We start from the raw sequence: 55969 nt of genomic DNA, 5'->3' as shown, positions 1-55969 counted from the left end.
CACCACGGCGGCTGCGAGCTCGTCGACGTGGCGGAGCGGATCGCCGTCGACCGGGCCAGGGGGCTCTTCGGCGCCGAGCACGCCAATGTGCAGCCTCACTCCGGCTCCTCCGCGGTCCTCGCCGCGTACGCCGCCCTGCTGCGCCCCGGCGACACCGTCCTCGCGATGGGGCTCCCGTACGGCGGCCACCTCACCCATGGCTCGCCCGCGAACTTCTCGGGCCGCTGGTTCGACTTCGTGCCCTACGGCGTCGACCCGGAGACCGGCCTCATCGATCACGACCAGGTCCGCGCGCTGGCCCGCGCCCACCGCCCCAAGGCGATCGTCTGCGGCTCGATCGCCTATCCCCGGCACATCGACTACGCGGCCTTCCGCGACATCGCCGACGACGTGGGCGCCTACCTCATCGCCGACGCCGCTCACCCCATCGGCCTGGTCGCCGGGGGAGCGGCGCCGAACCCCGTGCCGTACGCCGATGTCGTCTGCGCCACCACGCACAAGGTGCTGCGCGGCCCCCGCGGTGGCATGGTCCTGTGCGGGGCCGAGCTCGCCGGACGCATCGACCGGGCCGTCTTCCCGTTCACGCAGGGCGGCGCCCAGATGCACACGATCGCCGCCAAGGCCGTCGCGTTCGGCGAGGCGGAGACCCCGGCCTTCGCCGCGTACACCCATCAGGTGGTCGCCAACGCGAGGGTCCTCGCGGCCGCGCTCGGCGCCGAGGGCCTCGCGATCACCACCGGCGGCACGGACACTCATCTGCTGACGGCCGACCCCACCTCGCTCGGCATCGACGGCCCGACCGCCCGGGGGCGGCTGGCCTCGGCCGGCATGGTCCTCGACACATGCGCGCTGCCCTTCGGGGACGGGCGTGGCCTGCGCCTCGGCACCGCCGCCGTCACCACCCAGGGCATGGGCGAGCCGGAGATGGCACGCATCGCGGTGCTCTTCTCGGGGGTGCTGCGGGACGAGGTCGATCCGCGTACGGCGCGTGCGGAAGTGCGCGATCTCACCGGAAGATTTCCGCCGTATCCGGACTAGACAGGGGTAGGCGGGCATGGGTGGTCCGTCACTCGTGCAACCATCATCGCTACCCGGCAGTCCTTCACCACATGCGCGCGAAGCTAGGGTGTGGGGCTGAGATGGCCAGCGATATCTGTGGGGAAGCCCGTGCGTGAATACCTGCTGACGCTCTGCATCACGGCCGCGGTGACATACCTGCTGACCGGCCCGGTGCGGAAGTTCGCGATCGTGGCCGGCGCCATGCCGGAGATCCGCGCCCGCGACGTGCACCGGGAGCCCACGCCCCGGCTCGGCGGGATCGCCATGTTCTTCGGCCTGTGCGCGGGTCTCCTCGTCGCTGACCACCTGACGAACCTCAGCCCCGTCTTCAACATGTCGAACGAGCCGCGGGCGTTGCTCTCCGGGGCCGCCCTGATCTGGCTGATCGGTGTCCTGGACGACAAGTTCGAGATCGACGCCCTGATCAAGCTGGGCGGCCAGATGATCGCGGCCGGCGTCATGGTCATGCAGGGTCTTACGATCCTGTGGCTGCCGATCCCGGGTGTGGGCACGGTCTCGCTGACGCAGTGGCAGGGCACGCTCCTCACCGTCGCCCTGGTCGTGATCAGCATCAACGCGGTCAACTTCGTGGACGGCCTCGACGGCCTCGCGTCCGGCATGGTGTGCATCGCCGCGTCGGCGTTCTTCCTGTACTCGTACCGCCTCTGGTACGGCTACGGCATCGAGGCGGCCGCCCCCGCGACGTTGTTCGCGGCGATCCTGATCGGCATGTGTCTGGGCTTCCTGCCGCACAACATGCACCCCGCCAGGATCTTCATGGGTGACTCCGGGTCGATGCTCATCGGCCTCGTCCTGTCCGCCGGTGCCATCTCCATCACCGGCCAGGTCGACCCGAGCCTGATGAAGCTGAACTTCGGCGGCACCCGTGACGCCACCCACGCGATGGTCCCGGTCTTCATCCCGCTGCTGATGCCGCTGACGATCATCGCGGTGCCGTTCGCGGACCTGGTCCTCGCGATCGTGCGGCGCACCTGGAAGGGCCAGTCACCGTTCGCGGCGGACCGCGGACACCTGCATCACCGGCTCCTGGAGATCGGCCACTCCCACAGCCGCGCGGTCTTGATCATGTACTTCTGGTCGGCGCTGCTGTCCTTCGGCGCGGTCGCCTACTCCGTCCACTCGTCGTCGATGTGGATCGTCATGGCGATCGTCGTGCTGAGCTTCGTCGGTCTCGTACTGCTCCTGCTGCCGCGCTTCGCGCCGCGCGCCCCGCGCTGGGCGGAGGCCTTCCTGCCGCCGCGCTACCGGCGCAGGCGGGCCGCGTGGGCGGCTGCCCAGGCGCCTGAGACGTCGCCGTCGTACGCGGCTCAGGCAGCGGCCGGGCCGGCCGAGGAGGCGGCCGGGGCAGGTGTGGCCGCGGAGGCGCCCGAGGGCGAGGGTGCTCGCACGCCGATTCCGGCAGGAGTCAACGGGGCGACGGCCATTGGGCCCCGTTCGCGCTTCCTGGATCGGCGCAAGGCGCACTCGTCGCGCTGACACGAGAGACGAAAACGCCTCATTACCAGACAAGTTGGCCAGGTTTCTGCGCAGACGGGCGGATTACCTCTCACGTGTGACAGTGAGCACACTGGAGAGGTAAAGACCTCATCAAATAGTTTGTGATACCGTTCACGAGACCCGGGGATAGAGCCGAAGGACCGTAGTGCGACGGCCCATTGGCCCGAAGTTCCCTCTCGGCCCCGGTCTACGCTCGTCCATGACGACACCCTGCCCCCACCCAGTAAAGGGAGCTGCCGCCATGCCCTCCAACGACGCACGGATCCTCCTTCAGGCCGTTGTGCCCACAGCCATTGCCGGCGCGCTTGCCGCCGTGATCAGTGGTGTGGTCGCCGGCGGCAAGGGGGCCCTCGGTGCAGTCATCGGCACGGTGGTCGTGATCGCTTTCATGGGCCTCGGGCAGGTCGTCCTCCAGCGGACGGCAAAATCGCTTCCGCAGCTCTTCCAGGCGATGGGGCTGATGCTCTACGTCGCCCAGTTGCTGCTGCTTCTGATCTTCGTCGCCGTCTTCAAGGACACGACACTGTTCAACCCCAAGGCCTTCGCCGCTTCACTCGTCGCCGCCACCGTCGTATGGATGGCCGCGCAGGCGCGTGCGCACATGAAGGCCAAGATTTTCTATATCGATCCCGACTCGGCGAAAGACTCCGAGAAGAGGGACAAGCCCGAGAATTCAGGGCCGTCCTCATGAGGGGTAGGGGCGGGATAAGTGAGGGTTCGCGTTACTGCTATCGTCCGGTGCCAACTGCGGCACTGCGGGCGCGGGCATCTGAGCTGACGCCTGCTCGACTGCGAGGCTCACTGCCTGCCTGCCGCCCCCACATCCGAAACACCAGACCGGTGCCGATCCGCGGCTGCGCGCCGCAACGACACAACGAGGTTGCCGTACCTATGCGTCACGCCGAAGGAGCCCGTGGTGAGTGCTGACCAGACTGAGCTCGCCTTTGACTGGAGCTGTCGGATCATGTCCGACAACGGCTGCGGCTTTCCGGCTCCCGGTCTGCACTCGTTCCTCTTCAAGCCGATCTTCACCGTCGGCGGGTTCGAGTTCAACAAGGTGATGCTGCTCGCCCTCCTGACGACCCTCGTCGTCGTCAGTGTCTTCTACGCGGCGTTCGGCAAGGCCAAGGTCGTCCCGGGCAAGCTCCAGATGGCCGTGGAGGCGGGGTACGACTTCGTGCGCCGCGGAATCGTCTACGAGACGATGGGCAAGAAGGAGGGCGAGAAGTACGTCCCCCTGATGGTGTCGCTGTTCTTCTTCATCTGGATCATGAACATCTGGTCCGTGATCCCGCTGACCCAGTTCCCGGTGTCGTCGGTGTTCGCGTACCCGGTCGTGCTCGCGGCCGTCGTCTACCTGATCTGGGTGCCGCTGACCTTCAAGCGCCACGGTTTCGTGGGCGGCTGGAAGAACATCACGGGCTACGACAACTCGCTCGGCCCGATCAAGTGGCTCGTCTCGTTCATCGAGTTCTTCTCGAACCTGCTGGTCCGGCCGTTCACGCACGCGGTGCGACTGTTCGCCAACATGTTCGCCGGTCACCTGATGCTGGTGATGTTCACCGTCGCCTCCTGGTACCTCCTGAACAGCTGGATGATCCCGGCCGCGGGCGTGTCCTTCGTGATGACCGTCGCCATGGTCCTCTTCGAGCTTTTCGTGCAGGCGGTCCAGGCGTACGTCTTCGTGCTCCTCGCCAGCACCTACATTCAGGGCGCTCTCGCTAAGCAGCACTGAGTCCCGCCCGTCCTGTCATACCCCCTGTCGTCCGGTGGCCAACCCCCACCGGTTCGTTAAAGAGAAGGAAGTAACGGCATGTCCGCGACCATCGAACTCGCCGCTGGCGTCTCCGGCTCCCTCGGTTCCATCGGCTACGGTCTCGCTGCCATCGGCCCCGGCATCGGCGTCGGCATCGTCTTCGGTAACGGCACCCAGGCCCTGGCCCGTCAGCCCGAGGCCGCCGGTCTGATCCGCGCCAACCAGATCCTCGGCTTCGCCTTCTGTGAGGCGCTCGCCCTCATCGGCATCGTTCTGCCGTTCGTTTACGGTCAGTGATTTAACTCCTCACCGACCACTATTCGACGAAAGGCACTGATGTGATCGCCAACCTGGTACAGCTGGCGGCCGAGGAGAAGCAGAATCCGCTGATCCCTGCCGGCCCCGAGCTGCTCGTCGGCACCATCGCCTTCGCCATCGTCTTCTTCTTCTTCGCCAAGAAGCTCCTCCCGCGCATCAACACTGTGCTGGAAGAGCGTCGCGAGCTGATCGAAGGCGGTATCGAGAAGGCCGAAGCCGCACAGACCGAGGCCCAGAGCGTTCTTGAGCAGTACAAGGCTCAGCTCGCCGAGGCTCGTCACGAGGCCGCGCGTCTGCGCCAGGAGGCGCAGGAGCAGGGCGCCACGCTCATCGCCGAGATGCGCGCGGAAGGCCAGCGGCAGCGTGAGGAAATCATCGCCGCCGGCCACTCGCAGATCGAGGCCGACCGCAAGGCCGCCGCTCAGGCGCTGCGCCAGGACGTCGGCCAGCTGGCCACCACCCTGGCCGGCAAGCTGGTCGGCGAGTCCCTCGAGGACCACGCCCGGCAGTCGCGCACGATCGACCGCTTCCTCGACGACCTCGAGGAGAAGGCCGAGGCTGTTCGATGACTGCCCACGGAGCGAGCCGCGAGGCACTCGCCTCCGCACGTGAGCGTCTCGACGCGCTGACCGACAGCACCTCGGTCGACGCCCGACAGCTTGCCGGAGAGCTGGCCGCGGTCACCGCGCTGCTCGACCGCGAGGTGTCGCTGCGTCGGGTCCTGACCGACCCGGCGCAGTCCGGCGAGGCCAAGGCCGAGCTCGCGGGCCGCCTGCTGGGCGGCCAGGTCAGCGGTGCGACCGCCGACCTGGTGGCCGGCCTGGTCCGCTCCCGCTGGTCCGCCCCGCGCGACCTGGTCGACTCCGTCGAGGAGCTGGCCAGTATCGCCGAGCTGACCGCGGCGCAGAAGGCGGGCGAGCTGGACGACGTCGAGGACGAGCTGTTCCGGTTCGGCCGGATCGTCTCCTCGAGCACCGAGCTGCGCGCCGCGCTCACGGACCGTATCGCCACGGGCACGGCCAAGGGTGAGCTGCTGCGCAGCCTGCTCGACGGTCGCGCCACGGCCACCACCGAGCGTCTTGTCGAGCGCCTTGTGACCCAGCCGCGTGGACGTAGCCTGGAGGGGGGACTCGAGTCCCTGTCCAAGCTCGCCGCGGAGCGCCGGGACCGCACGGTGGCCGTCGTCACCACGGCGGTTCCGCTGAGCGATGCGCAGAAGCAGCGCCTGGGCGCCGCCCTGGCAAAGCTCTACGGGCGTCAGATGCACCTGAACCTCGACGTGGACCCCGAGGTCCTCGGCGGGATCAATGTGCAGGTGGGCGACGAGCTCATCAATGGAAGCATCGCGGACCGCATTGAGGACGCCAGCCGCCGTATGGCCGGCTAGCCGACTCGCACAACGTAGTAGTACCTACGGCCCTAGTTGGGCCGTGCAGAGGATTCCTGGGGGCTGACCCCAGACCCCCCAAGAAAACTTCGGGCCCAACAAGGAGAGCAGGGAACCCAGATGGCGGAGCTCACGATCCGGCCGGAGGAGATCCGGGACGCGCTGGAGAACTTTGTCCAGGCGTACAAGCCGGACGCGGCCTCGCGCGAGGAGGTCGGTACGGTCACCCTTGCCGGCGACGGCATCGCGAAGGTCGAGGGCCTGCCCTCGGCCATGGCCAACGAACTGCTGAAGTTCGAGGACGGCACCCTCGGCCTCGCCCTCAACCTCGAGGAGCGCGAGATCGGTGCCATCGTGCTCGGTGAGTTCACCGGTATCGAGGAGGGCCAGCCGGTGCAGCGCACCGGTGAGGTGCTCTCCGTCGCCGTCGGCGAGGGCTACCTGGGTCGCGTCGTCGACCCGCTCGGTACCCCGATCGACGGCCTCGGCGAGATCGAGACCAGCGCGCGTCGTGCCCTTGAGCTGCAGGCCCCCACGGTCATGCAGCGCAAGTCGGTGCACGAGCCGATGGAGACCGGCTACAAGGCCGTCGACGCGATGACCCCGATCGGCCGCGGCCAGCGTCAGCTGATCATCGGCGACCGCCAGACGGGCAAGACCGCCCTGGCTGTCGACACGATCATCAACCAGCGCGACAACTGGCGCTCCGGCGACCCGAAGAAGCAGGTCCGCTGCATCTACGTCGCCATCGGCCAGAAGGGCTCGACCATCGCCTCCGTGCGTGGCGCCCTGGAAGAGGCCGGCGCGCTGGAGTACACGACCATCGTCGCCGCCCCGGCGTCCGACCCGGCCGGCTTCAAGTACCTTGCGCCGTACACCGGTTCGGCCATCGGCCAGCAGTGGATGTACGAGGGCAAGCACGTCCTCATCATCTTCGACGACCTCTCGAAGCAGGCCGACGCCTACCGCGCCGTGTCCCTGCTGCTCCGCCGCCCGCCGGGGCGCGAGGCCTACCCGGGTGACGTCTTCTACCTGCACTCCCGCCTCCTCGAGCGCTGCGCGAAGCTCTCGGACGAGATGGGTGCCGGCTCGATGACCGGTCTGCCGATCGTCGAGACCAAGGCGAACGACGTGTCGGCGTTCATCCCGACCAACGTCATCTCCATCACCGACGGCCAGTGCTTCCTGGAGTCGGACCTGTTCAACGCCGGTCAGCGCCCCGCGCTGAACGTCGGTATCTCCGTCTCCCGAGTCGGTGGTTCCGCGCAGCACAAGGCGATGAAGCAGGTCTCCGGCCGCCTCCGTGTGGACCTCGCCCAGTTCCGTGAGCTCGAGGCGTTCGCCGCCTTCGGTTCCGACCTGGACGCCGCGTCGAAGGCTCAGCTGGAGCGCGGTCAGCGCATGGTCGAGCTGCTCAAGCAGCCCCAGTACCAGCCGATGGCGACCGAGGACCAGGTTGTCTCCGTCTGGGCCGGCACCACCGGCAAGATGGACGACGTCCCGGTCGTGGACATCCGGCGCTTCGAGCGCGAGCTGCTCGACTACCTGCACCGCAAGGAGCAGGGCCTGATGACCTCCATCAAGGAGGGCGGCAAGATGTCGGACGACACCCTGACCGCCACCGCCGACGCCATCGCGGACTTCAAGAAGCAGTTCGAGACCTCGGACGGGAAGCTTCTCGGCGAGGACGCTCCGGCCGCCGCCGGTAAGTGACGACGGAAGGGACCTGACTCATGGGAGCCCAGCTCCGGGTCTACAAGCGTCGCATCAAATCCGTCACCGCGACCAAGAAGATCACCAAGGCGATGGAGATGATCGCTGCCTCGCGCGTCGTCAAGGCGCAGCGCAAGGTGACGGCCTCCACGCCGTACGCGACCGAGCTCACCCGCGCGGTCACGGCTGTCGGCACCGGTTCGAACACGAACCACCCGCTGACGACGGAGCCGGAGACGGCGACGCGCACCGCGGTGCTGCTCCTCACGAGCGACCGCGGTCTCGCCGGCGCCTTCAACTCGAACGCCATCAAGGCCGCGGAGAAGCTGACCGCGCGTCTCGAGGCCGAGGGCAAGGAGGTCGAGATCTACATCGTCGGCCGCCGTGGTGTCGCCCACTACAACTTCCGTGAGCGCAAGATCGCGGAGCAGTGGACGGGCTTCACCGACGAGCCCACGTACGCGGACGCCAAGAAGGTCGCGGGCCCGCTGATCGAGGCGATCGAGAAGGACTCGGCGGAGGGCGGCGTGGACGAACTCCACATCGTCTACACGGAGTTCATCTCGATGATGACGCAGTCGGCCGTTGACGGCCGTCTGCTTCCGCTCAGCCTCGAAGAGGTGGCGGAGGAGGCGAAGCCCAAGGGCGGCGAGATCCTTCCGCTGTACGACTTCGAACCGTCGGCGGAGGACGTCCTCGACGCCCTGCTGCCGCGCTACGTCGAGAGCCGTATCTACAACGCGCTGCTCCAGTCGGCTGCTTCCAAGCACGCCGCCACGCGCCGCGCGATGAAGTCGGCCACCGACAACGCGGGAGACTTGATCAACTCGCTCTCCCGACTTGCCAACGCGGCCCGCCAGGCCGAAATCACCCAGGAAATCAGCGAGATCGTCGGCGGCACTGCAGCCCTGGCCGACGCGACCGCGGGGAGTGACAAGTAATGACGACCACTGTTGAGACGGCCGTTGCCACGGGCCGCGTCGCCCGGGTCATCGGCCCGGTCGTCGACGTGGAGTTCCCCGTCGACGCGATGCCGGAGATCTACAACGCCCTCCACGTCCAGGTCGACGACCCGGCCAAGGAGGGTGAGAAGAAGACGCTGACCCTCGAGGTCGCCCAGCACCTGGGTGACGGCGTGGTCCGTACGGTCTCGATGCAGCCCACCGACGGTCTGGTCCGCCAGGCCGCCGTGACGGACACCGGCGCCGGCATCTCGGTGCCCGTCGGTGACCTGACCAAGGGCCGGGTGTTCAACACCCTCGGTGACGTGCTGAACGACGACGCGTCCAGCGTCGCGGACGCCCCGCGCTGGACGATCCACCGCAAGGCCCCGGCCTTCGACCAGCTCGAGTCCAAGACCGAGATGTTCGAGACCGGCCTGAAGGTCGTCGACCTTCTCACCCCGTACGTCAAGGGTGGAAAGATCGGTCTGTTCGGTGGTGCCGGTGTCGGCAAGACCGTTCTGATCCAGGAAATGATCGTCCGTGTGGCCAAGCTGCACGACGGTGTCTCCGTCTTCGCCGGTGTCGGCGAGCGCACCCGTGAGGGCAACGACCTCATGGTCGAGATGGAGGAAGCCGGCGTTCTGGACAAGACCGCGCTGGTCTTCGGCCAGATGGACGAGCCGCCGGGCACGCGTCTTCGCGTCGCCCTGGCCGGTCTGACCATGGCGGAGTACTTCCGCGATGTGCAGAAGCAGGACGTGCTGTTCTTCATCGATAACATCTTCCGCTTCACGCAGGCCGGTTCCGAGGTCTCGACCCTGCTCGGCCGCATGCCCTCCGCGGTGGGTTACCAGCCGACCCTCGCCGACGAGATGGGTCTCCTCCAGGAGCGCATCACGTCGACCCGTGGTCACTCGATCACCTCGATGCAGGCGATCTACGTCCCCGCGGACGACCTGACCGACCCGGCCCCGGCCACCACGTTCGCCCACCTCGACGCGACGACGGTTCTCTCCCGTCCGATCTCCGAGAAGGGCATCTACCCGGCCGTGGACCCGCTGGACTCCACGTCCCGCATCCTGGACCCGCGCTACATCGCGCAGGACCACTACGACGCGGCGATGCGCGTCAAGACGATCCTGCAGAAGTACAAGGATCTCCAGGACATCATCGCGATCCTCGGTATCGACGAGCTGGGCGAGGAGGACAAGCTCGTTGTCCACCGTGCCCGTCGCGTCGAGCGCTTCCTGTCGCAGAACACCCACGCCGCCAAGCAGTTCACCGGCGTGGACGGTTCGGACGTGTCGCTCGAGGAGTCGATCACCGCGTTCAACGCGATCTGCGACGGCGAGTACGACCACTTCCCCGAGCAGGCGTTCTTCATGTGCGGTGGCATCGAGGACCTCAAGGCCAACGCCAAGGAGCTCGGCGTCTCCTGATTCTGGCTTCTCCGGAAGCACAGACTCGTGGGAGAGGGGCGGGGGATACCCGCAGGGTGTGTCCCGCCCCTCTCCGTACGCCGACTAGACTTTGACCCAACACCCGGCAGCAACCGCCGGGTGGTGACCCGAGGAGCCCACCTTGGCTGCTGAGCTGCATGTCGAGCTCGTCGCCGCGGACCGCAGTGTCTGGTCCGGCGAGGCCACCCTGGTCGTCGCGCGCACCGCGTCCGGCGACATCGGCGTAATGCCCGGTCACCAGCCGCTTCTCGGTGTGCTGGAGTCGGGCCCGGTGATGATCCGCACGAGCGACGGCGGGACGGTTGTCGCCGCTGTGCACGGCGGTTTCGTCTCGTTCGCCGACAACAAGCTGTCCCTGCTCGCCGAGATCGCCGAGCTGTCGGACGAGATCGATGTCCAGCGTGCGGAGCGGGCGCTCGAGCGCGCGAAGTCGGATGCCGACGCATCCGCCGAGCGTCGCGCGGACGTCCGACTGCGTGCGGTGGCGACGCGCTGAGCCCAGCGCGCGGAGTGACATGACTCAGCCGCGGCCAGGACCGGAGAACCTCTCCGGACCAGGTCGCGGCTGAGGCGATCCTTGGTCAATTTTGCAGTTCCGTTATCGGATCCGCTGTCGGGCCCGTTATCAGATGAGGCGAGGAGGTCGGTACGAATGGTCCTCGTTCTCGTGCTGTGCGTGGTCGCGGTCGTCGTACTCGTATTGCTGGGGTTGTTCGTCTTCGGCCTGAGGCGCCGGCTGATCCAGCGCTCCGGGGGCACCTTCGACTGCTCCCTGCGGTGGGACGTGCCCGAGGGGGGCGACGCCTCCGGCAAGGGCTGGGGCTACGGCGTGGCCCGCTACAACGGCGACCGGATCGAGTGGTTCCGGGTCTTCTCCTACGCGATCAGGCCCCGTCGCACCCTGGAGCGCTCGGCGATCGAGGTGACGGGGCGGCGCGCGCCTGAGGGCGAGGAGGAGCTGGCCCTGCTCTCGGACGCGATCGTCCTCGCGTGCTCGCACCGCGGCTCGCGTCTCGAGCTGGCGATGAGCGAGGACGCGCTGACCGGCTTCCTGGCCTGGCTGGAGGCGGCTCCCCCCGGCCAGAGGGTGAACGTGGCCTGAGGTTTCGTATGGAGAAGCCGGGTGAACAGGGGGCGGCCCCGTTCACCCGGCTTCCGTCATGTGCGGCCCGGCGCTGTTACCTCAGGCCGCCGTCGATGGCGGTCACCAGCTCGCCGTTGGTGGTGTCGCCGCTGAACTCCCAGAAGAAGGCGCCGCCGAGGTTCTGGCTCTTGGCCCAGGCCATCTTGGAGTTGATGGTCGCGGGGGTGTCGTAGGACCACCAGTCGCTGCCGCAGTACGCGTAGGCCGTGCCGGCGACGGTGCCGTTGGCGGGGCACTTGGTCTTGAGGACCTTGTAGTCCTCGATGCCCTGCTCGTAGGTGCCGGCGGCGGGGCCGGTCGCGGTGCCGCCCGGCTCCTTCTGTGTGACGCCGGTCCAGCCGCGGCCGTAGAAGCCGATGCCGAGCAGGAGCTTGCTCGACGGGACGCCTTGGGCCTTCAACTTGGCAATGGCGTCGGCGGAGTTGAAGCCCTGCTGCGGGATGCCGGGGTACGAGGTGAGCGGGGAGTGCGGGGCTGTCGGACCCTGGGCGTTGAACGCGCCGAAGAAGTCGTAGGTCATGACGTTGTACCAGTCGAAGGACTGGGACGCGCCCGCGTAGTCGTTCTTCTCGATCTTGCCGCCGGTGGATCCGTCGGCGGTGATCGCCGCCGTCACCAGGTTGCTGGAGCCGAACCTGGCGCGCAGCGCGGACGCCAGCTTCTTCAGGGCGTCCTGGCCCGAGGTGTCGCAGGACAGGCCGCAGGCGTTGGGGTACTCCCAGTCGATGTCGATGCCGTCGAAGACGTCGGCCCAGCGCGGGTCCTCGACCAGCTTGTAGCAGGAGTCGGCGAACGCGGCCGGGTTCTGCGCGGCCTGGCCGAAGCCGCCGGACCAGGTCCAGCCGCCGAACGACCAGATGATCTTCAGGTTCGGGTGCTTGGCCTTGAGCTGGCGCAGCTGGTTGAACGCGCCGCGCAGCGGCTGGTCCCAGGTGTCGGCGACGCCCGAGACGGAGTTGGCGGCCGTGTACGCCATGTCCGTGTCGGCGTACGAGTCGCCCATCGTGCACTGGCCGTTCTGCACGTTGCCGAAGGCGTAGTTGATGTGGGTGACCTTCGCGGCGGAGCCGGAGGTCTCCAGGTTCTTCGGGAAGTACTGGCGGCCGTAGACGCCCCAGTCGGTGAAGTACCCCAGCTTGACCTTGCCGCCGGGGCCCGGGTCGGTGCCGCCGCCGGTCGTGTGCACCTTGACGGAGCCGGAGGCCGGTCCGCTCTGGTCGGCTGTGTCACGGGCCTGGACGGTGTACGAGTAGTCCGTGCCGGCGGTGAGCCCGGTGTCGGAGTACGAAGTCCCGGTCACCGTCGCGACCTTGGCGCCGTCGCGCAGGACGTCGTAGTTCTTGATGCCCTTGTCGTCGGTGGCCGCGGTCCAGGCGAGTTTGACCGAGGTGTCCGTGACGGAGGAGGCGGTGGGGGTGCCGGGCGCGGAGGGGGCCGCGTCGCCGGGGACGTCACCGCCGTCGCAGGAGGCGCCGTTGAGCTTGCAGCCGGAGGGGGCGCCGGGGCCCGAGCCGTTGAACCCGAAGGAGACCGAGGCGCCGGGGGCGAGCGACCCGTTATAGGAGAGGTTCTTGGCGGTCCAGTGGTCGGCGGAGTTGGTGACGGTGGCGTCCCAGGCGGAGGTCACCTTGGTGCCGGCGGGGAAGTCCCACTCGACGGTCCATGAACTGAGGGCCGTGGTACCGGTGTTCTTGACGGTCCACTTGCCTTCGAAGCCGGTGCCCCAGTCCTGGGTCTTGGCGTAGGTCGCGGTGGCGGTGCTCGCGGCGGCGGCCGCGTGGGAGGGGGTGGCGAGGCCGACGAGGGCGGCGGCCGGGAGCAGCAGGGTGGTGAGGCCTGCCACGGCTCTTTGTCTGAGTCTCAAGCGCAAGGGGTGCTCCTCGGGTGGTGTCCGGGGGACATGACGGGGGTGAAACCCTGCGCCGCCCGTGAGCATCGCCATGCTGGTCATGTGCATGGCTGTGCTCACCGCAGTGCCGTGAGAATAGAAAGGTCTGGACCAGCGGTCAAGGTCTAAACCAATTACAGGAATCGGCCCCTCACAGCCCCAACTCCTGGGCCAGGACGGCCGCTTGCACCCTGCTGCGCAGATCCAGCTTCCCGAGCAACCTGCTGACGTGCGTCTTCACCGTCGCCTCCGCCATTCCCAGACGCATCGCGATCTCCGCGTTCGACAACCCGTCACCGAGGCAGGAAAGCACCTCCCGCTCCCGGCGCGTGAGGGTGCCGAGCCCCGCGGGCGCGGGCCCCGGCTCGGGGCGTACGGGCTTCGCCGCGAACTCGGCGATGAGTTTGCGGGTCACCGCCGGAGCGATCAGCCCCTCACCGCGCGCGACCGTGCGGACCCCCTCGATCAGGTCCTTCGCCTCGGTGTTCTTCAGCAGGAACCCGCCGGCGCCCGCGCGCAGCGCCCCGAAGACGTACTCGTCGAGGTCGAACGTCGTCAGGACGAGCACGTCCGCGAGCCCCTCGGAGACCACCTGACGGGTCGCCGAGACGCCGTCGAGGCGCGGCATCTGGATGTCCATGAGGACGAGATCCGGCCGAAGTGCGCGCGCCATCGCCACCGCCTGTTCGCCGTCCGCCGCCTCCCCGACGACCTCGATGTCGGGGGCGCTGCCCAGGATCAGGACCAGCCCCGCCCTTACGGCGGACTGGTCCTCGGCGACAAGTACCCGGATCATCGCGGTCACTCGGACACTCCTTCGTCAGCCGGGTCGACGGGCAGCTCGGCCCTGACCTGCCAGATCTTGCCGTCGGGCCCGCTCTCGGGACCCGCCTCGAACGTGCCGTGCAGCAGAGCGGTGCGCTCGCGCATCCCGATGAGCCCGGCGCCCGAGCCGGGTGCGCGCGGGCCGTCCAGATCCCCGTACGGGCTGGTCACCCGCACGGTCAGGGCCCCGTCGGTGCGGTGGACGGCCACGGAGACGGTGCCGTGCGGCGCGTGCTTGAGCGCGTTCGTGAGGGATTCCTGCACGATGCGGTACGCGGCGAGCTCGATCGGCGCGGGCAGGCCGCCGCCGGCGCCGACGGTGAGCGCGACGTCGAGGCCGTTGGTGCGGGACTGCTCGACGAGGGCGCCGAGGCCGTCCAGTGTGGGCGCGGCGACGGGCTCGCCCCGGGAGTCGCCGCTGTCGTCCCGCAGGATGCCGATGAGGCGCCGCATCTCGGCGAGGCCTGCCACGCTGTTCTCGCGGATGACGGTGAGCGCCTGCTGCGTGGTCCTCGGATCGTCGAGCGAGATCGCGGCCGTGGAGTGGATGGCGATCGCGGACAGATGGTTGGCGACCATGTCGTGCAGCTCGCGGGCCATCCGGGCCCGCTCGGCGACGACCGCCTGCGTGCGGTCCATCTCGGCGAGCAGCGCGGTCTGTTCGGCGCGCAGCCGCGCGGACCCGGCGGCCTCCTGGTGGTTGCGTACGAGGACGCCGGTGGCCGCGGGTGCGAACGACACGAGGCCGGTCACGACCCCGATCAGGAGCGCCTCCGGCCTGCGGAACCAGGCCAGGAACCCCAGGGTCACCGCGATGGTGATCAGGGCCGTGGTCACCGGGATGCGGCGGGCGGCGGCCGGGGTGCCGTACAGGACGGCCGCGTAGACGAGGTCGGTGAACATCAGCGTCGTCGCGAGGCTGCCCAGCGTGAACTGGTCCGCGATCAGGACGAGGGTGCCGAGGACCAGGGCGGTCTGGGGCGCCGTCCTGCGCAGGAGCTCCAGGCCCGCCATCGCGCAGAGCGGCACCAGCAGCCAGCCGTCGCCGAGGACTGGCCAGCCCTGGCTGTTGGTCAGGCCGAGCGCCCACAGCAGGAGACCGCCGAGCAGGCCGGCCGCCGCGATACGGACGTCGTCGCGGTGCGGGCGGCACAGGGGCAGGGGCATGCCCCCATTGAATACGGCCGGACGGGGGCGGCGCCTGCACCTGGCGGGCGGGCTTGCGCGGCCGGCGTACATCGAAGGATGCAGTCCCGATTCGTCACCGCCGACGACGATCGGCGGCCGTACCGACGGGACGCTGGAAGGAGACCACAAGCCCGTCCCGAGGAGCCCGCCGTGATCGTCACGCTGATCGTCGCCTGCGAGATCGGCTTCTGGGTGCTGCTCGCCGCGGGACTCGCCCTGCGCTACGTGGCGAAGACGCCGCGCACGAGCGTCGGCGTCCTGCTGTGCGAGCCGCTCCTGGAGGTCGTCCTGTTCGTCGTCACCGCGATGGACCTCAAGAACGGGGCCGAACCGGACTGGAAACACGGCCTCGCCGCCGTCTACATCGGCTTCTCCGTGGGACTCGGCCACTCCACCGTCACGTGGGTGGACGCCCGCGTCGCCCACCGGTTCGCCGGGGGACCGCCCCCGGTGAAGCCGCCGAGGTACGGGGCCGCGCGCGCCGCCCACGAGTGGCGGACGGCCGGGCGCTGGATCCTCGCCTGCGCCGTCGCGCTCGCCCTGCTGCAGGGCGTCGTCTGGTACGTGGGCGCCGACGGGAACATCGGCTCGCTGCGGATGTGGCAGCAGAAGATGCTCTTCGTGATCGGCCTCAACCTCGTGATCGCGCTGAGCTACACGCTGTTCCCGAAGGAGGCGCCCGCCCTCGACCGCTAGCGCTCGCCGCCCGGGACCCAGAGCACGTCTCCGACCTCCTTGTTCGCCGTGCGCGCCAGGATGAACAGGAGGTCGGAGAGGCGGTTCAGATACGTCGCGGTCAGCGGGTTCATCGACTCGCCGTGCACCTCGAGCGCCGCCCAGGTGGAGCGCTCGGCCCTGCGGACCACGGTGCACGCCTGGTGCAGCAGCGCCGCACCCGGCGTGCCCCCGGGCAGGATGAAGGACCGGAGCTTCTCCAGCCGCTCGTTGAAGCGGTCGCAGTCCGCCTCCAGCTTGTCGACGTAGAACTGCTCGACGCGCAGCGGCGGGTACTTCGGTTCTTCGACCACGGGCGTCGACAGGTCGGCGCCCACGTCGAAGAGGTCGTTCTGGACCCGGACGAGGACCTGCACGACCTCCTCGTCCAGCCCGCCGAGCGCGACCGCCGTGCCGATGACGGCATTGGCCTCGTTGGCGTCGGCGTAGGCGGAGATCCGCAGATCGGTCTTGGCGGTCCGGCTCATGTCGCCGAGGGCGGTCGTGCCCTGGTCGCCGGTCCTGGTGTAGATACGCGTCAGATTGACCATGGGGTCAGCGTAGTTACGCGGCCGCCCTGCGGAAGCCACGTGTGCCGACCGTCACGGCGAGCGCCGCCAGGGCGAGGGCCACCAGGACCCCGTACGGCATGTGCAGCGTCGCGTACCGGATCCACACGACGCCGTCTCTCGTGTCGCCGCCGGGATGATCAAGGCCGGGCCGGCCGGGGAGGTGTCCCGCGAAGCACTGGGCCTGCTCGACGAGATGGAGGGTCTGCTGGGCGAGCCGGTGCTCAACTACGCCGTGCGCGACGCCTGATGGCCCGTCCGGTGTGATGTCCGTCATTCGAGACGTGACGCGTATTACTTCGCGGCCCCACGACCCCTCACGGACGCTAATGTCCGCCGGAGAGATACGTGAACAGCGGTTAGCGGTCAGTTGCAAGTGGTACGCGGTCAGCGGGTAAGGGGAGTCGCACAGTGGCAGGGAAGCTCGCCGTCATCGGAGCCGGACTCATGGGGTCCGGAATCGCCCAGGTCTCGGCGCAGGCGGGCTGGGACGTCGTCCTGCGCGACGTCACCGACGCCGCTCTGGCCCGTGGCACCGACGGCATCAAGGCCTCGTACGACAAGTTCGTGAGCAAGGGCAAGCTGTCCGCGCAGGACGCGGAGGCCGCGCTCGGGCGCATCACCACTTCCACCGACCTGGACGCGGTCGCCGACGCCGACATCGTCGTCGAGGCTGTCTTCGAGAAGCTCGAGGTCAAGCACGAGATCTTCCGGGCGCTCGACAAGATCGTCCGCGAGGACGCGGTGCTCGCCTCGAACACCTCTGCCATCCCGATCACGAAGATCGCGGCCGTCACGGAGCGCCCGGAGCGCGTCGTCGGCGCCCACTTCTTCTCGCCGGTCCCGATGATGCAGCTGTGCGAGCTGGTCCGCGGCTACAAGACGAGCGACGAAACGCTCGCCACCACACGGGAGTTCGCCGAGTCGGTCGGCAAGACCTGCATCGTCGTCAACCGCGACGTCGCCGGCTTCGTGACCACGCGGCTGATCTCGGCCCTCGTCGTCGAGGCCGCCAAGCTGTACGAGTCGGGCGTCGCCACCGCCGAGGACATCGACATCGCCTGCAAGCTGGGCTTCGGCCACGCCATGGGGCCGCTCGCCACCGCCGACCTCACGGGCGTCGACATCCTGCTCCACGCCACCAGCAACATCTACACCGAGTCCCAGGACGAGAAGTTCGCCCCGCCCGAGCTGATGCGCCGGATGGTTGACGCCGGTGACATCGGGCGCAAGAGCGGGCAGGGGTTCTACAAGCACTGATTTTCGTCACCCCGTGGTGTAACCCCACGGGGTGAATTCGGTATCGGTTCGCTTACAGACGGCAACTTCTGCGCCCCCGCGCCAGTCAGTTGCAGTGACATACCCAGATCGCCGTACGACACAGAGACCACTGGAATCACGGCACACAAGCACTCTCGGGGAGCGCATATGTACATCAGGGGCGACCATGCCGAGCTGGTCGTCGGGGGCCGCCTCGACGTCCGCAGCGCGGCGGACGCCCGTACGGTCCTGCACACGGCCCTCGACGACGGCGTCGGCGACCTGGTGCTCGACCTGTCAGAGCTGGACTCGTGGGACGCGACGGGTCTCGGCGTCATCATGGGCGCCCACCGGCGGGCCGGACGCTGCGGCCGCAGGCTCGTGCTGCGGGGTGTGCCGCCCCAGATGCAGCGCCTCCTGGTGGCGACACGACTGCACCGGATCCTCGCCATCGAGGGCGGCATCGGGGTCGAATCACTGCCCAGGGTATGAATCGGGCGTTCCGGTGTGCAGCGCCCACAATCCTCACGAGACTGTGACGTCTCGGACGGCGCGGTACCCCGGCTGTTCAGAGATACTGAGCCAGGTCTAGGGTTCGGTCGCCCGCGGATCGACGCACCCACTGGCGGGCACCGGACCAGAAGCGACAGCGCAGTGTGCACAGGCCGGGAGGGGCATCGGCACACCACGCTTTTGGGGGGCTTTGACCATGGACCCGATGAACCGGGGACCTGAAGACTTCGGGCACGATCCGTACGGCGGGGATCCCTACGACCGCGCGGACCGTGGCCACCACGACGACGAGAGCGACGCCCGGGCGAGCCGCCCGCGCCCGCCGAGGGATCCCCTCACTCCCGACTTCGGCCAGCCCTCACAAGGGCTCGCCCGCACCGTGCAGCTCGTGTCCGGCGACTTCCTGCTCACCGTCAACCCCGTCGACGGCAGCGAGATCGAGCCCTGCCCGCCGGGGGAGCGGCCGGGGCGGCCCGTCAAGTACGCACCGGCGGAACGCGCCGAGATGGCCCGCGCCGCCCGTCCGCCGCTGCCGGCCGGACCCCCGCTGCCCCGGCTGCCGCTCCTGGAGCGCCAGGAGGAGCACGAACGACTCGTCCGGCTTCTCGCGCGCGGGCGCTCCGTGCGGCTCACCGGACCCTCGGGCTCCGGGCGCACCGCGCTGCTCGACACCGTCGCCGAGGACTGCGCGGACATCGCGCCCGACGGCGTCGTCCGGCTCTCCGGACACCGCCGCTCGTCGAACGACCTGCTGTACGACCTCTTCGCGGCCGTGTACAACGCGCCGCTGCACCGCCCCGACCGTGCCCTGCTCCTCGAACTCGTCCACGACATCGGTGCCGTCGTCGTCCTCGACGACCTCGAGTTCGGCGGCGCCGCGCTCGACGAGCTCCTCGAAGCGACGCCCGAGTGCGCCTTCCTGGTCGCGGCCACACCCGATGTCGCCGCGCCGTCCGCCGACTCGCACCTCGAAGAGGTCTTCCTCGGCGGCCTCGGCCGCGGCGGCGGCCTCGAACTCCTGGAGCGGTCCGTCGGCCGCGTCCTCACGGACGAGGAGGCGAACTGGGCCGGCGACCTCTGGTTCGAGTCGGAGGGGCTCCCGCTGCGCTTCGTGCAGGCCGGCGCGCTCCTGCGCCAGCGCGACCAGCTGCGCGCCGACCCGAACGCCTTCGACGAGTTCGGCTACTTCGGAGGCCCTGGCGCCCCGCCCGTAGACGCGCCCTTCGACGCCGAGGACGGCCACGACGTGCCGCTGCCCTCGCTCGCCGACGGCGCCGCGCCCGCGGCCCTGCTCGCGTCCCGGCTCAGCGAATCGGCCCGCGCCACCCTGCGGTTCGCCGTCGCGCTCGGCGGCGAGATACCGCATCAGGCCCACCTGCCCGCCCTCGTGGGCGACACCCACGCCGACGCGGCCCTCGCCGAACTCGCCGGCTGCGCCCTCGTCACCCCGGTCGGCGGCCGCTACCGCCTGGCCTCCGGCGTGCAGGAGCAGCTGGCGACCGCGGGATACGCCGACGACACCGGCGGCCAGGCGCACACCGCCGCCCAGCACTACGCGTGGTGGGCCGGACATCCCTCGGTCGGGCCCGAGCGGGTCGCGGCCGAGGCCGACGCGCTGCTCGCCGCGCTGACCGTACTCGTCCCCGTCACGACGCCGGCCGGTCCGGACGAGGAGGGCAGCGTCGCGGTGCTGCTCGCCCGTACCGCCGCGCCCGCGTTCGCCGCCGGGCTCAGCTGGACCGTGTGGGAGCGATGCCTGCGGGCCGGCCAGGAGGTCGCGCGCCTCTCCGGCGAAGTGGCCGAAGAGGCCTATTTCCACCACGAGTTGGGCATCCTCGCGCTGCTCGGCGGGCAGCTCGACCGGGCCCGTGCCGAGCTGGAGGCCTCCATCGCCCTGCGCGGCGCGCTGGCCGACAAGCGGGGCACCATCGCGGGCCGCCGCGCCCTCGCCCTGGTCGCGGACCGCTCCGGCGGCGCGCTCCCCGGCGGGCGTACGGCGGCGGGCGAAGAGGTCCCCGCCGCGCGCTACGAGGAATCGGCGTCGCCCCCCGGCGGGGTGCCGGCCGCGTTCGCGCCGCCCGCACCGCCGCTCCCGGAGCCCGACACGCTGGTTTCCCGGCAGGCCGGGACCGGACCCGGCGCCAAGCCCGGCGGGGCCCGTCGGGCCGTCCTCACCGGCACACGGCGCAACCTCGTGGCCGCGGGCGCCGGAGCCCTCCTCGCGGCGGTCCTCGGCACCGTCGTGACGCTCGGCGCCACGTCGAACAACGACACCCCGTCCGACAGCGTCAACGTGAACCCGTCGGCCTCGCAGGGCGAGGACGGCGGCGGCATCGGCGCCGACGAGGCGGACCAGGGCGGCGACGCGGGCTCCACCCGGCGGCCCGCCGACCCGGGCAAGGACGGCATCCCGAACACGTCGGACGACCCGACGCCCAGCACCGGGCCGTCGTCCGGGAGCGGCAAGCCGTCGGACAAGCCGAGCGACAAGCCCTCCGGCAAGCCGTCGGACAAGCCGACCACGTCGAAGTCGCCGTCCACCAAGCCGCCCACCTCCAAGCCCCCGACGTCGAAGCCGCCGACGTCCAAGCCCCCGACGAGCTCCCCGCCGCCGTCGTCGCCCGAGCCGCCGTCCACCACGCCGTCGTCCCCGGACACGTCAAATTCGGCCAGTGGTCCGGCGCCGAGCGGCAGCTCCGCGATGAGCAGCCCGGCGGACAGCGCGCCGGGTTCGCCCAGCGGGCCGGACGCCTCGTCGACGATCTGACGGCCGTACGTACGCGGCACATGACTGGGGGCCGGGTTCCTGTGAACCCGGCCCTCAGTCATGCCTGACGGATCAGAACAGGCGGAGCTTGTCGTCCTCGATGCCGCGCAGCGCGTTGTAGTCCAGGACCGTGCAGCCGATGCCGCGATCCGTGGCCAGGACGCGGGCCTGCGGCTTGATCTCCTGGGCGGCGAAGATGCCGCGCACCGGGGCGAGGTGCGGGTCGCGGTTCAACAGCTCGAGATAGCGCGTGAGTTGCTCCACGCCGTCGATCTCGCCACGGCGCTTGATCTCGATGGCCACGGTCGCGCCGTCACCGTCCCGGCACAGGATGTCGACGGGCCCGATCGCCGTCGGGTACTCGCGGCGGATGAGCGTGTAGCCCTCGCCGAGCGTGTCGATCCTGTCGGCGAGGAGCTCCTGGAGGTGCGCTTCCACGCCGTCCTTGATGAGGCCCGGGTCCACGCCCAGTTCGTGCGAGGAGTCGTGGAGGACTTCCTCCATCGTGATGATGAGTTTCTCGCCCGCCTTGTTGATGACGGTCCAGGTGCCGCTGTCGTCGCCCGTGCCCTCCTTCAGGGTGCAGGGCGGGGACATCCAGTTGAGGGGTTTGTAGGCCCTGTCGTCCGCGTGGATCGAGACGCTGCCGTCCGCCTTCACGAGGATCAGGCGGGGAGCCGACGGGAGATGGGCTGTGAGCCTGCCCGCGTAGTCCACGGAGCAGCGGGCGATGACGAGACGCATGGTCGGCAACGCTACTCGACGACCGGTGGTCCACGCGATTCGCCCTGGAACTGCCGGGTTCGTTATTGGCCGGTTGTGGACCGACTGTGCCTGCGATCCCCTGTTGCGGGCCCCCCACGTTGCTTACCGTATAAGCGGGAGGTCGCGACGCCTGTACGCAGCGTGTTCGTGGTCGTACGTCGTCGCGCGCTCCTTACCTGCCCGTCAGCCCCCGCTCCCCGCGGGGGTGCGAGAGGAGAACCCATGTCGCTCGACGTCTCACCGGCACTGTTGGAACAGGCCGAGCGAGGCGAGGTCGACGAAGCTGACTTCGTCGACTGCGTCCGGACCTCCCTGCCTTATGCATGGGAGATGATCAGCTCCCTGGTGGCCCAGCTGAAGGTCGACGGCGGAGACTTCGCCGACAACCAGACGCCTCCGCCGGACGAGCAGGCACGTGGGCAGCTGCTGCGTGCGCTCGCGAGTGACGCGATTCGTGGCGCGCTGCAGCGGCACTTCGGTGTGCGGCTGGCCTTCCAGAACTGTCACCGTCTGGCGGTGTTCCCACAGGACCCGTCGGTGGACGGCACGCTGGCCCGCTTCACCTCGGCCCGCAACCAGCTGTTGAACCAGTCCCCTGAACTCAGGGATTGCTGACAGCCGGTTGAAGGCGAAATCGGATGGTCTGCCGCTCCGTACGCGGGAGGTGCACAAGTACGGGGCGGCGGACTACGGGCCGCACGGCAGTGACGCGTCTCAGCGCAGCTGGGGGAGTACCTCGGCGCCCAGCCTGCGCACGTTCTCCTCGGTGGCCGCGAGATCTCCGGAGCCCTCGACGAGCAGCGCGAACCGCGTGATGCCCGTGCGTGCCGAGGTCGCCGCGAGCCGGTCTGCGCACTGCTCGGGGGTCCCCACCGGGTGCAGCCCGCACAGCAGTTCCGTGTACGCGACCGGGTCCCGCATGGACCGCGTGCGGCCGTCCACCGTCACATGGGCGTCGAGCCCCTGTTTCAGCCAGCCGGGCATCGCCTTGAGGAGCGTCTCCCGCGCCTGCGCCCCGCGGTCGCCGATCTGGGCCACTCCGGCCGAGACGTGCGCCGCGGCGCGGATCTCCTCCGGGCCGCGGCCGGCCGCCCGCGCGTGCGTGCGCCACAGGGAGACCATCTCGGCCTTCTCCTCGTCCCCTGCGTGCATGCCGAGCAGCATCGGAAGGCCGCGCTCCGCCGCGAGGCGCACGCTCTTCGGTGAGGTGCAGGCAACCACCACCTCGGGACCGTCGGGGGAGTTCAGCGCCTCGTCGGGGCGCGGGACCACGGCGACCTCGCGGAAGCCGAACCGTTCCCCCTCGGCCTCGACGCGGGGCTCCCGCAGCCAGCGCAGCAGCAGGTCCAGGGACTCCGGGAACCCCTCCTCGTACGCCTCGATGCCCGAGCCGAAGACCTCCAGGTCCACCCAGGGGCCGCCGCGGCCGACGCCGAGCGAGAAGCGGCCGCCGGAGGTCACGTGCAGCAGCGCCGCCTGCTCGCCGAGGGCAACCGGGTGGGCGGTCGGCAGCACGCTGACCGCCGTGCCGACGCGGATGCGCCGGGTGCGGCCGAGCAGTAACGCGGCGAGCGTCACGGCGGACGGACAGGTGCCGTACGGCACGAAGTGGTGCTCCGCCAGCCAGACCGAGTCGAGTCCGGCCTCCTCGGCCACCTCGGCGGACCGCACCGCCCGGTGCAGCGCCTCCCCCTGTCCCTGGCCGGGGAACTGGGCCGCCAGTACAAAAGTTCCTACGCGCATCGCACTCCTGCCTTTCTTGGCGCCGACGCGGCACTCCCCCTACCGGCATTAACGGCTGACAAGTGCCAAGGGCACGGCTTGCCATGGAGATTGGCAGATTTTCCGGAGAACTCATGGGTGTGACGCTGTGCGGGTACCCGAGAGGCGTCCGCGTACGCTGGACGTGAGCCCAAGTCCCTGTGCAGGCACCTGTACAAGTCCTAGAGGAGAGCCGGTGTCCCCGCGCCGAAACCAGACGTCGCCCCGTCGCGGCGGCCGACCGTCCAGCAAGGCACCGGACGAGGAGCAGGGCAGCCGCTACGGCGGATTCGAGCGTACGGAGAGGTGGCAGGGCGAGGAGTGGAGCGTGCGCCAGGTCGCGGGCGCGAGCGCAGCGGGCAAGACGTACCGGTGCCCCGGTTGCGACCAGGAGATCCCCTCCGGGGTCGCGCACGTGGTGGCCTGGCCCGAGCACTCGGGCGTCGACGAGCGCCGGCACTGGCACAAGGCCTGCTGGAACGCGAAGGACCGCCGCACCACACGGGTGCAGCGGTCCAGGAACGCGCCTCGCTACTAGGGGCCGACAGCTCCCGGGCTGACAGCCCTACACATCGCGCCGCTCGAGCAGCGCGAACGCGCCGACCACGGCCGCGGCCGTGACGCCGACGAGCAGCCACACCTGGGACCCGCCGGTGCTCCCGCCGTCCGCGCCGAAGATCTTGGCGAGGGCGTTGATGGCGTTGTACTCCTGCATCTTCTCGCCGAGCGTCCGCGTGCTGCGCGAGATCATCAGGAAGACCGGCAGGATCGACGGCAGCAGCACGATGCCGAGCATCGCGGTGATCGCGCCCGCAGAATGCCGCAGCATGGAGCCCACGGCGAGGCCGAGGACGCCGAGCAGGGACACGTAGAGCCCGCCCTTGAGCACCGTGCCGCCCCAGCTCAGGTCGGCCGCCTCGGGGCCGCTGTGCATCGACGACGTGAGCAGGCCCACCAGCAGGATGGAGCCCGCGGAGACGGCGAACGCGACCGCGAAGAACACCAGGATCTTGGCGGCGAACACCCGGTAGCGCTGCGGCGACGCGGTGAACGTCGTGCGGATCATGCCGGTGCCGTACTCCGACGACGTCACGAGGACGCCCAGCGTGATCAGGCAGATCTGGCCGAGCAGCAGGCCGATGAAGGCCGGGAACGTGAAGGGCAGGTCCTGGTAGTTGAGGTCCTCGGTCTGCGCGGAGACGAACAGGCCGCCGCCGAGGACCAGGAACAGGAAGATGCCGAGCGTCCAGAGCGTGGAGCGCACGGACTTGATCTTCGTCCACTCCGAGGCGAGCGCGTGCCCCAGGTGCGTGCGCGTGACCGGGATGGGCGAGGTGTACGAAGTGCCGGGCGCGCCCTGCCAGTTGGGCGCGCTCTGCTGGGCGTAGGCCTGCGGAGCCGGCTGCGGGGGCGGCGTCGTCATCGGGGGTCCTCGGGCTTGTTCAGGTCGGCAGGGGCTGCGGGTGCCGCGGGCGCGGCCGGCGGCTGCGGCGGCGCGGCGTACGGGTTCGGCCCGCCGGGTGCGGCCTGCGGCGGGGCGAACGGCTGACCGCCCTGCTGGGGCGGCGGCGGCGCGTACCAGTCCGGCTGGCCCTGGCCGGGCGCGGGGAACTGCTGCTGCGGCATCGCGCCCGGCGGGAGCTGCTGCTGAAGACCGGCACGCTGGTCGACGGTCGAGCGGTAGTCGACGGCGCCCTGCGTCATCCGCATGTACGCCTCCTCCAGCGAGGCCTGGTGCGGCGAGAGCTCCCACAGCCGTACGTCGGCGCCGTGCGCCAGGTCGCTGATGCGGGGGAGCGGCAGGCCCATGACGCGCAGCGCGCCGTCCTGCTCGGGCAGCACCTGGCCGCCCGCCTCGGTCAGCGCGGCCGTCAGCTTCTCGCGCTGCTGCGGCTCCGTCTCCGGCGTGCGCACCCGCGCGAAGTCGGCCGAGTTGTGCGAGATGAAGTCCCGCACGCTCATGTCGGCGAGGAGCTGCCCGCGGCCGATGACGATCAGATGCTCGGCGGTCAGCGCCATCTCGCTCATCAGGTGCGAGGAGACGAAGACGGTGCGGCCCTCGGCGGCGAGCGACTTCATCAGGTTCCTGACCCAGAGGATGCCCTCCGGGTCGAGGCCGTTGACCGGCTCGTCGAAGAGGAGCACCTGCGGGTCGCCGAGCAGCGCGGCCGCGATGCCGAGGCGCTGGCCCATGCCGAGCGAGAAGCCCTTGGAGCGCTTCTTCGCCACGTCCTGGAGGCCGACGACGCCGAGCACCTCGTCCACGCGGCGGGCCGGGATGCCGGACAGCTGCGCGAGGCAGAGCAGGTGGTTACGGGCGTGCCGGCCGCCGTGCACCGCCTTGGCGTCGAGCAGGGCGCCGACCTGGCGGGGGGCGTTGGGGAGCTTGCGGTACGGGTAGCCGCCGATGGTCACCTGGCCTGTCGTCGGCTGGTCGAGACCGAGGATCATGCGCATGGTCGTCGACTTGCCGGACCCGTTCGGACCCAGGAAGCCGGTCACCGTACCCGGGCGGACCTGGAAGGAAAGGTTGTACACGGCTGTCTTGGCGCCGTAGCGCTTCGTCAGGCCGACTGCCTCGATCATTCTCCGCACCCATCGAAAGGTTCAGGACATCGGGGCACACGCCCCCGTAAGGGTTAGGAGGATATCGGGGCGCTGACGGTTCCGGCCAAGACGAGGCAAAGCCCCTGGAGCCGCCCGGAACCGCTAAGCGTCCCGCTTCTTGAGGAGCACATATCCGAAGAACAGGGCCAGGATCACCCAGATCACCATGATGCCCAGGCCGCCCCACGGGCCGTACGGGGTGTCGTCGTCGATCGGCGTCACCACCTGCATGATCTTGCTGCCGGCCTGGTCGGGCAGGAACCGGCCGATCTTCTTCGTCGCCGAGACGTTGCCCAGGATGTTCGAGATCAGGAAGAAGAACGGCATCAGGATGCCGAGCGCCAGCATCGGGCTGCGCAGCATCGACGCGACGCCCATCGAGAACATGGCGATGAGCGTCATGTAGAGGCCGCCGCCGATGACCGCGCGCAGGACGCCCGGGTCACCGATCTGCGCCCGGTGCACGCCGAGGACCGCCTGCCCGAGGAAGAACGCGATGAAGCTCGTGGCGAGGCCCACGACGAACGCCAGGACGGTGGCCACGGCGACCTTGCCGAACAGGAACGTGCCGCGCTGGGGGACCGCGGCGAGCGAGGTGCGGATCATCCCGGTGCTGTACTCGTTCGAGACGACGAGGACACCGAAGACGATCATCGCGAGCTGACCGAGACTCATCCCGGCGAAGCTGATGAACGTGGGGTCGAAGGACAGCCGGTCCCTCGCGTTCATGTTGTTGAACTCGTTCCTGGACAGGATCGAGATCAGCACGCCGAGCGCGATCGTCAGGACCGCCGCGAGGCCGAGCGTCCACACCGTCGAAGCGACGGACCTGATCTTGGTCCACTCGGACCGGAGAACCTGGGTCGTGGCCATGGGTCAGGCTCCCTTGTTCCTCGTACGGTCCCAGCCCTCGCCCCAGCCCTGCTGTTGCGGCGGTGGCGGCAGCCGTACCGGCGGCGGCACCCCGGGCTCGTCGGTGTGCGCGTGGTACTCCACCGACTCCGCGGTGAGCTGCATGAACGCCTCCTCGAGCGAGGCCTGCTGAGGGCTCAGCTCGTGCAGGACGAGGTGGTGCGCGGCCGCGAGGTCACCGAGCTGCTCGGGGCTGCCGCTGTCCACCTCGAGCGTGCCGTTGCCGGCCTCGACGACCGTGATCCCGGCCTCGTGCAGCACATCGAGGAGCCGCTCCTGCTGCGGCGAGCGCAGACGCACGTACGAGCGGGAGTTCTGCTGGATGAAGTCGGACATCGAGGTGTCGGCGAGGAGATGGCCCTGGCCGATGACGACGAGGTGGTCCGCGGTCAGCGCCATCTCGCTCATCAGGTGCGAGGAGACGAAGACGGTACGGCCCTGCCCCGCGAGGGACTTCATCAGATTGCGGATCCAGTGGATGCCCTCGGGGTCGAGCCCGTTGACCGGCTCGTCGAACATCAGGATCCGCGGGTCGCCGAGGAGCGCGCCCGCGATGCCGAGGCGCTGGCCCATGCCCAGAGAGAAACCCTTCGCCTTCTTCCTGGCGACGGGTGTCAGACCCACCGTGTCGAGGACCTCGACGACGCGGGTGCGCGGGATGCCGTTGCTCTGCGCCAGGCACAACAGGTGGTTGTAGGCGCTGCGGCCGCCGTGCATGGCCTTGGCGTCGAGGAGCGCGCCGATGTACCGCAGCGGGTCCTTCAGCTGCGCGTAGTGCTTCCCGTCGATGCGCACATCGCCGGCTGACGGGTTGTCGAGCCCGAGCATCATCCGCATCGTCGTGGACTTGCCCGCGCCGTTGGGGCCGAGGAACCCCGTGACGATGCCCGGTCTGACGGTGAAGGTGAGGTTGTTGACGGCAAGCTTTTCGCCGTAGTGCTTGGTCAGCCCCTCGAGCTCGATCATGCGGCAACGCTAGAACGGGACAAAGCCCCCTGCCACTGGAGCGGCAAGGGGCTTCGGCGTCCGACTGCGGTTGCTCAGCGGGTCTGCTGGGCGGGAACCCCACGCGAGATCGGCTCGTCCTCCGCGGGCGCACCCGCGGCGGCGACGGCCGCACCGGTGAGCGTCGCCAGCATCTCGCGCACGTTGGTGAGCTGCGCGTTGATGGAGTCGCGGCGGTTCGTCAGCGCGGCGAGCTCGCGCTCCGATTCCGAGCGGATCCGGTCGGCCTTGGCGTTCGCGTCGGCGACGATGTCCTCGGCCTGACGCTGCGCGGTCTCCACCGTCTGGCGGGCGCGGCGCTCGGCGTCGGTACGCAGCTTCTCGGCCTCCAGGCGGAGCTGCTCCGCGCGGTGCTCGATCTCCGCGAGACGCTTCTCGGCCTTCGCCTGACGCGAGGCCAGGTCGCGCTCGGACTGGTCGCGGCGCTTCGCCAGGTTCGTCTCGAAGTCCGCGGCGGCCTGGGCGGCCTTGGCGCGGGTCTCCTCGAAGAGGGCGTCCGCCTCCTCACGCTTCGACTGAGCGTCCTTCTGGGCCTCGGCGCGCAGCGTGCCCGCTTCGCTCTTGGCCTTCTCGACGATCCGGACGCCCTCGTCCTCGGCCTTGGACTTGCGCTCCGCAGCGAACGATTCTGCGTCGTTGCGCACCTGCTGGGCCGCCGACTCGGCGAGCTCGCGGTGCTGCTCGGCGGCGCGCCGGGCCTCCTCGCGCAGGTCCTTCGCCTCCTCCTCGGCGAGGCGGAGGATCTTCTCGACGCGAGCGCCGAGACCGGCGTACGACGGTTCGGCGTCGTTCACCTGCGCCTGGGCGTTCTGCGTCTCGAGGTGGAGCTCTTCGATGCGCTTTTCCAGAGCAGTGATACGAGCGAGAGCGCTGTCACGGTCGGAGACGAGCTTGGAAATGCGTTCGTCCACCTGAGCGCGGTCGTACCCACGCCGCACAAGCTCGAAGCCGTAGGGGGAAGTGTCGCTCATGGGGTTCCTGTCGAATGAGACCGGTGAGGTGATAGGGGGAATCCTAGGGGTCAAAGCGGCGTGTCATCGAGCAGATGCCCGTTTGATCTGGAGAATGACACCCCTTTTGAGTGGCTAACCGCAGGATGGCTTGCCAGCCACAGCGCCGAAGGTCGTTACCAAGCACGCCTGTTGCTGTTCTGGCTACCCTTCGGACCCCTTGCCACCCGATCGGGTAGCTCCCGCTGCGGCTCCCGCCTTGACGGCACCCTCCTTGGTCCCGCCGCCGGCGGACGGGGCCTCGAAGGACTCCAACGCCTCCAGGACGTCCTGGACGCGGGAGATCTCGGCGTTGATGTCCTCGCGGCGGCGGACCAGGACCTCCAGCTCGCGCTTGCCCTCGGCGACCGTGCGCTCCGCCTCCGCCTGCGCCTCGGACAGGACGCGCTCGGCCTCGCGGGTCAGCTCGGTCTTCTTAGCCCCGGCCTCCTTGAGCAGACCCTCGGCCTTCTTCACGGCGGCGATCCGGACCTTGCTCGCCTCCGAACCCGCCTCCGAGACCATCTCCTTGGCCTTCGCCTGCGCCTCGGCGAGCTGCTCCTCGGCGGCCTTCACCAGCGCGTCGCACCGCTCGCCGGCCGTCTTCATGGCCTCGGCGGACTCGCGCCGCGCCCGGTCGTGCAGTTCGTCGATCTCGCCGGTGATGCGCTCGCGCAGCTCCTCGGCGCGCTCCCTGATCGCCGTCGCGTCGCGGCGCGCGCCGACGAGCAACTCGTCCGCGTCCGTACGGGACTTCTCCACCAGGGAGTTGCCCTCGACGGTCGCCTCGGAGACCAGCCGGTCAGCCTCCTTGCGGGCCGCGCCGACCATCGTGTCGGCCTGCGACTCGGCGTCCGCGGTCGCCTTCAGCGCGGCCTGCTGCGCCTCGGACGTCAGCTTCTCGGCCTCCGCGATCGCCTCCGTGATGAGCTTGTCGACCTGCTCGGCGGCCTCCGAGCGACGCTTGTTGGCGTCCTTGCGGGTCTCGTCGAGGGTCCGCTCGGCCTCGGCGCGCGCCGCGGACGTGAGCCGCTCGGCCTCCTGTGCCGCCTCCGCCTTGACGCGCTCCGCCTCGCTGCGGATCCGCTCGGCGTGCTGCTGCGCGGACCCGACGGTCTCGGCCGCCTCGGCGCGCAGCCGCTCGGCGTCCCCGGTCGCGTCCGCGATGAGCTGCTCGGCCCTGGCGACCGACTCGGCGCGCACCCGCTCGGCCTCGGCGTTGGTCTCGTTCGTGAGGCGCTCGGCCGCGGCGGTGGACTCCGCGTGCAGCCTGGCGGCCTCGGTCGTGGCGTCGCCGACGAGCTGCTCGGCGCGGGCGACGGACTCCGAACGGACGTGCTCCGCCTCGGCGTTGGTCTCGTTCGTGAGGCGCTCGGCGGCCTCCGTGGCGTCGCCGACGCGCTTCTCGGCCGCGGCCGTCGACTCGGCGCGGACGCGCTCCGCCTCGGCGTTCGTCTCGTGGGTGAGGCGCTCGGCCTCGCTCCTGGCCTCCGTGATGAGGGTGTCCGCCTGAGTGGCGGCGTCCGAACGGATCCGGTTGGCGTCCTCGCGGGCGTCGGCCCGGGCCCGGGCCGCGTCCTGCTCGGCCGACGCGAGCCGCTCGGAGACCTCCGTACGGACCCGCTGGGCGTGCTCCGACGCCTCGGACCGCATCCGCTCCGACTCGGCGATCGCCTCCGAAACCGTGCGCTCCGCAAGGGACTTGGCGGCCTCCGACTCGGCGGCGGCCTCGCCGCGCACGCGGTTGGCGTCGTCGGTGGCGCGCTCGCGCTCCGCGTACGCGTCGGCGCGGACCCGGTCGGCCTCCTCCTGCGCCTCGTGCCTGGTGCGCTCGGCCGCGTGCTCCGCGGCGCTGCGCAGGCCGGCGATCTCCTCCTGGGCCTGCTCCTGGAGCCCGGACACGGAGTCGCGCACCTGCTGCGCGGTATGTTCGGCGGCGCCGACCATCTCGGTGGAGCGCCGGTCGGCCTCCTCCACGAGACGTACGGCCTCTGCCTGTGCCTCCTCGACACGCGCGCGGGCGACCGCGAGGAGTTCCTCGCTCTGCTCGCGGGCCCGCTCGCGCTCCTGGTCGGCCTCCTGGCGCGCGGAACCGAGGGTCTCCTCGGCCTCGCGGCGGCGCCTGGCGGCCTCCTCCTGGGCGGCGGCCAGCGCCTCCGCGGCCTCCGTGGCGACCCGCTCGGCCGCGGCCGCGGCCTCCGCGCGCACCCGGTCCGCGCTCTCCTGCGCCTCCGACTTGAGCCGCTCGGCCTCGGCCGCGGCCTCGGACCGCAGCCGTACGGCGACGTTCTCCGCCTCGGCGCGGGTCCCGGACGCGTCCGACGCGGCCTCGGTGCGCAGCCGGTCGGCCTCCGTCTCGGCCTGCGCCTGGAGCGTACGGATCCGCTCGGCGGCCTCGGCGCGCAGCCGCTCCGTCTCGTCCGCGGTCTCGCGGCGGATGCGCTCCGACTCGGCCCGCGCGTCGGTGAGCGCGGTCTCGGACGCCGTCAGGCGCTGCTCGGCCTCGGTGTGCAGCCGGGTCAGCTCGTCGGCGGCCTCCGCCTGCCGGGCCGCGACCGCGCGCTCGGTCTCCTCGCGCAGCTCCTGCGCGGCCCGCTCGGCCTCCGCCTTGGTGGCCTCGGCCTGCTCGTCGGCCTCCTCGCGGTGCCGCTCGGCCTCGGCGCGGGTGCGCTCCAGGGTCTCCTCGGCCTGCTTGCGCAGGTTCGTGGCGCGCTCGATGGCCTCGGTGCGGACCCGCTCGCTCTCGGTCTGCGCGCCGGCCCGCAGCTCGTCCGCGTCCGCCTTCGCCTTGGCGAGCAGCTCCTCGGCGGTCCTGGCCGCCTCCTCGATCTGCTGGACGGCCTCGCGGCGCGCCTCGCTGCGGATCCGCTCGCCCTCGTCGACCGCCTCGGCCCGCAGCTGCTCGGCCTCGCCGCGCAGCCGGCGGGCCTCCTCCTGGAGCTCGACGGTCTTGGCGCGGTACTCCTTGGTGTCGTCCTTCGCCGCGCCCCTGAGCTGCTCGGCGATGTCGTGCGCCTCGCCGCGCAGCCGGTCCGCCTCGGCCTCGGCCTCGCTGCGCAGCCGCTCGGCCTCCTCGGAGGCGGCCCTCGTGGTGGCCTTGGCGTCCTCGGACGCCTTGTTGAGCACCTCTTCGGCCGTACGGGCGGCCTTGGCGAGCTGGGAGGCGGTTTCCTCGGCCGTGACGTTGCGTGCCTTCTCGCCCGCCTCGGCGAGGATCTTCTCCGCCTGCTCCTTGGCGTCGGTGACGACCTGCTCGGCCTCCGCCTTGGTGGACTCGGCCTCCTTGGTGGCCTCCGAGACGAGCCGGGCGACCTGCTCCTTGGCGGTGCGCGTGCGCTGCTCGTTCGCCGACTCGGCGTTCGCGAGCTGCTTGGCCGCGGCGTCCTTCGCCTCGGTGAGGACCTTCTCCGCCGACGCGCGTGCCTCGCGCAGCGCCGTTTCGGCCTCGGACAGGCGCTGCTCGGCGGCGCGGCTCAGCTCGGCGGACTGGCGGCGGGCCGTGTCCGACTCGGTGGCCGTGGACGAGCGCAGCTGCTCGGCGTGGTCGGTGGCCTCCTGCGCCTGCGTCGACGCGGCGTTCAGGAGGCGCTCGGCGTCGGTGCGGGCGCGGCGCAGCAGGGCCTCGGCCTCGGCGCGGGCGGTCTCGGCCTCCGACGTCAGGCGCTGGCGGGCCTCGGTGACGACCCGCTCCGCCTCGGCGCGGGCGGCGGCGAGCGCCTGGTCGGCCTCGGCGCGGGACTCGTCGACGAGCCGGCGGGCCTGCTGCTCGCTGCGGGAGCGCAGCTGCTCGGCCCACGCCACGTTCTCGTTGACGTGCGCCTCTACGGTCTGGCGGCGCTCGGCCAGCTCCTGGTCGAGCTGCTGGCGGCGCGAGACGGCCTCGGCGTGCAGCTCGGACTGGAGCCGGGACTGCTGCTCGGCGTGCTCCTGGAGGATGCGCTGCGTCTGGGCGCGGGCGTCGCGCAGCTCGCGCTCGGCGTCGGCGCGCAGCTGGTCGGCCTGGATCTGCGCGTTACGCAGCAGCTGCTCGGCCTGGTAGCCGATGTCCCCGCCGTCGTAGGCAGGACGGGACGCGAGGTTGCGGCGCGCCTCGTGCAGCTTGGCGCGCAACACCTCGACCTGGTAGCCCAGGTCCTCGGCGTGCTGGACCGCCTTCTCCCGCTCGGTCTTCAGCCGGTCCATCTCGGCCTCGAACCGCGAGAGATGGTCGGTCTCAGCCGGCCGCCGGCTGTCCTGGCTCTCGTAGCCCCGCACTGCGCGGTCCCATCCGTCCCCTGGTCGCAAGTCTCTCCAAACGAGCACCGTCCATCCGCCGAACGGGGCCCCCGGGGAATGGTGTCAGATCAACGGCGGAGCATGGGCTGCTGCCCCCGTCGCTCGCCCCCCGAAACCCGGACCCCGGCCCGCGGCCGTCCGTGTGACGGACGGCCGCCCCCAACCCTACCGGCCCAGATATACGGAGGTCAGTGCTCAGGTGACTCAACCGGTGCGGAAGTGACGAGTTCGGTCAGTACGCCGTGGCAGTCCTTGGGGTGCAGGAAGGTGATGCGCGACCCCATCGAACCGATGCGCGGCTCGTCGTACAGGACGCGTACGCCCTTGCCCCTGATGTCCGCGGAGTCGGCGTCCACGTCCGCCGTGCCGAAGGCGATGTGGTGGACGCCCTCGCCGTTCTTGGCCAGCCACTTCCCGACCGCGGAGTCCTCCCGGGTGGGCTCGAGGAGCTGGAGGTAGGAGGCCCCGCCGTCACTCGTCTCATTGATCTTGAGCATGGCCTCGCGCACGCCCTGCTCCTCGTTCACCTCGGAGTGGAACACTTCGAAGCCGTAGGTAGCGCGGTAGAACTCAACGGTCTTGTCGAGGTCGAAACAGGCGATTCCGATGTGGTCGATTCGCGTCAGCATGCTGTAAGTGCAGCGCGGTCGGAGGTGGTTACGCAACGTGCGCGCGATCACACCGTTCGGCCGGTGACGTGGGAGGTACTGCTCAGTACATTCGAGTAAACCCTCGTTCACTCCTCATCTCCAAGGGGCCGTGCCTCATGTCTGGAACGACCGGTACCACCTCAGTGATCGTCGCGGGCGCCCGTACGCCCATGGGCCGGCTGCTCGGCTCGCTGAAGTCCTTCTCCGGAGCCGACCTCGGAGGGGTCGCCATCAAGGCGGCCCTCGACCGGGCCGGGATCGGCGGAGATCAGGTGCAGTACGTGATCATGGGCCAGGTGCTCCAGGCGGGGGCAGGGCAGATCCCCGCGCGCCAGGCGGCCGTCAAGGCCGGCATCCCCATGAGCGTGCCGGCGCTGACCATCAACAAGGTGTGTCTCTCGGGCCTCGACGCCATCGCGCTCGCCGACCAGCTGATCCGCGCCGGCGAGTTCGACGTCGTCGTCGCGGGCGGCCAGGAGTCCATGACGAACGCGCCCCACCTGCTCCCCAAGTCCCGTGAGGGCTACAAGTACGGCGCCGTCGAGATGCTCGACGCGATGGCGTACGACGGCCTGACCGACTCCTTCGAGAACATCCCGATGGGTGAGTCGACGGAGAAGCACAACACCCGCCTCGGCATCAAGCGCCCCGAGCAGGACGAGATCGCCGCCCAGTCGCACCAGCGCGCCGCCGCCGCCCAGAAGAACGGCCTCTTCGAGGCGGAGATCACCCCCGTCGAGATCCCGCAGCGCAAGGGCGACCCGGTCCTGTTCAGCAAGGACGAGGGCATCCGCGCCGAGACGACCGCCGAGTCGCTCGGCAAGCTGCGTCCCGCGTTCGCCAAGGACGGCACGATCACGGCCGGCACCTCCTCGCAGATCTCCGACGGCGCCGCCGCGGTCGTCGTCATGAGCAAGGCGAAGGCGCAGGAGCTCGGCCTGGAGTGGATCGCGGAGATCGGCGCCCACGGGAACGTGGCGGGCCCCGACAACTCGCTCCAGTCGCAGCCCTCGAACGCCATCCGGCACGCCCTCAAGAAGGAGGGTCTGGGCGTCGAGGACCTCGACCTCGTCGAGATCAACGAGGCCTTCGCGGCCGTCGCCGTGCAGTCAATGAAGGACCTCGGCGTGTCCTCGGAAAAGGTGAACGTCAACGGCGGCGCGATCGCCCTCGGTCACCCGATCGGGATGTCCGGCGCGCGTGTCGTTCTGCACCTCGCGCTCGAGCTGAAGCGGCGCGGCGGCGGCGTCGGCGCGGCCGCGCTGTGCGGCGGCGGTGGCCAGGGTGACGCGCTGATCGTGCGGGTACCCAAGGCGTAACCCTTCCGCCGGCAGGTATGCCGGAACGTATCCCGGTACGCGTGTCGGTACGTATGTCGGACGAAACCGAGTGAACGGAGCTGTGATGCAGGACGTCTCCACCCTGGTGGCCCAGGCCAGGGAAGGCCGGCCCAGGGCCGTGGCCCGGCTGATCTCCCTGGTGGAGGGGGCGTCCCCGCAGCTGCGCGAGGTGATGGCGGCGCTGGCCCCGCTCGCGGGGCACGCGTACGTCGTCGGGCTGACCGGGTCACCGGGCGTGGGCAAGTCCACGTCCACGTCCGCCCTGGTCAGCGCCTACCGGCGGGCCGGGAAGCGGGTCGGTGTGCTCGCCGTCGACCCGTCGTCGCCGTTCAGCGGGGGCGCCCTGCTCGGTGACCGAGTCCGCATGTCGGAGCACGCGTCCGACCCCGGCGTGTACATCCGTTCCATGGCCACGCGCGGGCACCTGGGCGGGCTCGCGTGGGCCGCGCCGCAGGCGATCCGCGTGCTCGACGCGGCCGGCTGCGACGTCGTCCTCGTGGAGACGGTCGGCGTCGGCCAGTCCGAGGTCGAGATCGCCTCGCAGGCCGACACGTCCGTCGTCCTGCTCGCCCCCGGCATGGGCGACGGGATCCAGGCGGCCAAGGCCGGAATCCTGGAGATCGGCGACGTGTACGTCGTCAACAAGGCCGACCGCGACGGCGCGGACGCGACCGCGCGCGAGCTCAACCACATGCTGGGCCTCGGCGAGTCCCGGGGCGCCGGTGACTGGCGCCCGCCCATCGTCAAGACCGTCGCCGCCCGCGGCGAGGGCATCGACGAGGTCGTCGAGGCGCTCGAGAAGCACCGGGCGTGGATGGAGGAGCACGGTGTCCTCCAGGAGCGCCGCCTCGCCCGCGCCTCCCGTGAGGTCGAGACGATCGCCGTCACGGCCCTGCGCGAGCGCATCGCGGACCTCCACGGCGACCGCCGCCTCAGCTCGCTGGCCGAGCGCATCGTGGCGGGCGAGCTCGACCCGTACCGGGCGGCGGACTCCCTCGTGGAGGGTCTGACGGAGGCCTGAGCGGCCGGTGGGGGCGGGACCGTGCCGCGGTTCCGCCCATCGCCAACTCCCGACCCCCGCTGGTACGTTGGGCGTATGTTCCTTCTCTGCGCGTAGGGCACGACCCGACCGCGACCACCGTCGAACGGTGACGTCGCGGTCCTCGGCGTCCGTGTGCCCTTCGTTCTGAGGAACTCCCACCCATGTCGTACGCAGCGCTCCTGCGCGTTCCCCATGCCCGCAGGACCTTCGGCGCCGCCCTGCTCGGGCGGCTCTCCTACGGGACCGTGTCCCTGTCCCTGATGCTCGCGGTGAAGTCCGCCACCGGCTCGTACGCCGTCGCGGGCACGGCCATGGCGCTCTTCGGCGCCGCGAGCGTCTTCCTCTCCCCCCTGAGAGCGCTCCTCATCGACCGGTACGGGCCGCGCCGCGCGCTTCCGCCGATGACGGGGGCGTACGCCGTCCTGCTCGGCGTGCTCGCGGCGCTGACCTGGCGACCGGGGGCCTCCGGGCTCCTGCTCGGTGCCGCCGCCCTCGCCGCGGGCGCGTGCACCCCGCCCCTCGGCCCGACCATGCGGACCGTGTGGAGCGAACTCGCCGGCAAGCGCGAGGGGTTGCTCCAGCGCGCGTACAGCCTCGACGGGGTGGCCGAGGAGCTGCTGCTCGTGTCCGGCCCGCTCATCGTGGGCGTGGTCGTGCAGTTCGCCCCCGCCGCGTTCGGCGTCGCCGTCAGCGCGGTCCTGGTGGCGGTGGGAACCGCCGCGTTCGTGGCGTCCCCGGCCGTACGGGCCCTCGCGGGCCGGGGCGCGGGGCGGCGCGGGCCCTCCGGCGGGATCTCGCCGGTGCGCGGCCTCGCGCAGCCATTGGTCGTCGCCGTGGGGGTCGGTCTCGCCCTCGGCGCCCTCGACCTGCTCGTCCTCGCCTTCGCCGACGCCCGTCAGCACGCCGACGCCGTGGCCTGGGTGATGGCCGCGCTCTCGGCGGGCAGCGCGGTCGGCGGCCTCGCGAACGGCGCCATCACCTGGTCCACCCCCGCCCGGGTCCGGCTGCCGTTCCTCGCTGCGGGGCTCGCCGCCGCGCTGGGGGCGGCGGCGCTCGCGCCGGGCCTGGTGACGCTCGGCGCGGCGGCCGTGTTTGCGGGCCTCTTCGTCGCGCCCGCCCTGACGACCGCGTATCTCGTGGCGGACGAGACGGCCGGGCCGGCGTTCCGCACCCAGGCCGGGGCCTGGGTCAACACGGCGGTGAACGCCGGGATCTCGGCCGGCACGGCGGGAGCGGGCCTCCTGGTGGCCCGCCTCCCGCTCGCGGCCTGCTTCGCCGTGGCCGCGGCGGCGCCGGTCGCGGCGGCGGTGTGGGGGGTACGGGGTGTGCGCGGCGCCCGTACGACGGCGGAAGCCGCGCCCGGGGACGGTGTCCCGGACGCGGCTCAGGAGACGGGCACGGCGGCGCGATGAGCCGATCCGCGCCGAGCTGGGCCCGTCGGCGTCGACGTCAGTCGTCGTCGCCGTGGTGGCCGTGGTCGTCGTCGGCGTCGTGACCGCGGCCGTGGTCGCCGTGGTCGTCACCGGCGTCGTGGGTGGTGGCGGTGTCGTCACGGCCGTGGTCGTCGCCCGCGTCGTGTGTGGCGCGTGCGGTGTCGTCGCCGTCGTCGTGGGACGAGCGGTCCGGGGTCACCGCGCCGGTCCGGAGGTCGACGCGCCAGTCGGCGTCGGTGCCGTTCGCCGCCGTGGTCTCGGCCTCCCAGGCGTGGGCCGTGCCGTCGTCGTCGAGGTCGATCTCGGTGACCGTCCCCTTCGCGGCTGCGGCCTGTGCCGCGTCCTGCGCCGACGTCTGCGCGCCCTTCAGGGTCGCGGTGACGCGGGCCGTGTCGTTGTGGCGCGAGGTGTGCGAGCCGGTGACCTTGCCCGTGGCGGGGTCGACGAGGACGTCGTGCCACGTCGTGCCGTTCAGGACCTCGACCTCCCAGACCACATGGTCGTTCTCGTCGTCGAGCTCGGCGGAGACCGCCGTGCCGGGCACCGACTTGAGGGCGGCGGCGATGGCGTCCGAGGCCGTCACCTTCGCGGTCTTCAGCTCGGTGACGTGCTCGGCGCGGTCGTCGTCGTGCCCCGTGCCCCGTGACGCGGTCGACGTGCCCGCCGACGTGGTGTCGTCGTCGCCGCCCGAGACCGCGACGGCGGTCGCGGTGCCGCCGCCGATCAGGGCCACGGCGGCGATGGTGGCGATCACGATGTTGCGCTTCATGAGGGATCCTCCCCGAGACGATTCCCGGCCCACCGGACATCCGGTGCGCTTCGACGAGGACCACAGTGGCCGACCGATGCTGAAGCCCCGCTGAAGGAACCTGAAGACTTCTTCAGGTTCCGTTTGCGACCCTGGCCCCCATGCGCCTGCTCATCGTGGAAGACGAAAAGCGTCTCGCCCTGTCCCTCGCCCGGGGCCTGACAGCGGAGGGGTTCGCCGTCGACGTCGTCCACGACGGCCTCGAAGGTCTCCACCGGGCGGCAGAGGGCGCGTACGACCTGGTCGTCCTCGACATCATGCTGCCGGGCATGAACGGCTACCGCGTCTGCGCCGCCCTGCGCGCCGCCGGCCACGACGTGCCGATCCTCATGCTCACCGCCAAGGACGGCGAGTACGACGAGGCGGAAGGGCTCGACACGGGCGCCGACGACTACCTCACCAAGCCGTTCTCGTACGTCGTCCTCGTCGCGCGTGTGAAGGCGCTCCTGCGGCGGCGCGGCACCGGCGTCGGCTCGTCCGTCCGCACGCTCGGCCCGCTGCGGGTCGACACCGGCGCGCGCCGAGTCCTGCACGGCGAGACCGAAGTGCCCCTCACCACAAAGGAGTTCGCGGTCCTTGAGCAACTGGTGGTGCGGGCCGGCGAGGTCGTCTCGAAGGCGGAGATCCTGGAGCACGTCTGGGACTTCGCGTACGAGGGCGACCCGAACATCGTCGAGGTGTACGTCAGCACCCTGCGCAAGAAGCTGGGCGCGGAGCTGATCAGGACGGTGCGCGGCGCGGGCTACCGCCTGGAGGCGCCGCGATGAGGCGGTGGCTGTTCGGTTCCGTACGGGCCAGAGCCACGCTCGGCGCGACCCTCGTCGTCGCCGTGGCGCTCCTCGCCGCCGGCGCGTCCGTGCTGCTCGCGCTGCGGTCCAACCTCACCGATCAGGCGTCGAGCGAGGCGGAGTCGTCCGTCCGCAAGGTCGCCGTGTCGATCGCGACGGGCACCGCGCCCGCCGCCCTCGAACTCCCGGACGGGGATGACACCCCGGTGCAGGTCGTGGACGGTGACGGCAGGCTTCTGGCCGCCAGTGAGGACCTGGAGCGGATCAGCGGGACCGGCTCGTCCGCCGTCAAGCCGGTGACCCCGCCGGTCGACGACGGCGGTGGCGATGACGCCGGAGGAGACGACGACGGCGGCTCCGACCGCCATGGGGGCAAGGGCAAGGGCAACGGCGGGGACGACGACTCGTACGCGTACGGGGAGATCGCCGACGACGCCGACGGCGGCATGGGCTCGGCCACCGTCGACGGGGAGACCCGGGACTACCGGTTCGCCGCGCTGGAGGTGAAGAACACCCGGCAGGGCGACCTCACCGTGTACGCGGGCGCCTCGATGTCCGCCGAGCAGAGCGCCGTCGGCACCGCGCTGACCGTCATGCTGATCGGCTTCCCGGTGCTGCTCGGCGTCGTCGGCGCGGTCACCTGGCTGGTGACCCGCAGGGCGCTGCGCCCCGTCGAGGGCATCCGGAGCGAGATGTCGGCGATCACGGCGTCGCAGGACCTGGCGCGCCGGGTGCCGGAGCCGGCCACGCACGACGAGGTGGCGCGCCTCGCGCGCACCACGAACGCGACGCTGGCCGCGCTGGAGACGTCCGTGGAGCGCCAGCGCCGGTTCGTCGCCGACGCCTCGCACGAGCTGCGCAGCCCCATCGCGTCGCTGCGCACCCAGCTCGAAGTGGGCGCCGCCCACCCCGAACTGCTCGACGTGGACGGGGCGGTGGCCGACACGGTGCGGCTCCAGGAGCTCGCCGCGGGGCTTCTGCTGCTCGCCCGGCTCGACGCGGGGGAGCGGCCGGGGGAGGCGCGGGTCGATCTGGCCGCGCTGGCCGGCGAGGAGCTGTCGCAGCGTCCGGCGGGCCGCGTCGCGGTCCGGACGCACCTCGAACCCGTCGAAGTGGCGGGCTCGCGCAGCCAGTTGGCGCGGGTGGTCGGGAATCTGCTGGACAACGCGCAGCGTCACGCCCGGTCCCGCGTGGACATCGCCGTGCGGGCCGAGGGGCCGTGGGCGGTCGTCGAGGTCGGTGACGACGGGGCGGGGGTGCCGGAGGCGGAGCGGGAGCGGATCTTCGAGAGGTTCGTGCGCCTGGACGACGCGCGGGCCCGGGACGACGGCGGGGCGGGTCTGGGACTCGCCATCGCCAGGGACGTCGCCGTGCGGCACGGCGGCGCCCTGACGGTCCGCTCGTCGCCCGCGGCCGGAGCGCTCTTCGAACTCAGGCTGCCGGTGGTGCCGGTGGCCTGAGGCCGGCGGACGGGGAAGGTCGGCGTTCCCCGTTCGCAATGGTCACGGTTTGCCGCGCTGCGAACGCAGGTGTTCGGCGATCGGGGTCAGAGCCTTGTGGAGGGCGTCGAGCTCCTCCGGGGAGATCAGGTCGACGAAGTGCCGCCGCACGGACGCCACGTGGTGCGGGGCGACCTTCCTCATGGTCTCCATGCCGTCCTCGGTCAGGACGGTGTAGAGGCCGCGGCGGTCGGACTCGCAGTTCTCACGGCGGACAAGTCCGGCGTTCTCCATGCGGGTGATCTGATGGGAGAGCCGGCTCTTGGACTGCAAAGTGGCGGTCGCGAGATCGCTCATGCGCATCCGGTGGTCGTCCGTCTCGGAGAGATGCACGAGGATGTCGTAGTCGTTCATCGTCAGGCCGAACGGCTGGAGGTCCCTCTCGAGCTGATACGTCAGCATCCTGTTGACCTCTACGTGCGTGCGCCAGGCGCACTGTTCCTCGTCGGTCAGCCAGCGTGTGGCCGTCTCGGTCTCCATATATTGATTCTACCTAAGAAGTTGAAATGCGAACGAAAGTGGGGGGTGTGACGCCTCCCACCCCTTCGTGGCACAAAGGGGTCACGCGTTCGACGTCACACTCCGCAGATTACCGCTCACAGTCCGAAGCGACGCTGGAGGTCGCCGAGCTGTCCGGGAAGACGCGGTGCCCCCGGCTGCTGTCCGGGCACCCCCTGGCCACCTGGCACCCCCGCCTGCTGCGGCACGGCGCCCGTCGCCTGTTCAGCCATCAACATCTCCGTGGACTGCAGCAATACCGTCCCGGCGCCCACGAACTCGAACTGGTGCTCCTCCCCGGAGACGCCTCCGATGCCCGTCATCGCACGTAGACCGCCGATCACGCCCGTCAGATAGGAGTGGTCGTAGTGATGGCAAGGTGACGGGCAGTCAGCCCAGCCGACCAGCGCCTGTGGATCTACGCGGATCGGCGGCTCCATGAAGACCACCGGGCCGTTCGAGGCCGCCACGAATTTGCCCGTGCCAATGAGTGTCAGAAAGCCGGGAACGATCGACTGCTTCAGCGCGAGAGTTGGCTGAAAAGCGAGCAGGTTGCCCGAGCGGATGGTCAGGTTCCCGTTCTCCAGGTCGTACGAGTTCACGTCGAAGGCCCGGTCGGCGAGCAGCATCTTGCCCGAGCCCTCCGCCACGACCCAGTCGCTCGCGTGCAGCGGGGAGTGGAAGGACGTCCGCACGAGGCGGTCGAGGCGGCCGTGCCCGATCCCGTTGAAGTCGATGCGCCCGTAGTAGGCGATCATCTTGCCCTTCTGCAGGAACCAGCTGCTGCCCTTGAGCTCCACGCAGAACGTGTACGCGTTCACATTGTCGTCGGCCGGCAGCGTGGCCGGGTCGAAGATCACCGGGGTGCTCACAGCTTCTCCTCCGAGGCCTGGACGTACACCGCGCCGCTGCCGCTGAGCTCCAGCTGGAACGCCTCGCCGGAGCCGCGCCCCACCATGTCGCGCCAGCCGAGGGCCGTCGACAGCTTGTTCCTCACGTCGCCGTGGTGCGCGACGTACGCCTGCGGGTCGACATGGACAGGGCGGCCCGGCGTGATCGGCAGCTCGATGACGCCGCCGTGCGCCATGACGGCGACCGCGCCGTGTCCCTTGAGGGTCGTGGTGAACAGGCCCTGCCCGGTGACCTGGCCGCGCACCATCCCCATGACGCCGCCCTGCGAGCCCATGAACATCGTGCCCTGCTGAAGGCTCCCGTCGAAGGCGAGCAGCCGGTCCGCCTCCACGTAGAGGGTGTCTCCGGAGAGGGCTATCACCTGGACGTGATGGCCGCCGTGCCCGAACAGGACGGTGCCGCTGCCGTCCACGGTCATCAGCGGCGTCGCCTCGTTCGCCACGCGGCGCCCGATCATGGACATCACGCCGCCCTGGCCGCCCTGGATGCTGGGCGTGAAGGTCACGTCGCCTTTGTAGGCGAGCATCGCGCCGCGCTGGCTGTAGATCCGCTGCCCGGGGACGACCGTCGCCTCGACCATCTTCGAGTTGATCTCACGGAAGGGCATCTCACACGTCTCCCGCGATCGTGTTGCGCTCACTGGGCTGTACGTAGACCAGGCCGTCGCCCTCGAAGCGGATCTGGAAGGCCTCGCCGCCGCCCTCGCCCATGAACGTGCGGAACGTGACGCCCGACTGGAAGGACTGCCGCACCTTCCCCTGATGTGCGATGTACGCGCCCGGGTCGACGGTCAGGGGGTGTTCCCGGCTGACGCGGAGCGCGACCGCGGGGCCCTCACTCATGATCGCCGCCTGGCCGTGGCCCTCGACGGTCGTCGTGAACAGGCCGTTGCCCTGGGAGGCGCCGCGCACGCCGGTGAAGGACGTGCCGGTGCGCAGGCCCGCGTCCGTGGAGAGCAGATTGCTCGACTCGACGAAGAGCTTGTCGCCCCGCAGGTTCACGACGCTGATCTCGCTCGCCCGGTCCGCGAACCAGCACGTGCCCTGCCCCTTCACCTCCATCACCGTCATCTCCTCGCCGGTGAGGCGGCGGGTCACCATGCCGCGGATGCCCTCGCCGCCGCCCGTCATCTTCTTGAACGCCATCCGGCCGTCGTACGCGACCATCGAGCCGTTCTTCGCCTTGACGCTGTCGCCCGTCATGTCGACGGCGAGCACTCTGCTGCCTTGAAGCCGGAACGTAGCCACGATGTGACGGTAATGGGCGAGATGCCCCCGGGACAGGGGTCCCGGCCCTGAACGAACCCTGAGCGAACCCCGGGACATCCCCGATGCCACAATGGGCAGCGCTTGTGCTTACGTTCACAAGATCGAACGCCCGCCCCTCACCGCTTCTGCCGAAGGTGCCCCGTGGACATCAAGACCGCCTCCGCACTCCGCCGACTCCGCCTGGTCTCCGCTCCTGAGGCCGTCTCCTTCCTGCTGCTCCTCGTCTGCTCGGTGCTGAAGCGGACCACGGAGTTCGACGCCGTCCCGGTCATGGGCATGGTGCACGGCGTCCTGTTCATCCTCTACGTGCTCTTCTGGCTCGACGCGTGGAACCGTACGAAGTGGGGCGTCAAGACCGGTGCCCTCTACTTCGTCCTCTCGGTCCTGCCGACCGGCGGCTTCTTCGCCGAGCGCAAGCTGAAGCGTGAGGCGGAGGCCGCGGTCATCGCGTCCCGCGCCCGCCAGGAGAAGGTCGTGAACGCATGATCGTCGCCTTCTCGGTCTCCCCTCTCGGCGTCGGCGAGGACGTCGGCGAGTACGTGGCCGACGCCGTCCGGGTCGTGCGCGAGTCCGGGCTCCCGAACCGCACCGACGCGATGTTCACCTCCATCGAGGGTGAGTGGGACGAGGTGATGGACGTCGTGAAGCGTGCCGTCGCCGCCGTCGAGGCGCGGGCCCCGCGGGTGTCCCTCGTGCTCAAGGCGGACATCCGCCCCGGTGTGACGGACGGCATGACGTCGAAGGTCGCGACGGTCGAGCGGCACCTCGCCGCTGAGTGACGTCCCGGAACCTGTGCTCCGTGCGAAGCCCCGGCCCGGGTGGGCCGGGGCTTTCGCGCAGGGCTCCGGACCGAAGGGCGAGACGGGGCTGACCAGCATATGACCGGCCGGTAAGGTCTTGGGCGTGCCGAAGCCGCTCAGCCTTGCCTTCGATCCCATCGCCCGTGCAGACGAACTCTGGAAGCAGCGCTGGGGATCCGTGCCGTCCATGGGCGCGATCACCTCGATCATGCGCGCGCACCAGATCCTCCTCGCCGAGGTCGACGCGGTCGTGAAGCCGTACGGACTGACCTTCGCGCGCTACGAGGCGCTGGTGCTGCTCACCTTCTCCAAGGCGGGCGAGCTGCCGATGTCGAAGATCGGCGAGCGGCTCATGGTGCACCCGACCTCGGTCACGAACACGGTCGACCGCCTGGTGCGCTCCGGGCTCGTCGACAAGCGGCCCAACCCGAACGACGGGCGCGGAACGCTCGCCTCCATCACCCCCAAGGGCCGCGAGGTCTGCGACGCCGCCACCCGCGACCTGATGGCGATGGACTTCGGGCTCGGGGTGTACGACGCCGAGGAGTGCGGCGAGATCTTCGCGATGCTGCGGCCGCTGCGGGTCGCCGCCCACGACTTCGACGAGGCCTGACCCGCGCGAAGATCGCGCAAAACGGGCCGTTACGCTCGTATCCATGAAACGAAGCGTGCTGACCCGGTACCGGGTGATGGCCTTTGTCACGGGCGTCCTGTTGGTCCTGCTGTGCCTCGGCATGATCGCCAAGTACGTGCTCGGCATCGACGGCGCGGCGGATGTCACGCGCGTCGTCGCCATCGCGCACGGCTGGCTGTACGTGATCTACCTGGTCTTCGCCTTCGACCTGGGCTCCAAGGCGAAGTGGCCGGTCGGCAAGCAGCTGTGGGTGCTGATCGCCGGCACGATCCCGACCGCCGCGTTCTTCGTGGAACGGAAGATCTCCCGCGAGCTGGACTCCAAGGTCGCCGACGACGCCCCCGCCGTCGCCAAGGCCTGACGGACCGCGCCACTCCACCGCCCGCACGATGTGCGGGCGGTTTGCCATCGACATTTACTAGGACGTCCAAGTAAATTTGAAGGTATGGGAACCATGGACGCTGACGCCATCGAAGAGGGCCGCCGTCGCTGGCAGGCCCGGTACGACTCCGCCCGCAAGCGGGACGCCGACTTCTCGACGCTCTCCGGGGACCCGGTCGAACCGGCCTACGGGCCACGTCCCGGGGACACCTACGAGGGCTTCGAGCGGATCGGATGGCCCGGCGAGTACCCGTTCACGCGCGGCCTGTACCCGACCGGGTACCGGGGCCGTACGTGGACGATCCGCCAGTTCGCCGGGTTCGGGAACGCCGAGCAGACGAACGAGCGGTACAAGATGATCCTCGCCGCCGGCGGGGGAGGCCTGAGCGTCGCGTTCGACATGCCGACGCTCATGGGGCGCGACTCCGACGACGCGCGCTCGCTCGGCGAGGTCGGGCACTGCGGCGTCGCCATCGACTCCGCCGCCGACATGGAGGTCCTGTTCAAGGACATCCCGCTCGGGGACGTCACGACGTCCATGACGATCTCGGGCCCGGCCGTGCCCGTCTTCTGCATGTACCTCGTGGCCGCGGAGCGTCAGGGCGTCGACCCGGCCGTCCTCAACGGCACGCTCCAGACCGACATCTTCAAGGAGTACATCGCGCAGAAGGAGTGGCTCTTCCAGCCCGAGCCGCATCTGCGCCTGATCGGCGACCTCATGGAGCACTGCGCGGCGGGCATCCCCGCGTACAAGCCGCTCTCGGTCTCCGGGTACCACATCCGCGAGGCCGGCTCCACGGCCGCGCAGGAGCTGGCGTACACGCTCGCCGACGGCTTCGGCTATGTGGAGCTCGGCCTGTCGCGCGGGCTCGACGTGGACGTCTTCGCGCCCGGCCTCTCCTTCTTCTTCGACGCGCACCTCGACTTCTTCGAGGAGATCGCCAAGTTCCGCGCCGCCCGCCGCATCTGGGCCCGCTGGATGCGGGACGTGTACGGGGCGAAGACCGACAAGGCGCAGTGGCTGCGCTTCCACACGCAGACCGCCGGGGTCTCCCTGACCGCGCAGCAGCCGTACAACAACGTCGTGCGGACCGCCGTCGAGGCGCTCGCGGCCGTGCTCGGCGGCACCAACTCGCTGCACACGAACGCCCTCGACGAGACCCTGGCGCTCCCCTCCGAGCAGGCCGCCGAGATCGCGCTGCGCACGCAGCAGGTCCTCATGGAGGAGACCGGCGTCGCCAACGTCGCGGACCCGCTGGGCGGTTCGTGGTTCGTGGAGCAGCTCACGGACCGGATCGAGGCCGACGCCGAGAAGATCTTCGAGCAGATCAAGGAGCGCGGCCTGCGCGCCCACCCGGACGGGCAGCACCCGATCGGGCCGATGACCTCGGGCATCCTGCGCGGCATCGAGGACGGCTGGTTCACCGGCGAGATCGCCGAGTCCGCGTTCCAGTACCAGAAGGCGCTGGAGAAGGGCGACAAGCGGGTCGTCGGCGTCAACGCGCACCACGGGTCCGTCACCGGCGACCTGGAGATCCTGCGGGTCAGCCACGAGGTCGAGCGCGAGCAGGTGCGCGAGCTCGGCACGCGCAAGGCGGCCAGGGACGACGCCCGCGTGCGCTCCGCCCTCGACGAGATGCTGAAGGCCGCGCGCAACGGCGGCAACATGATCCCGCCCATGCTCGACGCCGTACGCGCCGAGGCCACCCTGGGCGAGATCTGCGGGGTGCTGCGCGACGAGTGGGGCGTGTACACCGAACCCGCCGGATTCTGACGGGAGTTCGCGCCGGGGGACACAGTGACAGGTGTCACCCGGCGCGGGCCGGGGTAGGCGCGGGCACGTCGATCGTCGCCTGCCCCTGGAGTTCTCGTGCGCCTGTCCGGACTCAACCGCACCACCACCACCGTCGGATGCGCCGCCCTCGCCCTGCTCGGCGGGATGGTCCTCGGCGGATCCGGGGCGGTGAGCGCGAGCCCGCCGGCCGAGCCGAAGGTGCAGAACACCTTCGACCCGCTCGGCCCCGACGTACGCGCCGCGAAACTGCCCTCCGGACGTACGGCCCACTACACCGACTCGGGCCCGCGCGACGGCGTTCCGGTCCTCTACATAGGCGGCACCGGGACCAGCGCGCGGGCCGTCCACATGACCGACTTCTTCCGCACCACCCGCGCGGACCTGGGCCTGCGGCTGATCTCCGTCGAGCGCAACGGGTTCGGCGACACCGCGTACGATCCCGCCCTCGGCAAGGCCGACTTCGCGCGGGACGCCCTCGACGTGCTCGACCGCCTCGGCGTCGAGAAGTTCAGGATCGTCGCGATCTCCGGAGGCGGTCCCTACGCCGCCGAACTCGCCGCCCGCGCGCCCGGCCGGGTCTCCGCCCTGCACCTGGCCGCCGCCCTGCCTCCGTACGGCGAGAAGCCCGCGTACTGCGCGATGTCCGACGACGCGCTGGCCGCTGCGCTGAAGGACTCCATCACCGACCCGCGCAAGTGGTGGGCGTTCCCCGACGACAGCCCCGTCAAGTCCATCCCGGGCTTCGCGGACACGGCGTACGAGGACGGCGCCCGCACCTACAACCAGCGTGGCCAGCAGGCCGATCCGGCGCCGCAGGTCCACGAGCAGAGGCTGTACTGCGAGCGGCCGGGCCCCGACCTGTCGAAGCTGACGGCCCCCGTCTATCTGTACGGAGGCGACAAGGACACCACGGTCCCGCCGGCCACCCTCGCGACCTGGCGGCAGCAGTTCCCCGCGGACCGCGTCACGGTCCGCACCTACGCGGACTCCGCGCACGACGTGCAGTACCGCCACTGGGACCAGATCCTCGTGGACCTCGCCGGACACGGGGACCGCACGGTCGTGTGCCGGGGCTCGCACACCCGCGTCCTGCCGGCGGACGAGGCGGCCCGCCTGGTCGCCAAGAAGCGTGCCACGCTGGGCAGTTGCGCCTGGAACAGCTGACGGAGCCCGGCCTGATCCAAACGACACGCCCTAGAAGACTCATGAAGATCTTGCTGAGGGGTTGTCCGGCCGCAGGCCGGGCGGCCCCTCCGGCTATGTATTGACCGGGGTGAGGTGCCAGGTTCCGTTGGTTCGGGTGAGTCCGAGGTTGATCAGTCGGCGGAGGTTGAGGGCGGCTGCTCGGGTGTGGAGCCAGGCGTTGTTCTTGATGGTGCCGCGGTAGCGGAGTTTGCGGTTGTTGTGGTGGACGAGCCAGGCGACGGCGCGTTCGACTGGTGGTCTCCAGCGCCGGTAGTCAGCCTGCCAGTCGGGATCGGTGGCGGTCTGGTGGCGAGCGGCGGCGAGCAGGTCGTGGTGCGGACGGATGGTCAGGATCCGCCCGGCCTTGGCCTTGGTGCACCGCTCACGAAGGGGGCATCCGGCGCACACGTCCTTGAACGAGGCTTTGCGCTGGTGGTGCTGCCCGGCGGGAGCGGATAAAGGGACGGTGTGTCCGGCGGGGCAGGTCACGGTGGCGGCGCCGGTGTCGATGATGAAGTCGTCGAGGGTGAAGCCGCCAGGGACGGCGGGCCGCAGTGGTGCGGGTTTGAGGAACAGCCGGTGACCGGCAGTTTCGAGGCTGTGGCGGGCGTCGCCGGTGGAGTAGGCGGTGTCACCGAAGGCGTCAACGGGCTCGTCCTCGTCGGTGAGCAGGTCGATTCCGACCATCGCCTCGTGGTGCTCGGGACCGGCTCCGGGCCGCAGGGCGACGGCGGTGTATAACCCGGTCTCGGGCTCCATGGCGAGGTGGGCCTTGAAGCCATCCTGTTGGTGGGTGCGGGTCTTGTGCACGTGCCGGGCTTCGGGGTCGACAGTGGAGACCATCCGGTTTGGTGCGGTGCCCTGGGTGATGCGCCAGCGCCCGTCGCGGCCGTCGGAGTCCTCGGCGGGCTCCACGTCCTGACCTGCGACCAGGGCCAGGATGCCGACCGCGTTCGCGGCCTTCTCGTCGAGCTGCTGCTCGGGCAGATGGCCCAGCAGCCGCAGTGCGTCACCGACCAGGGCGTCGACCAGGTCGGCACGGGCCTGCTCGTCGTTCCAGGCGATCCTCGGCTTGCCCGGGTCGTTGTAGTCGTGCGCGGTGCACTGCACGGCTGCCACCTCGCCGGCCCCGGGGACTTCCCGGATCACCGCCCGGATGGCGGCGATGATCTGGGTGACGGTGTCCTGGGTGGCCACCGCGTCGTCCAGCACAGTGGAATCCAGCGCCCGGCGGTGCTTGCCCTTGAGGACACCGGTGGCCTTCACGACCTCACGCACAGCCTCGAATACCCGGTTCGGCCGGGCGGAACGGGCCAGCCGGCGGCGGAAGTAGGCCAGCAACGACGGATCGAACGCCATGTCATGAAGGCCCAGTCCACAGGCGGCCTTCCACCGCAGGTCGCACCGCAGCTCCTGGACCGTCTCGAAGTCCGAAAGCCCGTGCAGGGCCTGTAGCGTGATCGAAGCGGCCAGGATCTGCGGCGGCATGCTCGGCCGCCCGTTCGCCGACGGGTACATGTCCGCAAACATCTCCGCTTCGAACAGCGCGCTGCGATGCTCGGCCAGGAACGCGAACACACTCCCTGCCGGGATCAAATCCCGGCAGGTCTCCCATACATCCGGCCCGATCGTCTCCCCGGCCCATTCCCCCATCACCACAACAAACAGTCTGGCCCCGCCGCTCACGCGGCGGGGCCAGAACCCAAGATCTTCATGAGTCTTCTAGGCCTGTACGGAGGCGAGTCCGCCCAGGAGCAGCGTGGTGAACCGGTCGACCCACTCCTCGTCCACCGGCTCCGCGCTCACCAGCGTGCGGTGCACCACGGCTCCCGCGACCACGTCGAAGATGAGGTCGGCGGTGCGGGCGGCGGCGGCCGGGTCGGCTTCGAGGGGGAGTTCGCCCCGTGCGTGGGCGCGGGCGCGGCCCTCCAGGACCAGGCGCTTCTGCCGGTCCACGATCGAGGTGCGGATGCGCTCGCGCAGCGGTTCGTCGCGCGTCGACTCGGCGACCACCGCCATCAGCGCCGTCTTGGTCTCCGGGCGGTTCAGGAGCGCCGCGAACTGGAGGACCACACCTCCGATGTCGGCGGCGAGGCTGCCGTTGTCCGGGAGTTCGAGCTCGTCGAAGAGGACCGCGACCGCGTCCACGACGAGCTCGTTCTTGCCTGCCCAGCGCCGGTAGAGCGTCGTCTTGGCGACGCCCGCGCGGGTCGCCACGTCGCCCATCGTGAGTTTGGACCAGCCGAGGTCCACCAGCGCCGCGCGGGTCGCCTCGAGGATCGCCGCGTCGGCGGCGGCGCTTCGGGGGCGGCCCGTTCTCGGGAGGGGCGAGGGGGTGCGGCTCTGCATGAAAATGACCATACCGGCCGGTAGGGATAGCGCCGTGAGGCAGACCACAGCGAAGATCACCGGGACCCCCTCCCCACGCGGCCCGCGCGAGAGTTACGCTACGAGTCGTAGCGAAAGCTCAGTGAGCCTTGCGACAACCACGAGGCATCGGGTGGGGACCCGGCGCCGAACAGGCCCTTCGGGCCGCAGAACGGCCCCTCTTGGGGCCGCAGACCAGGTCCGCGACCACATCCTTGACGGCGCCCGCAGTCCGGCGGCAGGCCGCGACGGGTGGTCCCGGCCCACAACGCACCGCGGAAGGGGGAGGATGTACTCATGCAGCCACGGAACATGTCCATGAGCGGAGTCGTCGACCTCGCCGCGGTGAAGGCGGCCCAGGAGGCCAAGGCGAAGGCGGAGCAGGCGCGTGCCGAGTCCGCGCGGCAGGGCGGCGGCGGGGCCGTCTCCCCGTCGAGCCTCGTCATCGACGTCGACGAGACCGGTTTCGAGCGCGATGTCCTCCAGCGTTCGGCCGAGGTGCCCGTCGTCATCGACTTCTGGGCGGAATGGTGCGAGCCGTGCAAGCAGCTGAGCCCGCTGCTCGAAGCCCTCGCGGCCGAGTACAACGGCCGGTTCGTGCTCGCCAAGATCGACGTCGACGCCAACCAGATGCTGATGCAGCAGTTCGGGGTCCAGGGGATCCCGGCGGTCTTCGCGGTGGTGGCCGGACAGGCCCTGCCGCTCTTCCAGGGGGCCGCGCCGGCCGAGCAGATCCGCGGGACGCTCGACCAGTTGATCCAGGTCGCCGAGGAGCGCTTCGGCCTGACCGGCATCACGGTCGACCCCGATGCGGAGGGATCAGCACCGGTCGTGGAGGCTCCGGCCGGACCGCACGACGCTCTGCTGGAAGCGGCCGTGCAGGCTCTTGACGCCGGCGACCTCGCCGGCGCCGTCCAGGCGTACAAGAACGTGCTGAACGACGACCCCGGCAACACCGAGGCCAAGCTGGGCCTGGGGCAGGCCGAGTTGCTCCTGTGCGTGCAGGACCTGGATCCCCAGAAGGTCCGTCAGGACGCCGCGGACCGGCCCTCCGACGTGGCGGCGCAGATCGCCGCCGCCGACCTCGACCTGGTCGGAGGCCATGTCGAGGACGCGTTCGGCCGACTTGTCGACACGGTGAAGGTCACGGCGGGCGAGGACCGGGACGCCGCGCGCGTGCGGCTGCTCGAACTCTTCGAGGTCGTCGGCTCCGACGATCCGCGTGTGGTGACGGGCCGTACAGCTCTGGCCCGGGTTCTCTTCTGAGCCGTTTCTGACCAGTTCCTAAACGCCGGGCGATGTGGTGCCCAGGTGAAAGTTCTGTTCCCGCCGGTACACAGCGGTCGTGCTTTACCAAAACTTGGTAAAGGCGGCCGCTGTTACTTGGAGTAAGTCAGGGGCCATCTTCTGTCCGGTTACGCCCCTGCTTCCTCTGTTTTGGCAACTCGCTTGACACCACCCTGCGTTGTCGGGGGATGCCACCCGGTCGCCGTTCGGTTATCCGTCCGTTACTAGCGAGTAACGAACCCCCTTGTGCCCGCGCCGAGAATGCACCACGATCGGCGACGCTCGGTCCTCATCCCGCAGTCCGACAGCCAATCGGGTCGCGGGGTTTCAGGGTCCCCACCGAGCAGGCCGGTAGCAGTGCCGCCGGCCTTGGGCAGGGGGGTCTCTGCTGACCGGCAGGGCCTGTCCAGCAGGTTGCGCGTGACTGTCAGGTGCGACCAGTGGTTGTCGCTCGGGGGTGATCGCCGGTGATTCGGGTGCCATTGCACGCCCCCGATGCGGGCGCTCTCCTTCCCGAGGACGTAGCACTTCTCCCATCCCTGCCCGGCTGAGCACCCCAAGAGGTGCTGTCAGGGCCGGAGATGTACGTCCGAGAAGGAGGAAAGTCATGGAGTCCGTGGCTCGTGGCGGAACCAGATGGAAGCGGTTCGCCGTAGTCATGGTGCCGAGCGTCGCGGCGACTGCCGCGATAGGCGTCGCCCTCTCGCAGGGTGCGCTTGCGGCATCGTTCAGTGTTTCGGGCCAGTCGTTCAAGGTGACGGCCGACTCGCTCGACGGTACGGGATTCGTCCAGTACGGGGCGCTCGACAGCGGTAAGTCGGGTGCGCACCCGGTTGCCGTCGTCGGCCTCAACGAGGCGAAGATCACCAACCTGTGCCAGTCGGTCGTCGTGCCGGTGCCGGTCTTCGGTGAAGTGTCGATGAAGCTCAGCGCGGGCGGTGCGGGCGGCCCCCGCGTCGAGGCGAAGAAGCTCTACATCGACGCCGACGACCTGTCGACCAACGCCACGTTCAAGAACATCGACATCGGCGTCGGTATCGACTCGACCACCAAGGGTCCGGGTCCGTCCAAGGGCGACAAGTACGTCCCGGACTCGTTCTCGCAGCAGGCCGACTCGGTGCACTTCGAAGATGTCAAGCAGCGCGCGTGGGCGACCACGGCCGGCACCTTCAAGCTCTCCGGCCTGCACATGCAGGTGCAGAAGGGCGCACACGAGTGCTACTAGGCCCCAGGGTCTAGCTCACTCACAGCGCTGAACGGCCGGGCGCGGGGGCGAGCGGGAAGCTCCGGGACGTCCCCGTGCCCGTATCCGACACGCACCATCACCACAGAACAACGCCATTCCCGAGGAGCTGTACGACATGAGCGCCGAAGCGCAAGCAGGGCTGGGCGACAGGCTCGGCCAGACGCGCCGATCGTTCCGAGGGTGGCGCGGTCAGCGCCCATTCTGGGGTGGTCTGCTGACGCTGCTGGGCGGCATTCCGATCATGTACTTCCCGTACGCGAACCTCACGCTCGGCTCGATGACCATCCGGATGTCGACTACGGCCGGCGCCGGTTCGCTGATCATCGGCGTCCTGCTTGTGGTGCTCGGCCTGACGCTCTGGTTCCAGCCGATGTCCCGCATCTTCGCGGGCGTCGCGGCGATCCTGCTCGCCTTGGTCTCCTTGGTGGTCTCCAACTTCGGTGGCTTCGTCATCGGCTTCCTGCTGGCGCTGCTCGGTGGCGCTCTCGGCATCTCCTGGGGGCCCGCACGGGCCGCGAAGGAGGAGGCGAGCGGCGGGAAGGCCACGGACGACGCGGATGCCCTGAAGGGCGAGACTGCAGCCTTCGACGCCTTCGGCGGTGCGTCGGACGATCTGTCAGGAACGAGCCCGAACGGTAACGACGGGACGAACGGGAGGCACCGTGCCGGCTGACGAGGTGCGCCACGAGAACTCTGCGGCAGAGTTCCGTGAGAGAACCGGGCCGCGGCATGCAGCCCCCAGAAAGCCGCTGTTCACCAGGCTGCACATGCCCGCGGGCAAGGCGATAGCCATTGCGGCGATGCCCACGGCCGTGCTCATGGGCATGGGGCTGACCCCCACGCTCGCGCAGGCCAAGGACAACCCCACCAAGTTCTCGGCGGACGACTACAAGGCGTGTGCCGACGCGATCGAGGCGTCCAAGGACGGCAAGGACGCGGCCGACGACAAGGGGGACGAGTCCGCCTCGCCCACCCCGTCGCCCTCGGCGTCCGCGAGCAAGGACACGTCGGACGACAAGGCGGACTCGGGCGACAAGGCCGAGCCCACCCCGTCGCCCTCCGCGTCCAAGTCCACGGACACGCCCTCGGACGACAGCACGGCCGGCAGCAAGACGGCCACGCCGACCCCGACGCCCTCCGAGACCAAGAACCCGCTCGACCCGCTGGGTGTCGGCGACGCGCTCAAGGACCTGCTGACGCCGGATCAGAAGGAGTCGGCGACCCCGACGCCGACCCCCTCGGCGTCCAAGTCCACGGATGTGGGCGGCACCGTCAAGGACACCGTCGACGAGGTCACCAAGCCCGTCAAGGACACGACGGACAAGGTCGGGGACACGGTCAAGGACACCGTGGACAAGGCCGGAAAGGCCGTCGACGACACCGCGGACAAGGCCACCAAGGTGGTCCCCACGCCGTCGGCGAGCGAGACCGGTGTGCCGGACAACTGCCCGGCCGCGACGGATGCCGAGGGCGGCAACGAGCAGACCCCTGCTCAGGTCCCGAACGACTCGTGGCGCCTGGAGGCCAGTTCGCTGACCCTCAAGGGCGCGGACTACCAGGGCGTCGTGGACGTGCGCACGCCCAACGGCACGATCAAGAAGGTCCTGAAGTACGTCATCTCGAACGGCACCGACATCGGCGACCTGCACCAGACGGTCGTCGGCCCGGGCGGCAAGACGTACCACGTCCAGGCCGGCAAGGGCACCACGTCCACCATCCGTGGTGGGAAGACCACCATGTACACGGAGTCGATCTCGGGCAACCTCCTGGGGCTGATCCCGATCACGTTCGACGCGGAGCACCCGCCGCCGCTGAACATTCCGCTGATCTACTTCACGAACGTGAAGGTCAAGCAGGCCGGCCAGTTCGGCGGCGACCTGCACGTGCCGGGTCTCCACCAGTACCTCACCGACTGAGCCGGCTGAGCCTGCCGACCCGCGCACTCACGGACCCGTCCGGGAGCCGCACACCACTGAGGGCGCCACCTGAACCAGGTGGCGCCCTCAGTGTGTCGTACGGGGCTGATGAGCCTGAGGAGGCGTCAGTCGCGCTCTCCGCCGCCCAGGTGGTGCACCCGGACCATGTTGGTGGTGCCGGGGACGCCGGGGGGCGAACCGGCCGTGATGATCACGGTGTCGCCGTCGTTGAAGCGGTTCAGCTTCACCATCTCGGCGTCGACCAGGTCGACCATCGCGTCGGTGTTGTCGACGTAGGGCACGATGTGCGACTCGACGCCCCAGCTCAGCGTCAGCTGGTTGCGGGTGCCCTCGTCCGTGGTGAAGGCCAGGATCGGCTGGGCCGCGCGGTAGCGGGACAGGCGGCGGGCCGTGTCGCCGGACTGGGTGAAGGCCACGAGGCCCTTGGCGCCCAGGAAGTCGGCGATCTCGCAGGCCGCGCGGGCGACCGAACCGCCCTGCGTGCGCGGCTTCTTGCCGGGCACGAGCGGCTGGAGACCCTTGGACAGGAGCTCGCCCTCGGCCGCGACGACGATCTTCGACATCGTCTTCACGGTCTCGATCGGATAGGCGCCCACGGAGGACTCGGCGGACAGCATGACCGCGTCCGCGCCGTCCAGGATCGCGTTGGCGACGTCGGACGCCTCGGCGCGCGTGGGGCGGGAGTTGGTGATCATCGACTCCATCATCTGGGTCGCGACGATCACCGGCTTGGCGTTGCGGCGGCACATCTCCACGAGGCGC

Annotated in this window: 54 protein-coding genes and 2 pseudogenes (2 of these 56 cut by a window edge); 34 read left to right on the top strand and 22 right to left on the bottom strand. The window is 70.2% G+C overall.

Annotation, left to right across the window (positions count from 1 at the left end):
• From glyA to OG456_RS11920, 12 genes are all read left to right on the top strand, one after another.
• Positions 1-1038 carry the 3' portion of a serine hydroxymethyltransferase gene (gene glyA / locus OG456_RS11975; protein ID WP_266560044.1) on the top strand. The gene continues 231 nt to the left of window position 1, outside the view, so only the last 1038 of its 1269 coding nucleotides appear in the window; the start codon falls outside the window, past its left edge; it ends in the stop codon at positions 1036-1038.
• A gap of 129 nt (positions 1039-1167) precedes the next feature.
• Positions 1168-2556: an MraY family glycosyltransferase gene (locus OG456_RS11970; protein ID WP_266560042.1), complete on the top strand. Its 1389-nt coding sequence runs from the start codon at positions 1168-1170 to the stop codon at positions 2554-2556.
• 262 nt (positions 2557-2818) lie between these two features.
• Positions 2819-3268, top strand: a complete 450-nt coding sequence (locus OG456_RS11965; RefSeq protein ID WP_266560040.1) for a hypothetical protein — start codon at positions 2819-2821, stop codon at positions 3266-3268.
• 273 nt (positions 3269-3541) lie between these two features.
• Positions 3542-4312 carry a F0F1 ATP synthase subunit A gene (gene atpB / locus OG456_RS11960; RefSeq protein ID WP_266569156.1) on the top strand — a complete coding sequence of 257 codons (771 nt, stop codon included), beginning with the start codon at positions 3542-3544 and terminating at the stop codon, positions 4310-4312.
• 78 nt (positions 4313-4390) lie between these two features.
• Complete coding sequence (atpE, locus tag OG456_RS11955; protein ID WP_227297233.1) at positions 4391-4630, top strand: ATP synthase F0 subunit C; 240 nt, start codon at positions 4391-4393, stop codon at positions 4628-4630.
• 41 nt (positions 4631-4671) lie between these two features.
• On the top strand, positions 4672-5220 hold the full coding sequence (locus tag OG456_RS11950) for a F0F1 ATP synthase subunit B (protein ID WP_266560035.1): 549 nt from the start codon (positions 4672-4674) through the stop codon (positions 5218-5220).
• Positions 5217-6038: a F0F1 ATP synthase subunit delta gene (locus tag OG456_RS11945; RefSeq protein WP_266560033.1), complete on the top strand. Its 822-nt coding sequence runs from the start codon at positions 5217-5219 to the stop codon at positions 6036-6038. The genes OG456_RS11950 and OG456_RS11945 overlap by 4 nt, the downstream gene beginning before the upstream one ends.
• A gap of 120 nt (positions 6039-6158) precedes the next feature.
• The gene (gene atpA, locus OG456_RS11940; protein WP_266560031.1) at positions 6159-7751 is read left to right on the top strand and encodes a F0F1 ATP synthase subunit alpha; all 1593 of its coding nucleotides are present in this window, start codon (positions 6159-6161) and stop codon (positions 7749-7751) included.
• Positions 7752-7771: 20 nt separating this feature from the next.
• Positions 7772-8692, top strand: a complete 921-nt coding sequence (locus OG456_RS11935) for a F0F1 ATP synthase subunit gamma (protein WP_266560029.1) — start codon at positions 7772-7774, stop codon at positions 8690-8692.
• Entirely contained in the window at positions 8692-10134 is a 1443-nt protein-coding gene (gene atpD / locus OG456_RS11930) for a F0F1 ATP synthase subunit beta (RefSeq protein ID WP_266560027.1), read from the top strand. The genes OG456_RS11935 and atpD overlap by 1 nt, the downstream gene beginning before the upstream one ends.
• A 142-nt stretch (positions 10135-10276) precedes the next feature.
• Complete coding sequence (locus tag OG456_RS11925; protein ID WP_116509861.1) at positions 10277-10651, top strand: F0F1 ATP synthase subunit epsilon; 375 nt, start codon at positions 10277-10279, stop codon at positions 10649-10651.
• A 156-nt stretch (positions 10652-10807) separates the two neighbouring features.
• Entirely contained in the window at positions 10808-11257 is a 450-nt protein-coding gene (locus OG456_RS11920) for a DUF2550 domain-containing protein (protein WP_116509859.1), read from the top strand.
• Between the two features lie 76 nt (positions 11258-11333).
• Here the strand turns inward: OG456_RS11920 and OG456_RS11915 are convergent, their stop codons facing one another.
• The 3 genes from OG456_RS11915 to OG456_RS11905 all read right to left on the bottom strand — a co-directional run bounded on the left by OG456_RS11915 (position 11334) and on the right by OG456_RS11905 (position 15179).
• On the bottom strand, positions 11334-13163 hold the full coding sequence (locus OG456_RS11915; protein ID WP_266569155.1) for a glycoside hydrolase family 18 chitinase: 1830 nt from the start codon (positions 13161-13163) through the stop codon (positions 11334-11336).
• Between the two features lie 175 nt (positions 13164-13338).
• Positions 13339-13983 (bottom strand): response regulator transcription factor, encoded by a 645-nt coding sequence (locus OG456_RS11910; RefSeq protein WP_266569154.1) that lies wholly within the window; start codon positions 13981-13983, stop codon positions 13339-13341.
• Between the two features lie 5 nt (positions 13984-13988).
• Entirely contained in the window at positions 13989-15179 is a 1191-nt protein-coding gene (locus tag OG456_RS11905; protein ID WP_266560023.1) for a sensor histidine kinase, read from the bottom strand.
• A gap of 171 nt (positions 15180-15350) precedes the next feature.
• On the opposite strand from OG456_RS11905, the gene OG456_RS11900 reads away from it, so the two are divergent.
• Positions 15351-15896, top strand: coding sequence for a hypothetical protein (locus OG456_RS11900; protein WP_266560021.1), 546 nt, complete (start codon positions 15351-15353; stop codon positions 15894-15896).
• Here the strand turns inward: OG456_RS11900 and OG456_RS11895 are convergent.
• Positions 15893-16465 (bottom strand): cob(I)yrinic acid a,c-diamide adenosyltransferase, encoded by a 573-nt coding sequence (locus tag OG456_RS11895; protein ID WP_266560019.1) that lies wholly within the window; start codon positions 16463-16465, stop codon positions 15893-15895. The genes OG456_RS11900 and OG456_RS11895 overlap by 4 nt on opposite strands.
• Before the next feature lie 13 nt (positions 16466-16478).
• Positions 16479-16580 (bottom strand): annotated as a pseudogene (locus OG456_RS11890) (ABC transporter permease); the annotation flags it as partial.
• A 63-nt stretch (positions 16581-16643) separates the two neighbouring features.
• On the opposite strand from OG456_RS11890, the pseudogene OG456_RS11885 reads away from it, so the two are divergent.
• The 4 genes and pseudogenes from OG456_RS11885 to OG456_RS11870 form a co-directional block, all read left to right on the top strand.
• Positions 16644-16733: pseudogene (locus tag OG456_RS11885) on the top strand (TetR/AcrR family transcriptional regulator); the annotation flags it as partial.
• 161 nt (positions 16734-16894) lie between these two features.
• Entirely contained in the window at positions 16895-17743 is an 849-nt protein-coding gene (locus OG456_RS11880; protein ID WP_116509844.1) for a 3-hydroxyacyl-CoA dehydrogenase family protein, read from the top strand.
• A gap of 168 nt (positions 17744-17911) precedes the next feature.
• Positions 17912-18235: an STAS domain-containing protein gene (locus OG456_RS11875; RefSeq protein WP_116509841.1), complete on the top strand. Its 324-nt coding sequence runs from the start codon at positions 17912-17914 to the stop codon at positions 18233-18235.
• Between the two features lie 217 nt (positions 18236-18452).
• Positions 18453-21023, top strand: coding sequence for an ATP-binding protein (locus tag OG456_RS11870; RefSeq protein ID WP_266560014.1), 2571 nt, complete (start codon positions 18453-18455; stop codon positions 21021-21023).
• A 72-nt stretch (positions 21024-21095) separates the two neighbouring features.
• Here the strand turns inward: OG456_RS11870 and nucS are convergent, their stop codons facing one another.
• Entirely contained in the window at positions 21096-21767 is a 672-nt protein-coding gene (gene nucS / locus OG456_RS11865; protein ID WP_266560012.1) for an endonuclease NucS, read from the bottom strand.
• 243 nt (positions 21768-22010) lie between these two features.
• On the opposite strand from nucS, the gene OG456_RS11860 reads away from it, so the two are divergent.
• Entirely contained in the window at positions 22011-22403 is a 393-nt protein-coding gene (locus OG456_RS11860) for an SCO5389 family protein (protein ID WP_116509837.1), read from the top strand.
• Positions 22404-22502: 99 nt separating this feature from the next.
• Here OG456_RS11860 and OG456_RS11855 read toward each other — a convergent pair whose 3' ends face one another.
• On the bottom strand, positions 22503-23531 hold the full coding sequence (locus OG456_RS11855; protein ID WP_266560010.1) for an LLM class flavin-dependent oxidoreductase: 1029 nt from the start codon (positions 23529-23531) through the stop codon (positions 22503-22505).
• Between the two features lie 214 nt (positions 23532-23745).
• Between OG456_RS11855 and OG456_RS11850 the strand changes: the two genes are divergently transcribed.
• Positions 23746-24087: an ATP/GTP-binding protein gene (locus OG456_RS11850; protein WP_266560008.1), complete on the top strand. Its 342-nt coding sequence runs from the start codon at positions 23746-23748 to the stop codon at positions 24085-24087.
• 27 nt (positions 24088-24114) lie between these two features.
• Here OG456_RS11850 and OG456_RS11845 read toward each other — a convergent pair whose 3' ends face one another.
• The 7 genes from OG456_RS11845 to mce all read right to left on the bottom strand — a co-directional run bounded on the left by OG456_RS11845 (position 24115) and on the right by mce (position 33966).
• On the bottom strand, positions 24115-24972 hold the full coding sequence (locus OG456_RS11845) for an ABC transporter permease (RefSeq protein ID WP_266560006.1): 858 nt from the start codon (positions 24970-24972) through the stop codon (positions 24115-24117).
• On the bottom strand, positions 24969-26135 hold the full coding sequence (locus tag OG456_RS11840; protein ID WP_266560004.1) for an ABC transporter ATP-binding protein: 1167 nt from the start codon (positions 26133-26135) through the stop codon (positions 24969-24971). The genes OG456_RS11845 and OG456_RS11840 overlap by 4 nt, the downstream gene beginning before the upstream one ends.
• Positions 26136-26258: 123 nt before the next feature.
• Positions 26259-27029 carry an ABC transporter permease gene (locus tag OG456_RS11835; RefSeq protein ID WP_266560002.1) on the bottom strand — a complete coding sequence of 257 codons (771 nt, stop codon included), beginning with the start codon at positions 27027-27029 and terminating at the stop codon, positions 26259-26261.
• Between the two features lie 3 nt (positions 27030-27032).
• A complete protein-coding gene (locus OG456_RS11830; RefSeq protein ID WP_266560000.1) occupies positions 27033-28034 on the bottom strand; it encodes an ABC transporter ATP-binding protein in 1002 nt (333 codons plus the stop codon).
• 74 nt (positions 28035-28108) lie between these two features.
• Positions 28109-29044 carry a cellulose-binding protein gene (locus tag OG456_RS11825; RefSeq protein WP_266559998.1) on the bottom strand — a complete coding sequence of 312 codons (936 nt, stop codon included), beginning with the start codon at positions 29042-29044 and terminating at the stop codon, positions 28109-28111.
• A 183-nt stretch (positions 29045-29227) separates the two neighbouring features.
• A complete protein-coding gene (gene scy / locus OG456_RS11820) occupies positions 29228-33316 on the bottom strand; it encodes a polarized growth protein Scy (protein WP_266559996.1) in 4089 nt (1362 codons plus the stop codon).
• A 209-nt stretch (positions 33317-33525) separates the two neighbouring features.
• Positions 33526-33966: a methylmalonyl-CoA epimerase gene (gene mce, locus OG456_RS11815; protein WP_100595983.1), complete on the bottom strand. Its 441-nt coding sequence runs from the start codon at positions 33964-33966 to the stop codon at positions 33526-33528.
• 137 nt (positions 33967-34103) lie between these two features.
• Between mce and OG456_RS11810 the strand changes: the two genes are divergently transcribed.
• The 3 genes from OG456_RS11810 (at position 34104) to OG456_RS11800 (ending at position 37781) form a co-directional block, all read left to right on the top strand.
• The gene (locus OG456_RS11810; protein WP_266559993.1) at positions 34104-35306 is read left to right on the top strand and encodes an acetyl-CoA C-acetyltransferase; all 1203 of its coding nucleotides are present in this window, start codon (positions 34104-34106) and stop codon (positions 35304-35306) included.
• Positions 35307-35391: 85 nt separating this feature from the next.
• Entirely contained in the window at positions 35392-36348 is a 957-nt protein-coding gene (gene meaB / locus OG456_RS11805) for a methylmalonyl Co-A mutase-associated GTPase MeaB (protein ID WP_116509816.1), read from the top strand.
• Positions 36349-36530: 182 nt separating this feature from the next.
• A complete protein-coding gene (locus OG456_RS11800; protein ID WP_266559991.1) occupies positions 36531-37781 on the top strand; it encodes an MFS transporter in 1251 nt (416 codons plus the stop codon).
• A 37-nt stretch (positions 37782-37818) separates the two neighbouring features.
• Here the strand turns inward: OG456_RS11800 and OG456_RS11795 are convergent, their stop codons facing one another.
• A complete protein-coding gene (locus tag OG456_RS11795) occupies positions 37819-38571 on the bottom strand; it encodes a PepSY domain-containing protein (RefSeq protein ID WP_323136316.1) in 753 nt (250 codons plus the stop codon).
• A gap of 140 nt (positions 38572-38711) precedes the next feature.
• Here OG456_RS11795 and OG456_RS11790 point away from each other — a divergent pair, with 140 nt between their 5' ends.
• Together OG456_RS11790 and OG456_RS11785 are read left to right on the top strand one after the other, a co-directional pair.
• Entirely contained in the window at positions 38712-39377 is a 666-nt protein-coding gene (locus OG456_RS11790; protein ID WP_266559989.1) for a response regulator transcription factor, read from the top strand.
• Complete coding sequence (locus OG456_RS11785) at positions 39374-40858, top strand: HAMP domain-containing sensor histidine kinase (RefSeq protein ID WP_266559987.1); 1485 nt, start codon at positions 39374-39376, stop codon at positions 40856-40858. The genes OG456_RS11790 and OG456_RS11785 overlap by 4 nt, the downstream gene beginning before the upstream one ends.
• Before the next feature lie 42 nt (positions 40859-40900).
• Here OG456_RS11785 and OG456_RS11780 read toward each other — a convergent pair whose 3' ends face one another.
• From OG456_RS11780 to OG456_RS11765, 4 genes are all read right to left on the bottom strand, one after another.
• Positions 40901-41377: a MarR family winged helix-turn-helix transcriptional regulator gene (locus tag OG456_RS11780; RefSeq protein ID WP_266559985.1), complete on the bottom strand. Its 477-nt coding sequence runs from the start codon at positions 41375-41377 to the stop codon at positions 40901-40903.
• 116 nt (positions 41378-41493) lie between these two features.
• Positions 41494-42267 carry an AIM24 family protein gene (locus OG456_RS11775; RefSeq protein WP_266559983.1) on the bottom strand — a complete coding sequence of 258 codons (774 nt, stop codon included), beginning with the start codon at positions 42265-42267 and terminating at the stop codon, positions 41494-41496.
• A complete protein-coding gene (locus OG456_RS11770) occupies positions 42264-42914 on the bottom strand; it encodes an AIM24 family protein (protein WP_266559981.1) in 651 nt (216 codons plus the stop codon). The genes OG456_RS11775 and OG456_RS11770 overlap by 4 nt, the downstream gene beginning before the upstream one ends.
• 1 nt (position 42915) lies before the next feature.
• Entirely contained in the window at positions 42916-43554 is a 639-nt protein-coding gene (locus tag OG456_RS11765) for an AIM24 family protein (RefSeq protein ID WP_266559979.1), read from the bottom strand.
• A gap of 162 nt (positions 43555-43716) precedes the next feature.
• On the opposite strand from OG456_RS11765, the gene OG456_RS11760 reads away from it, so the two are divergent.
• From OG456_RS11760 to OG456_RS11735, 6 genes are all read left to right on the top strand, one after another.
• A complete protein-coding gene (locus OG456_RS11760) occupies positions 43717-44061 on the top strand; it encodes a DUF3817 domain-containing protein (protein WP_266559977.1) in 345 nt (114 codons plus the stop codon).
• Positions 44058-44354 (top strand): MTH1187 family thiamine-binding protein, encoded by a 297-nt coding sequence (locus OG456_RS11755; RefSeq protein WP_116509796.1) that lies wholly within the window; start codon positions 44058-44060, stop codon positions 44352-44354. The genes OG456_RS11760 and OG456_RS11755 overlap by 4 nt, the downstream gene beginning before the upstream one ends.
• Before the next feature lie 124 nt (positions 44355-44478).
• On the top strand, positions 44479-44988 hold the full coding sequence (locus tag OG456_RS11750; RefSeq protein ID WP_266559974.1) for a MarR family winged helix-turn-helix transcriptional regulator: 510 nt from the start codon (positions 44479-44481) through the stop codon (positions 44986-44988).
• Between the two features lie 43 nt (positions 44989-45031).
• Positions 45032-45370, top strand: coding sequence for a DUF3817 domain-containing protein (locus OG456_RS11745; protein ID WP_266559972.1), 339 nt, complete (start codon positions 45032-45034; stop codon positions 45368-45370).
• 93 nt (positions 45371-45463) lie between these two features.
• Entirely contained in the window at positions 45464-47164 is a 1701-nt protein-coding gene (locus tag OG456_RS11740) for a methylmalonyl-CoA mutase (RefSeq protein ID WP_266559970.1), read from the top strand.
• 96 nt (positions 47165-47260) lie between these two features.
• The gene (locus tag OG456_RS11735; RefSeq protein ID WP_266559968.1) at positions 47261-48349 is read left to right on the top strand and encodes an alpha/beta fold hydrolase; all 1089 of its coding nucleotides are present in this window, start codon (positions 47261-47263) and stop codon (positions 48347-48349) included.
• Positions 48350-48442: 93 nt separating this feature from the next.
• Here the strand turns inward: OG456_RS11735 and OG456_RS11730 are convergent, their stop codons facing one another.
• Positions 48443-50023 carry an IS1182 family transposase gene (locus OG456_RS11730; protein WP_266559966.1) on the bottom strand — a complete coding sequence of 527 codons (1581 nt, stop codon included), beginning with the start codon at positions 50021-50023 and terminating at the stop codon, positions 48443-48445.
• Positions 50024-50092: 69 nt separating this feature from the next.
• Positions 50093-50719 carry a TetR/AcrR family transcriptional regulator gene (locus OG456_RS11725; protein WP_266559964.1) on the bottom strand — a complete coding sequence of 209 codons (627 nt, stop codon included), beginning with the start codon at positions 50717-50719 and terminating at the stop codon, positions 50093-50095.
• A 315-nt stretch (positions 50720-51034) separates the two neighbouring features.
• Here OG456_RS11725 and OG456_RS11720 point away from each other — a divergent pair, with 315 nt between their 5' ends.
• The 4 genes from OG456_RS11720 to OG456_RS11705 all read left to right on the top strand — a co-directional run bounded on the left by OG456_RS11720 (position 51035) and on the right by OG456_RS11705 (position 55186).
• Positions 51035-52003, top strand: a complete 969-nt coding sequence (locus OG456_RS11720; RefSeq protein WP_266559962.1) for a tetratricopeptide repeat protein — start codon at positions 51035-51037, stop codon at positions 52001-52003.
• A 628-nt stretch (positions 52004-52631) separates the two neighbouring features.
• Positions 52632-53249, top strand: a complete 618-nt coding sequence (locus OG456_RS11715; protein WP_266559960.1) for a DUF6230 family protein — start codon at positions 52632-52634, stop codon at positions 53247-53249.
• A gap of 136 nt (positions 53250-53385) precedes the next feature.
• Entirely contained in the window at positions 53386-53943 is a 558-nt protein-coding gene (locus OG456_RS11710; RefSeq protein WP_266559958.1) for a DUF6114 domain-containing protein, read from the top strand.
• Between the two features lie 94 nt (positions 53944-54037).
• On the top strand, positions 54038-55186 hold the full coding sequence (locus OG456_RS11705; RefSeq protein ID WP_266559956.1) for a hypothetical protein: 1149 nt from the start codon (positions 54038-54040) through the stop codon (positions 55184-55186).
• 125 nt (positions 55187-55311) lie between these two features.
• Here the strand turns inward: OG456_RS11705 and pyk are convergent, their stop codons facing one another.
• Positions 55312-55969, bottom strand: partial view of a pyruvate kinase gene (gene pyk, locus OG456_RS11700; RefSeq protein ID WP_266559954.1) — the 3' end only. Its footprint extends 773 nt past the window's final position; the window shows 658 of its 1431 coding nt (coding positions 774-1431); the start codon falls outside the window, past its right edge; the stop codon is at positions 55312-55314.

Origin of the sequence: Streptomyces sp. NBC_01446 (assembly GCF_026340095.1) — a bacterium.
Classification (GTDB): Bacteria; Actinomycetota; Actinomycetes; order Streptomycetales; family Streptomycetaceae; genus Streptomyces; species Streptomyces aureus.
This window is presented reverse-complemented; position numbering and strand designations above follow the sequence as displayed.

Bases quoted from the DNA above. Each gene is read 5' to 3' on its own strand.
- OG456_RS11965 (WP_266560040.1), top strand. From the start codon at position 2,819: ATGCCCTCCAACGACGCACGGATCCTCCTTCAGGCCGTTGTGCCCACA.
- atpB (WP_266569156.1), top strand. From the start codon at position 3,542: ATGTCCGACAACGGCTGCGGCTTTCCGGCTCCCGGTCTGCACTCGTTC.
- atpE (WP_227297233.1), top strand. From the start codon at position 4,391: ATGTCCGCGACCATCGAACTCGCCGCTGGCGTCTCCGGCTCCCTCGGT.
- OG456_RS11945 (WP_266560033.1), top strand. From the start codon at position 5,217: ATGACTGCCCACGGAGCGAGCCGCGAGGCACTCGCCTCCGCACGTGAG.
- atpA (WP_266560031.1), top strand. From the start codon at position 6,159: ATGGCGGAGCTCACGATCCGGCCGGAGGAGATCCGGGACGCGCTGGAG.
- OG456_RS11935 (WP_266560029.1), top strand. From the start codon at position 7,772: ATGGGAGCCCAGCTCCGGGTCTACAAGCGTCGCATCAAATCCGTCACC.
- atpD (WP_266560027.1), top strand. From the start codon at position 8,692: ATGACGACCACTGTTGAGACGGCCGTTGCCACGGGCCGCGTCGCCCGG.
- OG456_RS11920 (WP_116509859.1), top strand. From the start codon at position 10,808: ATGGTCCTCGTTCTCGTGCTGTGCGTGGTCGCGGTCGTCGTACTCGTA.
- OG456_RS11910 (WP_266569154.1), bottom strand. From the start codon at position 13,983: ATGATCCGGGTACTTGTCGCCGAGGACCAGTCCGCCGTAAGGGCGGGG.
- OG456_RS11905 (WP_266560023.1), bottom strand. From the start codon at position 15,179: ATGCCCCTGCCCCTGTGCCGCCCGCACCGCGACGACGTCCGTATCGCG.
- OG456_RS11895 (WP_266560019.1), bottom strand. From the start codon at position 16,465: ATGGTCAATCTGACGCGTATCTACACCAGGACCGGCGACCAGGGCACG.
- OG456_RS11875 (WP_116509841.1), top strand. From the start codon at position 17,912: ATGTACATCAGGGGCGACCATGCCGAGCTGGTCGTCGGGGGCCGCCTC.
- OG456_RS11870 (WP_266560014.1), top strand. From the start codon at position 18,453: ATGGACCCGATGAACCGGGGACCTGAAGACTTCGGGCACGATCCGTAC.
- nucS (WP_266560012.1), bottom strand. From the start codon at position 21,767: ATGCGTCTCGTCATCGCCCGCTGCTCCGTGGACTACGCGGGCAGGCTC.
- OG456_RS11860 (WP_116509837.1), top strand. From the start codon at position 22,011: ATGTCGCTCGACGTCTCACCGGCACTGTTGGAACAGGCCGAGCGAGGC.
- OG456_RS11855 (WP_266560010.1), bottom strand. From the start codon at position 23,531: ATGCGCGTAGGAACTTTTGTACTGGCGGCCCAGTTCCCCGGCCAGGGA.
- OG456_RS11845 (WP_266560006.1), bottom strand. From the start codon at position 24,972: ATGACGACGCCGCCCCCGCAGCCGGCTCCGCAGGCCTACGCCCAGCAG.
- OG456_RS11840 (WP_266560004.1), bottom strand. From the start codon at position 26,135: ATGATCGAGGCAGTCGGCCTGACGAAGCGCTACGGCGCCAAGACAGCC.
- OG456_RS11835 (WP_266560002.1), bottom strand. From the start codon at position 27,029: ATGGCCACGACCCAGGTTCTCCGGTCCGAGTGGACCAAGATCAGGTCC.
- OG456_RS11830 (WP_266560000.1), bottom strand. From the start codon at position 28,034: ATGATCGAGCTCGAGGGGCTGACCAAGCACTACGGCGAAAAGCTTGCC.
- OG456_RS11825 (WP_266559998.1), bottom strand. From the start codon at position 29,044: ATGAGCGACACTTCCCCCTACGGCTTCGAGCTTGTGCGGCGTGGGTAC.
- mce (WP_100595983.1), bottom strand. From the start codon at position 33,966: ATGCTGACGCGAATCGACCACATCGGAATCGCCTGTTTCGACCTCGAC.
- OG456_RS11810 (WP_266559993.1), top strand. From the start codon at position 34,104: ATGTCTGGAACGACCGGTACCACCTCAGTGATCGTCGCGGGCGCCCGT.
- meaB (WP_116509816.1), top strand. From the start codon at position 35,392: ATGCAGGACGTCTCCACCCTGGTGGCCCAGGCCAGGGAAGGCCGGCCC.
- OG456_RS11800 (WP_266559991.1), top strand. From the start codon at position 36,531: ATGTCGTACGCAGCGCTCCTGCGCGTTCCCCATGCCCGCAGGACCTTC.
- OG456_RS11795 (WP_323136316.1), bottom strand. From the start codon at position 38,571: ATGAAGCGCAACATCGTGATCGCCACCATCGCCGCCGTGGCCCTGATC.
- OG456_RS11790 (WP_266559989.1), top strand. From the start codon at position 38,712: ATGCGCCTGCTCATCGTGGAAGACGAAAAGCGTCTCGCCCTGTCCCTC.
- OG456_RS11785 (WP_266559987.1), top strand. From the start codon at position 39,374: ATGAGGCGGTGGCTGTTCGGTTCCGTACGGGCCAGAGCCACGCTCGGC.
- OG456_RS11780 (WP_266559985.1), bottom strand. From the start codon at position 41,377: ATGGAGACCGAGACGGCCACACGCTGGCTGACCGACGAGGAACAGTGC.
- OG456_RS11770 (WP_266559981.1), bottom strand. From the start codon at position 42,914: ATGCCCTTCCGTGAGATCAACTCGAAGATGGTCGAGGCGACGGTCGTC.
- OG456_RS11755 (WP_116509796.1), top strand. From the start codon at position 44,058: ATGATCGTCGCCTTCTCGGTCTCCCCTCTCGGCGTCGGCGAGGACGTC.
- OG456_RS11745 (WP_266559972.1), top strand. From the start codon at position 45,032: ATGAAACGAAGCGTGCTGACCCGGTACCGGGTGATGGCCTTTGTCACG.
- OG456_RS11740 (WP_266559970.1), top strand. From the start codon at position 45,464: ATGGACGCTGACGCCATCGAAGAGGGCCGCCGTCGCTGGCAGGCCCGG.
- OG456_RS11730 (WP_266559966.1), bottom strand. From the start codon at position 50,023: ATGGGGGAATGGGCCGGGGAGACGATCGGGCCGGATGTATGGGAGACC.
- OG456_RS11725 (WP_266559964.1), bottom strand. From the start codon at position 50,719: ATGCAGAGCCGCACCCCCTCGCCCCTCCCGAGAACGGGCCGCCCCCGA.
- OG456_RS11720 (WP_266559962.1), top strand. From the start codon at position 51,035: ATGCAGCCACGGAACATGTCCATGAGCGGAGTCGTCGACCTCGCCGCG.
- OG456_RS11715 (WP_266559960.1), top strand. From the start codon at position 52,632: ATGGAGTCCGTGGCTCGTGGCGGAACCAGATGGAAGCGGTTCGCCGTA.
- OG456_RS11710 (WP_266559958.1), top strand. From the start codon at position 53,386: ATGAGCGCCGAAGCGCAAGCAGGGCTGGGCGACAGGCTCGGCCAGACG.
- OG456_RS11705 (WP_266559956.1), top strand. From the start codon at position 54,038: ATGCCCGCGGGCAAGGCGATAGCCATTGCGGCGATGCCCACGGCCGTG.